The sequence below is a fragment of the Paraburkholderia strydomiana genome (assembly GCF_031456815.1).
In the GTDB taxonomy this organism is placed as follows: domain Bacteria; phylum Pseudomonadota; class Gammaproteobacteria; order Burkholderiales; family Burkholderiaceae; genus Paraburkholderia; species Paraburkholderia caledonica.
In genome coordinates, this window is the sequence record NZ_JAVDVL010000022.1 from 1 (window position 1) to 51,820 (window position 51,820).

The window sequence follows — 51,820 nt, forward strand, 5'->3', positions numbered from 1 at the left end:
AATCGCTCGCTCTTGCTACGCGATCCGGATGGGAATCTTGTCAACATATTTTCCCGCTCCAAGCGTTGAGGAAAATCGCGGTCACGGCTGCCGGCGGAGTCGTTGTTCGTTCGTTGTGAGCGGCCGCTTCGGGCAGATGCGGCCGTCTCCAGTGGGTCGAGAAGACTCGTTCGCCTCTCCCAGAAGCCGACGTTCGACTGCACTTCACTGCTAATGTCGGCAACGCGGCGCACTCCGGCCGCACGACGGCCCAACGGTGAGCATCGGCTTCGGCCGAGAAATGGTCCAATCCGTTCGATTGCTCCTGGTCCGTGCAGCCAGTTCGGTCGCTGAATCCGGATCTAAATCATGATGGCGTCGTCGCTACGGCGCGCGAAGAAGTACGCGGGCAGCGATGCGCGCACGCGTGAAGTCGAGTTGCAGCGTGACCAGCGGATACAGGACGCCCATATCGGTTGCGCGCTGGCAGCGGCGATGGCGCGTTGAGGCGAAGACATCAGCTCCCACGCTGCTGCGAACCTGTACACGATATTGCTGGAAAGCAAAGCACAAAAAAGCGTTTGTCATGGCGTTGCCTGGCAGCTTCTAATGATCAGCTTGTTCGCTACGGGTCGAAAGCGCCAGGCGCCAGTGCACGAGCGCGAATGCTCGTGCACTGGAACGAGTCGGCTCGACGCCCGCTAGAAAGCCGCACCGCGAGTCTCCTTCATCAAAGGCAAAGCAATGGCGCTGTGCGCAGTGAGGATCGGCTTCCGATTCGCACCGCAGCGCGCCGTCTCCACATCTGACATGGAAATGGCATGGCCGACCTGACTTCTACCCGCAGCCGCTATGTCGCTGCTCAACCAAGGCGCAGGGGCGTTCTCGGGACGACGCTGTACAGCTGGCTTTCGTGGATGATCCCGGCCGCCTGTGTGCTGCTTTGGGAAGCTGCGGCACGCCTCGGACTGATTGCACCGCAAGTGCTGCCCGCCCCGAGCAGCGTTCTTGAGACAGCGTTCAACCTGGTCCGTAACGGCGACCTCTTCGTTCATCTCGGCGTCTCATTGCTGCGCGCCGCGGGTGGATTCGTCATCGGCGGAACGCTAGGCCTCGCACTCGGCATCCTCGTCGGGTTTTCGCCGCTTGCCCAGGCGCTTCTCGATCGCTCGATCCAGATGGTGCGCGCGATTCCGTTCCTCGCGATGCTGCCGCTTGTGATCGTCTGGTTTGGAGTCGGCGAGATCGCGAAGATTTTCCTGGTCGCGCTGGCGGTGTTCTTCCCGATCTACATCAATACGATGCTCGGTATTCGCCAGCTCGATCCGAAGCTAATGGAGCTGGCACGCGTCGTCGGGCTCGACCGGACGGCAGTCGTGCGGCGAATCATTCTTCCGGGGGCCATGCCGTCGATTCTCACCGGCGTGCGCTATGCGCTCGCGCATGCATGGCTCGCCCTGGTCATCGCCGAAACGCTCGCGACGACGAAAGGTATCGGCTTTCTGGCGATGGATGCCCGTGAATTTCTCAACACAAACGTGATCGTCCTGACGATGATCGTCTACGCGATCATCGGCGTCGTGGCGGACGCGCTCGTGCGCCTGCTGGAAGCCCGCTTCCTCTCGTGGCACGCGAACTACGCGAAAGGAGCAAGCAAGTGAGCCAAATTATCGCCACCGTCCGCGATCATGTCGCCGCAGACCTGGTCAACGTCAGCGCCGGCGCGCACACGCTGGCCGTAGCGGTCCGTGGATTGCACCGGCGCTATGGAAGCCGTGTCGTAATCGATTCACTGGACCTCGACATTCACAAGGGTGAATTCGTCGCGCTGCTTGGCGAGAGCGGCTGCGGCAAAACGACGTTGCTGCGCGCGCTTGCGGGACTCGATCTGCCCGACGCCGGGACGATCCGCGCGCCCGAGCGCCTGTCGGTGGTGTTTCAGGAGCATCGTCTGTTGCCGTGGGCGACGCTGTGGGAAAACGTCGCGCTCGGACACGAAAAGACAATCGGGCGCCGCGGCGCCGCGCTTGCGCTTGCCGAGGTCGGCCTTGCCGGACGCGAAGACGACTGGCCGCGCAATCTCTCAGGCGGTCAGGCTCAGCGCGTGGCGCTCGCACGGGCGCTCGTTCCGGAGCCGGCGCTGCTTCTGCTCGATGAGCCGTTTGCCGCGCTCGACGCGCTGACTCGCATCAAGATGCACGGACTTGTCAAGGAGCTCGTCGCGCTGCACCAGCCCGGCGCGCTGATCGTCACGCACGACGTCGACGAAGCGCTGACCCTCGCCGACCGAATCCTCGTGATGCGCGCCGGCCGCATCGCGGCCTCCTCCCGGCCGAAGGAGCAGGGCGGCACGCTGCGGCGCATTCTGCTGGACGAACTGGGCGTTCCTTCTCACTAACAGATATCGCCATTAATCGAAGGATGCAGAAGCATGACTGATTCATTGTTGAGCCGCCGCCAGGTGTTGCGCGCGGCGGGCGGCCTGCTGGCAGGCGTCGCGGCCGGCGGACTCTTTCCTGCGCACGCAGCCGAGCCGCGCAAGCTGACGCGCAACACCGACACGGTACGCGTGGGCTGGGGATACGGCAGCCTGCCCGACATCGCGAAGCAACGCGGCGTGTTCGAAAAGACGCTCGCGGCCAAGGACATCAAGGTCGAATGGATCGGGCCGTTCCCGAACCATGCGCCGTCCATTCAGGCCGTCGTCGGCGGCAGCGCGGACTTCGGCTTCTGGGGCTCGACGACGCCGGCACTTGCGGCGATGCTGGCCGGCTCGCCGATCGTCTTCAACGCGTTCGACATCTATTCGCCGCGCTCCACTGCGATCATCGTGAAGAAGACCAGCGGCATCAACTCGATTGCGGATCTCGCGGGCCGCAAGGTCGCGGTGAACCGCTCGGGACTTGGTGAATTCCTGCTGATCGCAGCGCTGGAGAAACATCGCGTCGACCGCGACAAGGTGCAATTCGTTTATCTGAATCCGCCCGATGCCGCGCCGGCTTTTGCCCAGGGCAAGATCGACGCGTGGTCGATGTGGTCGCCGGGCGTGGACATCGCGCGCTTTGCGAATGACGCCAAGGACATTTTTTTCGAAGGCCGCGACCTGGACTTTCTGATTGACTACAGTTCGCTGGTCACGCGCCGCAAATTCACCGAAGAAAACTCCGAACTGATTCGCGCGGTAATCGACGCATATCACGTTGAAGGGGCGTGGCAATCGGCCCACTCGGCTGAAGCTGAGCAACTCGTGCAGCGCGAAGGCAAATATCCGGATCAGGTGCGCGACTACCTGGCGAGTCTCAAGCGCGTGAACCAGTTTCACGAGGCGGACGACGCCGCCTTTATCGCGCAGTTTCAGCGCGCCGCCGACTGGCTCGCGGATCGCAAGATCATCAACGCGCGCATCAAGGTCGCCGACTACAGCATCAGAGTTTGAACCCGGGCGCCCGCATGACTCCTACCAATAGCATCAGGGAAGCGAGCCGCGAGCAGGGCGTCTCGCCGTTGACCGTCAGACTCGGCTTCGCAAAGACTCTCGCCGATATTGCAGCGACAGCGGCCGCTCGCGAACGCGAGCATCGCTTACCGCACGATGAGATCGCGGAGTTGAAGGCGCTCGGCTTCGGCGCGCTGCGCCTGTCGCCGGAGCAGGGTGGCCACGGCGTGTCGCTCGATGATCTGTTCGTCGTCGCTCGCGACGTGGCGGCGGCTGATTCGAACATCGCGCATGCGTTCCGCAATCATCTGTGGCAGGTCGAGGCGGCACTGAGGAGGAAGGATCATCCATTTCACGCGCACGTGCTGAGATTCACCGCAGAGAGAAAGACCATTGGCCTGAGTTTCACCGAGAGCGATGTAAAGGCAGCCGGGGCGCGTCCGACGAAGGTTTTGACCCGGCTCGAATGGGACGCTTCTCGCGACGTTTACGTCGGTTCCGGACAAAAGGTGTACGCGACCGGCAATCTCTACAACGACGCCTTCATCGGCTCAGCTGTGGAGAGCCGCGCGGGGCGCACTGTGCAATACGTGCTGGAGCGGGGCGCGGGCGTAAGCAACGACGACGACTGGTATGGATTCGGGCAGCAGCTGACCGGGTCGGGCACGGCCCGCTTTCGAGACGTCACCGTACCCGCGGCGCACCTGTACCCGCTCGATCCTCCGCAAGCGGAGGAGGCCGCGCCGTGGGGTTTCACGTTCCATCAGGTTTATCTGACGAACTGCATTGCGGGCATCGTGCGGCGGGTCGCGCTCGATGCGGTCGATGTGTTGCGTTCGCGGAGCCGCAATTTCTACCACGGCGAAGCTGAGCATCCCGCGGACGAACCCGTGCTTCAGTCTCAACTTGGGCGCATCCGTGCCTATGCGGCAAGTGTGGAAGCTACCGCTGACCACGCAGTCGCTGCGCTTCAACGAGCGTGGGACGCTTACGGTACAAGCGGCGAATACGAAGCCACACTCGCCGCTACGCTTGTGGCGTCGGAAGCCAAAGTCGTCATCGACGACCTCGCTCCGCAAATAGCAAGCTGGCTGATCGATCTTGGATCCGGCTCGGTTGTCTCGCGTTTCGGCGCGCTCGACCGGCACTGGCGCAACATCAAGGTGATTGCTTCGCACAACCCGCGGCTATACAAGGAGCGTCTGCTCGGACAGCATCTGCTGACCGGGCAGTTGCCGCCGACCGGCGCGTTCTTTTAGGCGCCCGCCCGGTCTTCGCTTGCGACTCGCGTGCGAAAACCCGCGCATTCAGCCAAGCAGACGACGCACGCGCGGTATGACTTCCTCGGCGAAAACCGCCATGTCGGCCTCGAAGGGCTGGAACTGCAGCATGAACAGTTCGATGCCGGCACGGTTGAAGTCGACGACGCGTCGAGCGACCGTATCGTAGTCGCCGACGAGGCCCGCAGCCGTGCCGCCGTTCGAACCCACCCGAGGTGAGCGCGCGAACGTCTGGTGCATGACTGCATTCGGATCGATGTTAGCCTTTTGCCGCTCACGGAGCGGCTTGTCGAGATCTGCAAGGGCAAACAGGTGATCGAGGTGGGCTTCGGCGGCGGTCTGCGTCTCCCTTGCGATCACGAAGGCCGACAGGCCGAAGCGCAACGCATCGAGACCGGGAGGCCGCGCACGCGACGAGACATCCGCGATAAGACCCGCCACGTCGTCGTGCGGTTGCCCGTTGATGAACCACACGTCGCCATGGGCCGCGACGAGCGAGCGCGCCGGCTCGGACTCGCCGCCGACATAGATGCGCGGCCGCGTGCGGAACGGATCGGCTGGACGCAACTGATAGTCGTCGATGCGAAAGTTGTCTCCCCGATGGGTGACCGCTTCGCCGCGCAACAATGCGTCCACGACCGAGATCCATTCGCGGCCGTATGCATATCGCTCGTCGTGCTCTGCGAAGCCGATGCCGGCCCGTTCGAGCTCCGGACGATTCCACGCGTTGACGAGGTTGATCGCGAAACGTCCGCCGCTGATGTGTTCAATCTGCTGCGCCATCTTCGCGAGCACGACCGGATGGTACAGATACGGCTTGATCGCGGCGATGATCTCGATGCGCGAACTCAGCGCTGCCAGTGCGGCCGACGCAGTCCACGCCTCGAGTTGATCGAGCGAAGGGTCATGCGGGTTGACGGTGTGCTGCGCGACGAGCACAGAGTCGTACCCGAGCCGCTCAGCTTCGAGCACGAGGGCCTTGTTTCGCGCCCACGAGGCGTCGTAGGGTTCCGCGGGATCCTGTAGCGCGGCACGGCTTCCATGTACGAGCGCCCAAATGCCGAAGCGGGGAGGGTTAGACATCGCCTGTAACTCCAGAGGCAGAGTGAGAAGCTCTCCATGCTACCGCGCGCCCGCGTAGGGCTTTCGAAGTTATGGCGATATGCAATCGCGGCATCGGTATTTAGCGGACGAGACGCAGACGAATTCGAACGTTCGGCATGACGCATACCCGGGACGGTTTTAGTTGCTCTGCGGGCTCTCGAACTGCTCAAGACCGTCTGCCTACGCGAACCGGCTCCTGTATCGGCTCACCTGTTGCTGCGGACGCGGATCCGTCGGAAGCACATCATCCTCCTTCCTGGATTATTTGCGCTGGACGGTATCGTCAGGCAGTTCGAGGCAGTGACACAATTCCTGGCGCAAAGGGGACAGTTTTCGTTCGTGCTGACCCGTTGAACTCCCTGGATTGGGATTCCGGCGTTGGGGGAGTATGTCTTTATTGTCAGTCGCGCACGGTACCGCCTGAGCCCCTATGTTTGCTGCACCTCGAGAGCTGGTTCTTCGAGGGTCGATTGCGGGGCGGCGAGCAGACGTGTCGCGCCGAGTTGCAGCGCCGAGCAGAGCAGCAGATAAACAAACCCGACGAACAGAAAGATCTGCACGGGATACACCATCAGCCGGTTATTGACCTGGTTCGCGAGAAACGTGAACTCGGGCACGCCGACGATATAAGCGAGCGACGTGTCCTTGACGAGCGACACCCATTGGTTCACGAACGAAGGCGTCATGATCCGGATCGCCTGCGGCAACAGCACGAAACGCAGCGCCTGCCAGCGCGTCATGCCGAGCGACAGCGCCGCCTGTCCCTGTCCCGCGCCCACGGCGCTGATGCCTGCATGGACCGAATGCGACAGATACGCGCCGCCGATCAAAGCCAGCGCGCAGACGACTGCCGCGAGTCCGGGCACGTTGACGTGCAGCAGCATCGGCATCAGGAAGAACGTCCAGAAGATCAGCATCAGCACTGGGATTGCCCTGAAAAAGCCGACGATCCCGACAAGCAGCAGATGCGCCGCGCCGCGCGTCATCGACAACGCAATGCCGCAAGCCAGTCCCAGTAGCGCCGACAGCAAGGCGGAGATCACCGACATCGCGAGCGTCAGTGCAGCGCCGCCGAGCGGGCCATCGGGAAACGTGCCGAGCAGCAGATAGCGCAGCGTCTGCAACCAGTCGGTCAAGCTCATGCACGCCCTCGCTGCAAGATGTGCGACGCGCGATGTTTCCACAGCAGCAAGGCGACCTCGATTGCGGCGATCGTCGCGATGTAGAGCACCGTTGCCGCGCCGAAAGCCTGAAACGTCTTGAAGGTCTCGGTATCGACCTGTCGCGACGCGTACGACAGTTCCGCGAGACCGATTGCCATCGTCAGCGACGAATTCTTAACGATATTCATGTACTGGCCGGCAAGCGGCGGCGTCGCGATCCGCACGGCCTGCGGCCAAATCACATGGCGGAATGCTGCAAACGGCGTTAGTCCGAGCGCGGCGGCCGCCTGATATTGCGAGTGTTTTACACCACGCATGCCTGCGCGAAACTCTTCGCCTATGAAAGTCGTCGCATAGCACGTCAGGCCAATCCAGCCTGCGACGAATTCGAAAGGCGGCCAGGACAAGGCGATCGGACCGAGCACGACGACGTGCGGCGCGTTGAGCCATTCCATCACGCCTTGCGGCAGCAGCGTCGCCGCGCCGAAGTACCAGAACAGCAACTGCACGAGCAGCGGCGAATTACGGAACGCCAGCACGTACAGCGCGGCCGCTCGTGTAACGGCGCGATGCTGCGCGTTACGCGCGATCGCCAGCAGAAACCCCAACACGGTCGCCGCGACGATCACGCACACCGACAGGCATAAAGTCATCAAAAAGCCGTGCGCTATCCACGCGACGTACTTCGGTCCCAGCCAGTTACTCATCGGCAATCAGCTCTTTTGCGGATCGCCGATCCTGAACAGGCGCGGAAGGGGCGCGCGGCTCGACGGACCGAACCACTGATCGTAGATCTTTGCGGCCGTGCCGTTCGCTTCGAGCCCCTTGAGCGTGTCGTCGACGACATTTAACAGGCGCGTTTCACCCTTCGGCACGCCGACGCCTTCATAGTCGTTCGAGATCGTGAACGGCGGAATTTCGTAATTCGCCTTGTCGGGCACATTGGCCAGCAGCGCAACGAGTTTCGGTCCATCCTGCGTGATCGCCTGCACGTTGCCGGCGCGGAGCGCGGCGAACGCGAACGGCGTGTCGTCGTAGGCGACGATGGTCGCGCCCGGAAATTGAGCACGCACCTGCTGCTCGTTGGTGGTGCCTTTGTCCGCGCCGATACGCAGGCTGTTCAGCTGTTGTGGCGACTTGAGCACGCCTTTCTTTGCGATGAACTGCGTGCCCGAAGCAAAGTACGGCGTGCTGAAATCGACTTCTTTCTTGCGCTCGTCGGTGATCGTGAAATTCGCGAACACGAGATCGACCTTGCCGGATTTCAGGAACGCAATGCGGTTCGCCGGATTGGTCGGTTGAATCTCCAGTTTCACGCCAAGTTTGTTCGCGACCGCGCGCGCGTAGTCGACGTCGAGCCCGACGATCTGATTGCTCTTCGGATCGACGAAGCCGAACGGCGGATTGCTGTCGAAGGTCGCGACGCGCAGCACGCCCGCTTTTCTGATGTCATCGAGACGATCGGCGTGTGCCGCGCTGGACATGGCGAGCATCAACCCCATGACGACTGCGCCCGTAAACCGGATTTTCATTGTTGACCTTGTTTATCTGTATATGCGGCGCGTGCGCCGGTGAGCTGCGACTTTAGCAACGCGGCTTCTTGCGGCGAACCAATAAATCGTCAGGAGCAAAACGTGGCGCGTCATAAACAGTAGGCCCGATCAGGTGCCCGTTGATCCCGACGACGTATTGCCGATCTGGCAACTCGGCGACCGTCACGGTCTGTCGGGCCCGACCTCCTGACTGATACAGGCGGCGATCGATCAGGGTATCGCTGAAGCGGCCATCGCCGATGCCATCCAGTTCGTGCGCAAGCGTGCGACCATACGGCGCAACTACACCACAGTCGCGCTGACGCCTGGCATCGTGAAAGAGCAGCAGGACATCGTCGATACCTTCCACACGCTGGGACTGGTCAAGCAACGGGTCGACGTAGCGAACTTCGCGCATCCGAAAGTGCTCGTATAAAGCCCCGCTACGCGCTGAGCGCGGCGCGGCTCGCATTGCCGCGAATCAGGCTGTTCGGCGGCGCATGAATGCGGCTGCACAGCACGTTCCGGTGATGCCGCTCCAATACGGTCAGCGGCGTGCGCAACGTGGATCCGCTGTTGATCCGCTCGGCTCGCTCGAGGGGGGCGCCTATTCGATCCCCGTGCTGGTTGCAGCCGAAATGGCGGCTGCCCGGCTGTGCGTTTTCGTTCCGCGCTGGGCACACCCAGCACCCAGCGCATTGCCTCTCAGCCCATCAGAAGTCGAAGCCCGGACCGCCTGCGCCGGGACCGCCGGGCGCAGCGGCGGGCGCGGCGTCTTTGGGTGCTTCGTGCACGGTCGCGTCGGTCGTGAGCAGCAGGCTCGCGACGGATGCCGCGTTTTGCAGCGCGGTGCGCGTCACCTTGGTCGGATCGACCACGCCCGTCTCGACGAGATCGCCGTATTGCCCCGTCGCCGCGTTATAGCCGAAGTTGCCTGAGCCTTCCGCGACCTTCGCGACAATCACGCTGGCTTCCTCGCCCGCATTCGCAACGATCTGGCGCAGGGGCTCTTCGAGCGCGCGGCGCACGATGTTGATGCCCGCGTTCTGGTCCGCATTCGCGCCTTCCAGACCCTCAATCGCCTGCTTCACGCGGATCAGTGCAACGCCGCCGCCCGGCACGATGCCTTCTTCGACGGCTGCGCGCGTCGCATGCAGCGCATCGTCGACACGGTCCTTCTTCTCCTTCACTTCGATTTCCGTCGCACCGCCGACCTTGATGACGGCCACGCCGCCCGCCAGCTTCGCGACACGCTCCTGAAGCTTCTCGCGATCATAGTCGGAGCTTGCTTCCGCAATCTGGGCGCGAATCTGTTTGACGCGCGCTTCGATATTGGCCTTCTCGCCGGCGCCGTCGATAACCGTCGTGTTTTCCTTACCGACTTCGATGCGCTTGGCCTGACCCAGTTCGGCGAGCGTCGCCTTTTCGAGCGTCAGGCCGGTTTCTTCTGCGACCACCTGACCGCCCGTCAGGATCGCGATATCTTCGAGCAGCGCCTTGCGGCGGTCGCCGAAACCCGGCGCCTTGACGGCCACGGTCTTCAGGATGCCGCGAATGTTGTTGACGACGAGCGTAGCAAGCGCTTCGCCTTCGACGTCTTCGGCGATAATCAGCAGCGGCCGCCCCGACTTCGCGACCTGTTCGAGCACGGGAAGCAGATCGCGGATGTTCGAGACTTTCTTGTCATGCAGCAGCACGTACGGCTCTTCCAGCACGGCAAGTTGCCGGTCCTGGTTATTGATGAAGTAAGGCGACAGATACCCACGATCGAATTGCAAGCCTTCGACGACGTCGAGTTCGTCGGCGAGCGACTTGCCGTCTTCGACCGTGATCACGCCTTCCTTGCCGACGCGGTCGATCGCTTCGGCGATCCGTTGCCCGATCGATTCCTCGCCATTGGCCGAGATGGTCGCGACCTGCGCGATCTCCTTGCTGGTCGTCGTGGGCTTGCTGATCTTTTTCAGCTCCTCGACACCCACGCGCACGGCCTGGTCGATACCGCGTTTGAGGTCCAGCGGATTGAGGCCCGCCGCGACATATTTCTGCCCTTCGCGGACGATCGCCTGGGCGAGCACCGTAGCCGTCGTCGTACCGTCACCGGCGGCGTCGCTCGTTTTCGACGCGACTTCCTTGACGAGTTGCGCGCCGATGTTTTGCAGGCGGTCCGCGAGTTCGATTTCCTTCGCGACCGAGACGCCGTCCTTGGTGACGATCGGGCTGCCGAAACTGCGCTCGAGCACGACGTTGCGGCCTTTCGGACCGAGCGTGACTTTCACCGCATTGGCAAGCAGGTTGACACCTTCAACCAGTTTGGACCGCGCATTGTCGCTGAACGCGACTTCTTTGGCTGCCATGTTTATCTTCTCCTCAGGATTGAACGACCGCGACGATATCTTCTTCGCGCAGCACCAGCAGTTCGGTGCCTTCGACCTTGACCGCCTGACCCGCGTATTTGCCGAACAGTACGCGCTCGCCGACTTTCAGGTCCGGCTCGATGCGCTTGCCGTCGCCGCCGCGGCGGCCCGGACCGACAGCGAGGATTTCGCCCTGATCCGGCTTCTCGGCCGCGCTGTCGGGAATCACAATGCCCGACGCGGTGGTGGTTCCCTGATCGAGACGCTTCACGATCACGCGATCATGTAACGGACGTAGACTCATTGGTTATTTCCTTCTGCTCGATAACTGTTTGGTTTTGCAAGCGGGTTTCGCATTGGCACTCCAACATCGCGAGTGCTGATGGAAAGCCGAGTATAGAAACGGCGAACCCACGGCTCCAATAACCGATTGGCAGAACGTTCGGCAATGACGGGAGATTAGCAATGCACGCGCAGTCCTAAGCGTCTTGCTCGCGACGGAGAAGCGCCTCAGAACACGAACTGGCCTTCGGCGGCGAACGAGGATAACGGCTGACGCGGGCTCGGCGTCTCGCGCTTTTGCAACGCTTCGGGCAACGACGCCTTGTCGCCCGCACGGCCGATCGCGACGGCCGCTTCGATCGCATAGTCTTCGGGAATCGCAAGTTCAGCGCGGATGTGATCGCGCTCGATGCCCGCAAGGCCGTGCGCTTTCCATCCAGACAGGCTCGCCTGCAACGCCAGATAGCCCCATGCGGCGCCCGTATCGAACGAATGCGACGCAAGCGCGACTGCATCCGTCGCGCCGGGCGGCGCGAACGTGCGCTTCGACAGCACGATCAGAATGGCGGCTGCATGTTGCGCCCAGCCGCGGTTGAACTCGTTGAGAAAGCCGAGAAAGCGCGTCCAGTGTTCGGTACCGCGCCGCGCGTAGACAAAGCGCCACGGCTGCGAATTGTAGGAGGAGGGTGCCCAGCGCGCCGCCTCCAGAAAGGTCTGCAAGGCGGATTCAGGAATCGTGTCCTGTGTGAACGCACGCGGCGACCAGCGTTCGAGAAACTGGCGGTCGATCGGGTGTTCGGCGGTGCGCGTATTCGATGTCGTCATGATCGGTCGATAGAGTGAGGGCAGTGAAGGAATCGCTCGGACGGATCAGGTTTTCCAGCGCGCATCCCCGACGGTCAGCTTGCCGGGAATCAGCTTCAGCGCGCTGAACGTGTCGGCGATCTGCTGCTGATAAGCCAGCGTGGCGTCGGTGATGGGTTGCACGCCATAGCCGGCGCGCTTGAGCGCAACGTCGAGCGTGGCCGGGTCGAGGCCGACGAGGGGTGACAGAAGGCTTGCTACTTCGGGGACGTTGTTGCGAGCCCAGCCGTCGACGCTATTGATCTCGTCGAGCAGCGCATGCAGCGTTTGCGGCTGCGCAGACGCAAACTTGCGCGCGGCGACGTAATACTGCGTATTGCGCACGAGGCCGTCTCCGTTGACGAGCGTGCGCGCATTGGCCTGGCGTTCGATCGCCGCGAGATACGGGTCCCAGATCACCCACGCGTCGACGCTGCCCTGCACGAATGCGGCACGGCCATCGGCGGGTGTCAGATAGACAGGCTCAATGTCCGTATACGTGAGTCCAGCCTGCTGGAGCGCTTTCACGAGCAGGTAATGGACATTCGAGCCCTTGTTCAGCGCGACCTTCTTGCCGCGCAGCTGCGCGACCGAACGGATCGGCGAGGCCTTGGGGACCACGATGGCTTCGCCGTGCGGCGCGGGCGGTTCGTTGCCGATGTAAACGAAATCGACCCCGCCTGCCTGCGCGAAGATCGGCGGCGTCTCGCCGACCGTGCCGACGTCGACCGCGCCCGCGTTCAGGCCTTCGAGCAACTGCGGCCCCGCAGGGAATTCGAGCCATTGCACGGTCACGCCCTGGCTCGCCAGTTTTTTCTCCAGCGTGCCGCGCGCTTTCAGCACGACAAAATTGCCGTATTTCTGGAAACCGATGCGCAGCTTCTTTTCGGTGCCCTGCGCGTGTGCGATGGTACTGCCGAACGGTGCGAGCACGCCGCCCAGCGCCGCGCCTGCAATGCCCGCCGCTGCGCCTTGCAGCAGCCGGCGACGTGCCGCATCGGGCGGCGATACGAAGATCGAGTGTCTGTTCTTGCTCATCGGTATGGGAGGGTTACGTGATGTTGTCGTCCACGACGTTAAGTCGCCGCACTGGCAAAACCAACCATCGTTTGCGCATATCGTAAGCACGGCACGGACGAAAGCGCCGCCTCGCGCCTTGCCGCACGGACAACGTCCGATCCCGCGCTTTGCATATATTCAATCGTCGTTTGGAAGACGATGGAGGCGTCGCTAGCATGCAGGAACTTTTGACTCCTGTTCGACAGCCATCATGTCCACCGTCGCTATTCCATCGACTCCGCCAGACGCACCCGCGCAGCCTGAGCTTGCCCGTCCCGCCGTGATCCGCTCCGCGCAGGACGTCGCGCGCATCGTCAATGCGGGTGCGGCGAAGGGCAGCAACGCGCGCATCGTGATCGCGATCGCGCTCGGCGGCGTCTTTCTCGATGCCTATGATCTGACCTCGCTCGCGTATGGCATCAAGGACATTGCGAAGCAGTTCGCGCTGACACCCGTGCAGGTGGGGTTTGTCTCGTCCGCCATCACCTTCGGCGCGATTCTCGGCGCGCTGTTCGGCGGCTATCTGACGGACCGCATCGGGCGCTATCGCGTGTTCATGGCGGACATGCTGTTCTTCGTGGTCGCGGCGATCGCCGCCGGTCTCGCACCCAACGCGTGGGTGCTCGCTGGCGCGCGCTTTCTGATGGGCTTCGGCGTGGGGCTCGATCTGCCCGTCGCCATGGCGTTTCTGGCGGAGTTCTCGCGTGTCGCGGGCCGGGGCAACAAGGCGGCCAGCGTGGCCGCGTGGTGCCCCGCCTGGTATGCGGCGACCAGTACCTGCTACCTGCTGATACTGGCTCTCTACGCGATCCTGCCGCAGGAGCATCTCGGCTGGCTGTGGCGTCTGACGCTGGCATTCGGCGCCGTGCCCGCGATCGCGATCATTCTGGTGCGCAGCCGCTACATCAGCGAGTCGCCCGTATGGGCGGCGAATCAGGGCGACCTCGAAGGCGCGGCGCGCATCCTGAAGCGTTCCTATGGGGTCGATGCCGTCGTCGAGCAAGGCGCTGCGCTCGCCGGGCATCCGCGCCGCGCTTCGTGGCGCAATTACGGCGTGCTGTTCAACGCGACCTATCGCAGGCGCACGATACTTGCCGCCGTGATCGGCAGCGCGTCGTCGTTCGGCTATAACGCGATCATCTTCGGTCTGCCCGTCATCATCACGAGCTTCTTTGCGCAAGGCCCGCTTACGACGATCGTTGCGTCGCTCACGCTGAACCTGCTGTTCGCGTTCGTCGGCGGCCTGATCGGCGTGCGCACCGCCCCGACGGTCGGCGCGTGGAGGATGACCGTTCTCGGGCACTCACTGCAGTTCGTATCGCTGATTGGACTCGCGTTGATCGGACGGCCGAGCGGCGGCGCGCTGGTGGTCGTGGCGATCCTGCTGCTGGGCGGCTATCTGTTCGGGCAGGGCTTCGGACCGGGTTCGCATTCGATGACTTACGCGTCGCTCAGCTATCCGACGTCGCTGCGCGGGATTGGGGTCGGCTTCAATCAGACGTTGGTGCGCTCGGCGTCGACGATCTCGCTGTTCCTGTTTCCGGTGCTGGCAGGCGCACTCGGCACGAAGGTGTTCTGGGTGATTGCGATTGCGCCGCTGACGTCGCTGCTGGTGCTGCTGGCGATCCGCTGGGAGCCTTCGGGTTACGACATCGACGGTGAAGACTATCAGGGCTCGCAAGCCCCGGCTCGCTGAAACCCGCACGCGCCGCGCTGCAAAGCATTGCACAAATGCTTGTTTGTGGAGGCGCTTTCCGCTGTCTAGATTCAATGAATCTCACGAGCAGGAGGGCGCACCATGTCGATGAATCCCGCCACCTTTTACCGCTGGGCGGTGTTCCGGCCGTTCGCGGCGTTCAGGCAACGCGCGGAGGGCGGATGGGAGCGCGCGCCCGCGGCGGGCGCGGACTCGCACGCCGCGCCGTGCCGCGACCCGGAGCGACTCGAACGGATTGCGGTCTACGCGCGGGCGGGATATTTCAACATGGGATACACGCTCGACATGTTTCATGTGATCGGAGAAATCGCGCCCGAATAAGGCCCGTTTCGAATCTCTATCGTGGAGCACAGGCAATGAGCGATATCGTTATCGAACAGCCGGCCGTCGTCGAGGCCGAACTGGACTATCTGGTCGCCAACGGTGAAAAACCGGCGACCTATGCGTACGAGCCGCCCGAGGGCGTGCCGCTGCGCAGCGGCAACTATCAGACGCAGCGCGTGAAAATCAGTAATGCGCGCGTGTCGCCGCCGCCGGGCGGCTTGTCGCTCGATCGCAATGGCTTCGAGCTGCATCAGCATACAAGCGCGCTGACCGACTTTTCCGATCCGGCTGCGATCGAACGCATCTACTATCCCGAGTCCGAAGCGCTGCTCAGGCGGGTAACGGGCGCGAAACGGGCCGTGATCTTCGACCACACGCTGCGCGATGGCCGTGCCGTGCGCGCCGACCACGTGCGCGAGCCCGTCAAGTTCATTCACAACGATCAGACCTTCGTGTCGGGCCCGCGCCGCGTGCGCGATCATCTGCCGCCGCATGAAGCGGAGGAACTCCTGAAGGGCCGCGTCGCGATCGTCAATCTGTGGCGGCCCATCGGCTGGACCGTCGAATCCTCGTCGCTCGCCTTGTGCGACTCGCGCAGCATCGCGCTCAACGATGTCGTGCCGTCGGACCTCATCTATCGCGACAGGATCGGCGAGACCTACGCGTTCGTTTTCAATCGGCAGCATCGCTGGTACTACTTCCCGCTGATGTCGCCGGACGAGGTGCTGCTGCTGAAGATCTACGATTCGGCCGGCGACGGCGTCGCGCGGCTGACAGCGCATACCGCGTTCGACGATCCTTCTTCGCCGCCCGATGCGCGGCCGCGCCGCAGCATCGAGCTGCGCACGCTACTGTTCTTCTAAGCCTCTACGCGTGAGGGAAAGACGGGTTCGCCGAGCGTCAGCATCAGCCGGTTGGCCCACGCGAAAATCGCGATCGCGTGGCTGAGATCGAGTATCTCGGCGCGCGAGAGTCCGGCTTGCGTCAGTGCATCGATCGACGCCGCGCCGACCGCTTGCGGATTCAACGTCAGTTCGATCGCGTAAGCGGCGATCGCGCGCTCGCGCGGCGTCGTGCCTGCCGTGGCGGGATCGGCGAAAACCTGTTTGATCACGTCGTCGCGTTTCGTCAGTTGCTGGAAGCGCTGCGCGTGAACCGACGCGCAATACACGCAGCCATTCACCCGCGACACGACCGTGCTCGCGAGTTCGCGCTCCGCGCGCGACAGGCCGCCTGGTGCATACATGATGCTGTTGAACGCGCCCGAGCGCTGCCGCAGGATTTCCGGCTCGTGTACGAGCAGCAGATAGTAGTCGGAGGTCTTCGCTTGCGGGTGGCTCTCTTCGAGTACGGCTGTCTGTTCCGGCGACGCCGAGCGTAGCGGGACAGTATCGAGCCAGGCGGTCCAGCCGAGCTGTTGCGAGGTGAATCCGTGCGATGTGCTCATGCCGTTGCCTCCAGCGCGCGCAACGCGGCAACAACACGCACCTGATACGAAATGAACGCGACGAGCTGCGACAGCGCAACGATTTCCGCCGTCGATAACTTCGCGTCTTTCAGGCGCAGAAGCGCAGCCTGGTCAGGGTGTGGGTCGAGCAGGGCCAGTGCGCGAGTGTGGGCAAGAATGACGGCAAGCCTTCCACTATCGGCGGCCGTATCGATTTCGAACGCGTCGCTGGTTAGCAACTGGTCGAGCAGCGCGAGCGCCTCGGTATGGTGCGCAGAATGCTGCGCGGCAAGACGCTCGCGGTAAGCCTGCGCTGCCAGCGGCGCCGACGACAGATGCGCGGCGTAACTGGCCGCCGCGAGCCGTTCGTCGAGCGAAAGGCCGGTCGCGCGTGGATCGAACAGTGCGTCGTAACTGCCTTGCGTGAAACCCGTCGCGTCGGCGCGCGCTGCGCGCAGCGCCGAGACCGCACCGTGCGGCGCGAGTCCCGCGAGTTCATCGACGAAGTCCCGCACGGGCGGTGTGCTACCGGCTGCTGTGGACATGCCTGCTCCTCTGTGTCTGTGTGCGTTGCTCATGTTGCGTTGATGACGGGCTGTGTATCCGCATCGGTCCATTCATCACCGAAAAGTTCTGCCTTGTCGAAGGCTTGCAGCGCAGCGTAATGCTGCTCGCGGTCGGCATCGAAAAGCATCGACGCGATCGCGCGGGCAAGCCGCTGCGCGCCGTCGCTGATGGCAGGGATATCGCCTGCGACCTTGCCGTGCGTGAGGCTCGCCGCGTGGTTGAAGCAGTGAATGCGCGCAAGCGCCGGACACGCGCCCGGCACGCGCTCCTGAAACGCGAGCCGCGCATCGAGGTCCGGCGACGAGGCCAGTTCTTCGTTCGCGAGCATCGGTCCCGGCTCGAAGCGGTCGCGCCAGCGGCGCACATGCGGCGCAATCGCTGCGAATTCACTGCGTGTGTCGATCTCTGAATGGAAACCCGTCGCGAAGATCAGATAGTCGAGTTCGTAGCCGCCCTTGGGCGTATCGACCGAAAGCGTGTCGCCGTGCGCGGACGCACGAATCAACGGGCTGCCGAGATGCAGCCGCGCGTGCGCATGGCGCGTGACGCGCAGCAAGCTGTCGCGCGGCGGCGGGGTTTGCGACTGCGCAGAGTAGTGCAGAAAGCGCCATTTCCACTCATCGGGCAAATGCTGGAAACCATGTACGAGTCCCGGACTGCCGATGCCCGTGAGCTTGTTGATGCGCGGCATTTCCTCGCGCCGGATGAACATGTCGACGCGCGCCGCACCGGCTTCGAGCGCGCTCGCCGCATTGTCGAACGCAGACGCGCTGCCGCCGACCACGCCGACGCGGCGTCCGCGCAGCGCGTCGAAATCGATCGAATCAGAAGAGTGGGCGTACCGATGCGCGGGCAGCGTGCGCGCAATGGGCGGTACATAAGGGCCGCCGAGCCCTTCGCGGCCCGTCGCGAGAATGACATGCCGTGCGAGCGCGGCGCGCGGCCCGCCATGTTGCGCGTGCAGATCGAGCGCGATAAGTCCGTCATCGCGCGGCGCGAGATGCGCAAGCCGCGTGTCGTTGACGACGGGCAGCGACAGTACCTTGCGATACCAGCGCAAATAGTCCATCCATTGCGTGCGCGGAATCTTGTTCAGCGCGTCCCATTGCTCGCGGCCGAATTGCGCCTCATACCAGGCGCGGAACGTGAGCGCGGGAAAGCGCAACGCAGGCCCGGTCAACTGCTTGGGCGAGCGCAACGTGTTCATCCGCGCATAGGTGACCCACGGGCCTTCCTGCGCGGCGGCCGCCTGATCGAACAGTTGCAGATTGTCGATGCCGAGCATGCGCAGTTCGGCCGCGGCCGTGAGGCCCGCCATGCCCGCGCCGACGATCGCGACATCGAGCACGCGCGCGCCGTCGGCGAAGCGCGCGGGCACCCATGCGGGCGCGGGCAATTCGAGCCACGCAAGGTCCTCGCGCAGACGCGCTTCGAGCGCATCGAGTCCGGCAATCGCGGTGGAGAAGCTTACGTTGCTCATGCTGCCGCTCCGACGGGTTTGCTGGGCGCGCGGCTGCCGGATTTGCCGGAGAGCAGCGCATCGTGCTGCGCGGGCCGATGACGCGCGGCGCCCGGCAACAGCGCATGAGAGACACGATCGATTGCATCGATCAGCGCATCGACGGCAGGGCTCGGCGGCCTGCCCGATGCTGTCACGACGCCATAGAGAAACGGGATGTGCACATCGAGCGGCCGCACCGCCACGTCGGCAACAGGCGTGCCGAAGGCCGTCGCCGGATCGACGACGGCAACGGCAAGCCCTTCGTGTGCGGCCATCACCGCATTGAGCGATGCATTGCTCTCCAGCACGACGTTTGCTTCGACGCGGGCCGCGGTGAATGCCTGATCGATGCGCCTTCGCAAGCGGTGGCGATTCGCGACGGTCGCGAGGCGCCGCCCGGCAAGATCGCGCAGCCGCACGATGGGCGCGCCGGCAAGCGGATCAGCACGGCTAAGGACGGCGACGCACGGTGCTTCGATCACATAGTGCAGATGCAGCGCCGCATGATCGAGCGGCAGCGTCGCGATGCCGGCATCCGCGGCGCGCGACAGTACCGCCTGAACGACCTGTTCGGCGGATGCGCTGCGCACCTGCGCGTCTTGCCCGACGCCGTCGGCTTCGAGCGTTGCGAGCGCGCGCGCGACGAGCGCCGCCGCGAGCGCGGGCGTGGCCGCGATGCGCAGCGGCGGCGCTTCGTCGCGGCCTATCGCGAGCGCGCTTTCCCGGATGCGATCGAGGCCCAGCAGCATGCGTTCCACTTCTTCGTAGAGCAGAAATGCACGCTGCGTCGGCGTGACGCGCGGACCGTTCCGATTGAAAAGCGGATAGCCGATTTCGTGTTCGAGGTCCTGGATCATCCGCGAAACGCCGGGCTGCGAACGGCCGAGCAGACGCGCGGCGCCCGTGACGCTGCCCGCCGACATCACGGCCGCAAATGCTTCGAGTTGATGCAACTCCATGCGATGTTTCCTTCATGTGTTGCAGGCATTGTAGGGTTCGTTGCATGCGCCGTTCTTATAATAAATTCGGCAAACTAAAGATCGAATTGGCGCGGGAACGCGACCCGGGGCGAGCAGTTGAACGCGCCGCCAGAGGATCGGCTGTGCCGAAAACGCTTGTGGCGCCTGCCTCGACGGGAGTCGATCACCAACGCCCGGTTCATCGTGCACGGCATTACGCGATCAAAGATAAGCATTCCACTGAAAAACAAATAACGATTGGCGCTTATGTTGGTTGGTTCGTCTCCTGGCGACATGGTTACATCGCAACACCACATCTGATTGCATGGAAACCTTATGTCGCTGAAGTCGAATACGTTGCGCAAGCTGATCAGTGCCTGGACCATGGGCGCGGCGAGCGTGCTGCCATTGCTGTTGACGGGTGTTGCCCATGCGGCGAGTGACCCATATTGGGTCGGCGTGACGGGTCCCCTCAGCGGACAGGATGCGCAGTACGGCGAGCAATGGAAGCGCGGCTTCGACCTTGCGCTCGAACAGATCAATGCGAACGGCGGCATCAACGGTCATCCGCTTCAGTACGACTTCGAGGACAGCCGCAGCGATCCGCGCCAGGCGGTCGCGATCGCGCAGAAGTTCGTCGACGACAAGCGCATTCTGATCGAGCTCGGCGACCTGTCGAGCGGCGCATCGATGGCGGCGTCGCCGATCTATCAGCGTGCGGGCCTCGTGCAATTCGGCTTCACCAATTCACACCCCGACTTCACGAAGGGCGGCGATTATATGTGGAGCACGGCAATCAGCCAGGCGGAAGAACAGCCGCTGCTCGCGAACTACGTGACCAAAAGCCTCGGCTTCAAGAAGATCGGCGTGCTTTACCTCAATACCGACTGGGGCCGCACCAGTAAGGACATCTTCGTGAAGGCGGCGCAGGCGAACGGCGCGCAGGTTGTGGCGGCAGAAGGTTATCAGCCGAACGAGAAGGATTTCCGCGCCACGCTGACGCGCGTGAAGAGCGCGGCACCCGATTCGCTCGTGCTGATCTCGTATTACTCCGACGGCGCGCAGATCGTGCGTCAGGCGCGAGCTTCGGGCGTGCATGAACCCATCGCGGCGGTCGGCTCGGTGTATTCGCCGAAGTTTATCGATCTCGGCGGCGACGCGGTGAACGGCGTGTATACCGAATCGAATTTCTTTCCCGGCGATCCGCGCCCGGAAGTGCAGAGCTTCGTGCAGCGCTACAAGGCGAAGTACAACGCCGACCCGGACACGTTCGCTGCACGCGCCTATGACGCGATGATTCTCTCTGCCGAAGTGATCCGTCGGTATGGCCCGACGCGCGGCGGCGTGCACGACGGGCTGGCGAAAATCGACAACGTGCCGAGCGTGATATTCGGCAAGTTCCACTTCGACCCGCAGACGCGCCGCGTCGCGGGCGCGAAGAATCTCGATCTCGTCGTCAAGGACGGCAAGTTCGCGCTGTGGAACGGCGGCAGCGCGCAGCACGCGCAATAACGACTCGGGACTCAAACCATGGCAGTGTGGTTCGACTATACGATCAACGGGCTGATCGTCGGCAATATCTATGCGCTGCTCGCAGTGGGGCTGGCGCTGATTTTCGGCGTCTCGCATCTGATCAATTTCGCGCACGGCTCCGTGTACATGGTGGGCGGCTTTATCGGCTGGTTCTGCCTTGCGCGTCTCGGCCTGCCGCTGCCCGTCGCGTTGCTCGCTACGGTGGGCGGCTGCGCGCTGCTCGGCATCGCGATCGAGCGGATCGGCCTGCGTCCGCTGCAAGGCGCGGCGCGCATCGCGCCTTTGCTCGCGACAATCGGCATCAGCTTCGTACTCGACCAGCTCGCGCAGATCGTGTTTGGTCCCGATCCGCGTGCGGTGCCCGGTTCGTTGCCGCAGTGGACGATCGCCATCGGCGGTGCGTCGCTCAGTTCGCTCGATGTGCTGATTGCGGCAATCGGTATCGGCGTGGCGGCCGTGCTCTACGCGTTTTTGCGCTTTACGCGGCTGGGGTGGGCCGTGCGCGCCACCGCGCAGGACCGCGACGCCGCGCAACAGATGGGCGTCAACGTGCATGCCGTCAATCGCGCGGTGTTTGCAATTGCCTGCGGGCTCGGCGGTCTCAGCGGGCTGCTGGTCGGCATGTATTACAACAGCATCGATCCCGCGATGGGCTTCCAGGCGACGCTCAAGGGCGTCGTTGCGCTGCTGATCGGCGGCCTCGGCAACGTGCCGGGCGCGATTGCCGGGAGCCTGCTGCTGGGTCTGGTCGAAAGCTATGGCGTCGCGCTTTTCGGCACCAGCTGCCGCGACCTGTTCGCCTTCGTGCTACTTCTGCTGTTCCTGGTCTGGCGGCCCAACGGTCTGTTCAGTTCGAACCGGCGGCTGCCGCCCGAACCGCTGACGGGCACGTTCCTGTCGAACGTGAAAGCGGTGCGCCTGCCGCCGCGCGCGGTAGCCGCATTGGTGGTGCTCGCGTTCGCGTTGCCCGTCATCGCGCCGGCTCCGTATCTGCTGCAAACGCTGACCAACGGCTGGATCTTCAGCCTGCTTGCGCTGAGCCTGACGCTCGTGGCCGGGACGGTCGGCCAGATTTCACTCGGGCATGCGGCGCTGCTGCTGATCGGCGCGTACGCATCCGCGTTGATATCGGCGAATACGGGCTGGACGCCCGCGTTGACGATCCCGCTGGCGGGCGCCGTCACCGCCGCGATCGGCACGCTGGTGATCTATCCGTCGTTCCGCCTGCGCGGCCACTATGTATCGATTGCGACACTCGGCATCGGCGAGATCGTCGGTCTCGTGATCCTGAACTGGGACGGCCTGACGCGCGGGCCGATCGGCGTGACGGGCATCGCCCCGTTGTCGCTGTTCGGCTGGCAACTGACGGGCGCCCGCGAGACCTACTGGTTCACGCTGGCCGTGGTCGTCGTGCTCGCGTGGCTCCAACTGCGGCTGCTGCGCTCGCATCTGGGCCGCACGTGGCGCGCTATTCGCGAAGACGACGTCGCCGCACGCGCCTATGGTGTGCGGCCGAACCGCTACAAGGCGATCGCGTTCGCGTGCGGCGGCTTCGCGGCGGGGATCGGCGGCGGCATCGCCGCGCATCTGTACAGCTACATCAATTACCAGACCTTCGATTCGCAGGTCTCGATACTCGGACTGACGATGGTGATACTCGGCGGCCTCGGCAACGTGGCAGGCGCGATCGTCGGCGCGGTCGCGCTGGTCGGCTTGCCCGAGCTGTTCCGCTTTGCGGCCGATTACCGGATGCTCGTCTATGGCGCCGTACTGCTTCTGCTCGTGCGCTTCCGGCCGCAGGGCCTGTTCGGTGCGGTTTGAGGAGAGGGCGATGACGACATCATCCGACATCCTGTTCGACGTGCGCCGCGTGAGCCGGCATTTCGACGGGCTCAAGGCGGTCGATCAGGTCAGCCTGTCCGTCGCAATGGGCGAGTGCGTGAGCGTGATCGGCCCGAACGGCGCCGGCAAGTCGACGCTGTTTAACCTGCTTGCGGGCACCGACCGGCCGGACGACGGCCTCGTGCGCTTCGACGGCGAAGACGTCACGGGCTTTGCGCCGGAAGAACTCGCGCGGCGAGGCGTAGCGCGCACGTTTCAGCATGGACGCGTGTTCGGCAATCTCAGCGTGCTCGACAACATACTGATCGGCGCACACTCGCGGCTCGTCGCCGCACGCCGTGGGCTGCCTGTAGTCGGCGCACTCGTCGAGGTGCTGGGCGCGCTCATGCCGTCCGCAAGATCCCGGAGCGACGACTCGCAGCTGCGCGACGAAGCCAAAGCCATACTCGCCCGCTTCGGCACACGTCTATCACCGCGTATCGACGCGCCTGCGCACAGCTTGTCGTACGCAAACCGTCGGCGGGTGGAGATCGCCCGCGCGCTGATGCTGCGCCCGCGCATTCTGCTGCTCGACGAGCCGACCGCGGGCATGAACGAATCCGAAACCGCCGAAATGCTTGAACTCATCATGCAACTGAAACAGGAAGGGCTGACGATCCTGCTGATCGAGCACAAGCTCGATCTCGTGATGCGTCTATCCGATCGCGTAATCGTGCTCGACGACGGCAAGAAAATCGCATCGGGCCTGCCCGATGAAGTACGCAACGATCCGCGCGTGATCGAGGCGTATCTCGGTCATCGCTATGTCGGACAGCAGGCGGGTCAACCTGTACCCGCTGCCGCATGAGTGCCCTTGCAATGACGGATACCCTGCTGAAGATCGACAATATCGACACGTTTTACGGGCCGAGCCAGGTGCACTTCGGTGTCAGCGTGGCGGTGCCGCGCGGCGAAATCGTCTGCCTGCTGGGCGGCAATGCGAGCGGCAAATCGACAACGATGAAGGTGATTCTCGGACTGCACAAGCCGCGTTCCGGCGACGTGCTGTTCGAGGGTCAATCGTTGAAGGGCCTGACGACTGCGCAGATCATCCGGCGCGGCATCGCATCGGTGCCCGAAGCGCGCCGCCTGTTCGGCGATATGACCGTGCGCGAAAACCTGCTGATGGGCGCATTCTCGCGCAGCGACCGCGACGGCATCGCGTCCGACTACGAACGCATGCTCGAACTGTTCCCGCGTGTCAAGGAAAGGCTCGCGCAGCGCGCGGGCACGCTGTCGGGCGGCGAGCAGCAGATGGTGGCGATGGCGCGGGCGCTGATGAGCCGGCCCGCGCTGGTGTGCATGGACGAGCCGACGATGGGCCTGTCGCCGCTCTATGTCGACAAGGTGCTGGAGCTGATCCGCACGGTGAACCAGCAGGGCGTGACGTTTTTCATGGTCGAGCAGAACGCGAGCCTCGCGCTGCAGATCGCGCACCGCGGCTACGTGCTGCAAACGGGACGCGTCGTGTTGTCGGGTGACGCGCAAGCCTTGCTGGGCGACCAGCGCATCCGCGATGCGTATCTCGGCGGCGCACTGGCCGCCGAAACGGCTTCTTAAGCGGCTTCCCGAGTGTTATTTGCGCGCTCACGCGGCGGCTGACGGCACGAGTTCCAGACGAGCGCGGTGCGTCAGTTGAAGCGGCAATCGGCGGGCTTGCGCGGCGTCGTCGACAGATAGCGCAGCGCCAAATACGCCCTCGCCGTGAATGTCGAGCTGGGCGCGAAGCGCACTGGCCAGCGTCGATGCGCTCGCGGTCTCCGCGCCGGTGCGACTGACGGGCGACAGCAGCGTGACGGTCGTCGCGCCGATGGTGAAGGTCGCGAGATGCACGCCCTGGTCCGCCAGCACGCTGCGATGAACGGGCACATCGCCGAGCAGAAGACGGTAACGCCCGATGCTTTCGCCCAGATCCGACACGGCGACGTTCACGGCCGCGAGACCCGTTGCGGCGTTGCGATGCTGACGCACGTCGCCTTCCGCGACGCGCAGGAAGCGCGGCGTGAGATCGCCGCACAGAAACGGCAGATCGCGCGTCGCGGGCCGGCCGATCTGCCATTCGAGACGCGTGCCGTCGGGCCGGATGCGTCCGCCCGGAATGGGGCCGTCGTAGCGCAGGCCGCGCGCGTACGCGGCTTCGACCGTCCGCGAGACGGAATCGGGCAGCAGCGCGAAATCGACGAAGCCTTCGCCGGCGCGGTGTTGTTCGTCCCACCAGCGGTGCTCGCGCGCGTCCTTCAGAAAAGCGATCAGTTCGATATAACTGCCGTCGGCGAAACCGACCAGCGCGTTATGCGTCGATCCGTCCGCATGCGTGCCACCGCGTTGGACCGTAAAGCCGGTTTCCGTGAAGTCGGCAATCGTCTGCTCCAGGTCATGCACACGGATCACGAGGTGGTCGGGCAACAGGGGCATTCGTCGTTTCCTTTCAAGATTGGAGGACAGCATCCACGGCGCAGGCTAGGCGTGAACAAGCCGCCTTTCGAGCCAGCGCGTGAGCAGCGAGATCGGATAGCAATACGCGAAGAAGATCACCAGCGTGGCCAGATAAGAGAGCACAGTGAAGCTTGAGCGCGCCACGGTGCTGCTCGCGATCTGCGCCGTATCGATCAGGTCATGAACGCCGACCAGCGACGACAGCGCCGTGCCCATCGTGATGATCGCGTAGACGTTCATCCACGGCGGCAGCATGCGGCGCACGCATTGCGGCAGCACGATATGCAGCAGAATCTGCGCGCGCGAGAACGCCAGCGAACTGGCCGCCTCCCATTGCGTGGTCGGAATCGACGCGACCGCGCCGCGAAACACCTCGGCGATATTCGCGCTGGCGGGCAGGGCGAGCGCAAGCGTGACCTTGAGCCAGTCGGGAAACGGCAGCGTCGTGCCGAATACGGTGAACTCGAACGGGAAGACGTAAGTGGTGAAGTAGACGAGCACCAGCCACGGCGCGTTGCGAAACGCCTGAACCCAGAGCTTCGCGAGACGTCCGGGCAGCGACGGCGCGAGCGCGAGAGCGCCGATCAACAGGCCGAGCACCGAGCCGATCGCGATCGCGCCGATACTGACCACGACATTCAGCGCGAATCCGTGTGCGAGCGCGGGCGCCCATTCGACGAAGCGTGCAAGGGTCTCGCCGCGCGCGCCGGAGTCGGGCGCGAAAACCCACAGCAATGCGCCTGCGACGAGCACGCCGAGCGCGGCGGCAACGCCGGGCGTCAGTCCTTTTCCTTTCGGGCGAGCCGTTGCATCGCGAATGTCGATGCCGCGCGCGGCGGCCGGGTCGAATGAATCAAAGGCCATAACCGGGAATCCATAAACGCCGTTCGAGCCACCGCCCCGCGATGCTGACGAGCCACGTCAGCAAGCCGAAGAACAGCAGGATCAGCACCATCAGCGCGAGGACGTTGTCGCGTTGAGTCCAGATCATGATCGACTGGTAGGTGATGTCGCCGACGGCAATCGCCGAGGCGAGCGCCGTCGCCTTGACCAGTTCGACGAAATTGTTCACGAGGGCGGGCAGTGCGGTGCGCAATGCGAGCGGCAGCTCGATGCGCCAGAAGCGCGTCGAGCGGTCGAAGCCGAGCGACGCCGCGCCTTCGAGCGTTTGCGCGGGCAGCGCGTCGAAACCGGCGCGCAACGCTTCCGCGTGGAACGCGCCCTTGTGCAGCGACAGCACCAGCACGACCCAGAAAAACGGCTTGAACGGGTTGTCGACGTGGCTTTCACGCAGCCATTGCGTGATCAGCATGTTCAGCACGAGAAACGCGCAATAGAGCTGCACCAGCGTCGGCGTGTTGCGGGTCAGTTCGACGAACGCGCGCGCCGCACCTGCTATCCACTGATTGTGGTAACGCAGCGCGAGCAGCAGCACCAGACCGGCCAGCGTGCTGCCCAGCATTGTCGCGATCACCAGTTCGAGGCTCACCGCGATACCTTGCAGAAAAGGCACGCGTTCATACGCGTCGAGCAGAAAGCGATAGTCGAGGCCGGCGTGCGCGGTCGCGTCGATCAGTGCGTGAAGCGAAGCCGCCATGTTCATTGTTCGGCCGGCAATTTCTGGTGCCATTCGGCGAGCGCGGCCGAAGCCGGCGTGAGGCCGTTCTTCGCCTCGTCGTCGATCAGCCAGCCGGTGCGATGCCAGTCACGCACGATCGCGTCGAGCCTGGCAGCCGTGTCCTTTTCGCCTTGGCGCACCCAGATCACGGACGGCGCCGGCTCGAGTTCCGGCTGGATCGTCCGGTAGTCGCGCCACTCGGGGTCGCGCTGCTGCAACGGATAAAGCAGCGGTGCAGCGTCGTGTACGGCGGCGACGCAACTGCCGCCGCGCAGCGCGAGCAGCGATTGCGATGCGCCAGGGAAGGCGCGTGGAACCGCGCCGTATTTCTCGACGACGGGCCGGATATAGCTGCTGCCTTGCGAGATGCAAACAGGCTTGCCGCGCAGGTCTTCCCACTTCGTGATGCCGCTCGACTTCGGCGTAATGGCCGTGCCGCCGACACGGTAGTAAGGCGTCGGCACGTGATCGAGAATCTCGCCGCGCTGCGCGTTGTACTCCATGTTCGCGATCAGGATATCGACCTTGCCCTGTTGCAGGAACTGCACGCGCGTCGACGGCTGCACTGAGACGAGCTGCACTTTCACGCCAAGGCGCTTGCCGATGTCGTTCGCGAGATCGACGTTCATGCCGCGCGGCTGCTGCGTCTGTGGATCGAGCGAGCCGAACGGACTGCCCGCGATCAGCACGCCGACCGCGATTTCGTGCCGGGAGTTGATCTTGTCGAGGGTCTGGTCGGCGTGTGCCGGCCGCGTAGCGGACATGGCCGCGAGTGCTGCGAACAGTGTGAGGCAGGCCAGTTTGTTATATGCCGCTTTGGTCGATGTCATGAGCGATCGGATAGGTGAGGAACGGCATACCCTATGCCAAACGCGATGCGCGGCAAACGAAATGAATCTGCTAAGCAAAGCACACGGACGTTAATGCATGCGCGCTCATGCCGTGACGGGATTTTTGCTGGCATAGCAGATCGCCGCATATGGTTTCGCGCATTCGTTGGTTCGCGTTCGTTGCGGCGCTTCCTAGAATGACTGGCTGCCGCGTATCGGACACAGGACAACGGATGACAGAACTGATTCTCTCGGACCGCGCAGCCCGCATCGGTCTCGCCCCGAACGCGGCGGCCAAAGCGCGCGCACAGGCACTCGCGGCGAGTGGACGAACGGTGATCGAGCTGACTTCGGGCGAGCCCGACTTCGACACGCCGGACTGGATCAAGCAGGCCGCGATTGCGGCGCTGGCAGCGGGCGAAACGAAATACACGGCACAAGCCGGCACGCTCGAGCTGCGCACCGCGATCAGCGAAAAGCTCGCGAGAGAAAACGGTCTGGCTTACCCCGCTGCGCAGATCATTGCGTGCGGCGGCGGCAAGCATGTGATCTATAACGCGTTCGCGGCGACGCTGCGCAGCGGCGACGAAGTGATCGTTCCCGCGCCGTACTGGCAGTCGTTCCCCGCGATGGTGTCGATCAACGATGGCACGCCCGTCACGCTGCCCACCTTGCGCGAGGCGGGCTACAAGATCACGCCGGCCCAGCTCGACGCGGCGATCACTGCACGCACGCGCTGGCTCATTCTGAACACGCCTTCGAATCCCTCTGGCGCGGTCTATACGACGGATGAACTGACGGCGCTGGCCGACGTGCTGCGCCGGTATCCGCATGTATGGGTGCTACTGGACGAAATCTATGAACACATCCGTTTCGACGATGAATCGCGCACGCACCTGCTGACGCTCGCACCCGATCTCGCCGACCGGACGCTAATCGTCAACGGCGCATCGAAGCCATTCGCGATGACGGGCTGGCGCATCGGCTACGGCGCGGGACCGGCAGCCCTGATCCGCGCGATGACGATTGTCCAGTCGCAATCGACGTCCGCGCCTTCGTCGGTTTCGCAGGCCGCGCTCGCGGCAGCGTTGCGCGGCGATCAGTCGTTCGTGCGGCGTTCGGTGGCCGCCTATCGCGAACGGCGCGACCTGCTGCTCGACGGATTGCGCGGTATCGACGGTTTGCAGTGCGCCGCGCCGCAGGGGGCGTTCTTCGCATTCGTCGATTGCAGCGCGTTGATCGGTGCAACCACACCCGACGGCAAGCTGCTGCTCGGCGACACCGATTTTGTCGATTACCTGCTATTCGGGCACGGACTCGCGGTCGTGGACGGTACGTCGTTCGGCTTGCCGGGCCACTTTCGCCTGTCGTTCGTCGCGGACCGCGACGCCATTATCGAAGGCGTGCGGCGTCTGGCGGCAGCCGTTGCGGCGTTGTCGCGCGATACCGCAAACACGCGAGCGCCGCGCGCGGAGACCACGGAGGCCGCATCATGAATCGCATCGCATTGGAAGAACACGCCGCGCTCGCCGACGTATCGGCTCGCAAGGAAGCCGACATGGATGCAGCAACGCGCGCGCGCAGCGACGGCGCATTGCTGTCGCTGCGGGACGTGCGGCTGTCGTACGGCAGCACTGCCGTGCTGAACGGCATCGACCTGTCGGTCAGGCGCGGTCAGGCCGTGTCGATCATCGGGCCGTCGGGTTCCGGCAAGTCGACCATCCTGCGCTGCATCAATGGCTTGCTCACTCCGCAAAGCGGCGAGATCACCGTCGACGGCATCGACGTGCGCGCGCAGAAGACCGACGCGCAGCGTATCGCGCTGCGCAAGCGGATCGGTTTCGTGTTCCAGCAATACAACCTGTTTCCGCATCTGAGCGTACTCGACAACCTGACGATTGCGCCGATGCGCGTGCTCGGCCGCAGCCGCGCCGAAGCCGAGAGCGATGCGCACGCGCTGCTCGCGAAGGTGCGTCTCGCGGACAAGGCGAAGGCGTACCCCGGCGCGCTATCCGGCGGGCAGCAGCAACGCGTCGCAATTGCGCGCACGCTGGCGATGCGTCCCGGCCTGATCCTGTTCGATGAAGTCACGTCGGCGCTCGACCCCGAAACGGTCGGCGAAGTGCTGAACGTGATCGGCGAACTGGCCGACGAAGGGCAGACCTGCGTGCTCGTCACGCACGAAATGCGCTTCGCCGAAGACATCAGCGACGAAGTGTTCTTCACCGAAGGCGGCGTGATCGTCGAGCATGGCAGCGCACGACAGCTGTTCGGCGATCCCGTTCACGAAAGAACCCGGCTCTTCCTGCAACGCGCGCGGGGCGAAGATCGCGCCGGCCGGGCCGCGCGGCGTGCTTCCTCCACGACAGACTAATCCATCATCATGACGACGACCACGAACGAAGCCAGCAGCACAATCGCTGCGCAACGCCGCGAAGCGGTGCAGGACCTGCTCGCCGACGCGCGCCAAATCATCGGCGAAAAAGGCGTGACGCGCGACGCGCTCGACGCGATCAGCGGCTTGCTGCTCGAACTCGCCACGCAGCACGCGCTGTTCGATACCACCGACTTTCCGCCGCCGCAGCGCGACAGCGGCGATACATCGACGCGCTATCGGCTCAATCCCGGCGAGGACGGATTCGCGCTTTATCTGAACTCGCTGCTGCCGGGCAAAACGACGATTCCGCACAACCACGACACGTGGGCCGTGATCGCCGCCATCGAAGGCGCTGAACTGAACCGCATCTATAAGCGCACCGACGACGGCAGCGACCCGGACCGCGCGACGCTCGAACTGTCGCGCGAAGTGGTGGTGCGCCCCGGTGTGCCGATCGCGTTTCTTCCCGACGATATCCATAGCATTCATGTCGGCGGAGCGGAACCGACGCTGCACTTCCATCTCTATGGCCGTCCGCTCGAAACGCTGACGGGCCGCCTCGGCTTCGAAACCGATACGGGCGTGGTGGTCCGCTACAACGCGAAGCACATGCAGCAGGCCACGCAGGCGGTCGGCTGATGGCGGCGCATGACGATGCATTGCAGACGCGCATTCTGCACGCCGGTTCGCCGCGTTTCGAGGACGGCGTCGCGCCCGTGAACGTGCCCGTCGTGCGGACCAGCACCGTGCGCTTCGAGGGCGACGCGATCCGCGCGAGCCTGCATCACCGGCGCGAAGCGGGCGAACCCGTCAGCCTGTACGGCCGTCACGGCATGGCGACGCATCGCGCGCTCGAAGCCGCGATCGGCGAACTCGAAGGGGCGAGCGATGTGCTGCTCGCGCCTTCGGGACTGTCGGCAATTTCGCTGGTGTTCATCGCGTTGTTGTCGCCCGGCGATCACGTGCTCGTGCAGGACAGCGTCTATGGTCCGATTCGCGAGCGGGTCGAACCGCTGCTCACGCGTCTCGGCGTGTCGTTCAGCTATTTCAGCGCGGGCGAAGGCGTACCCGGAACACTCGTGCGTCCCGAGACGCGGCTCGTCTATGCGGAGTCGCCGTCGTCGTTCCTGTACGAGGTGATCGATCTGCCTGCGCTGTCGGCGTTCGCGCGCAAACACGAGCTGCTGCTCGCGGCCGACAACACATGGGGCGCGGGACTGCTTTATCAGCCGCTCGCGCTCGGCGCCGATATCGCGATTCAGGCCACGACGAAGTACCTCGGCGGGCATTCCGATCTGATGCAAGGCGCAGTGTCGACGTCGGATGCGGCGCTCGCGCGCAAGCTGCGCGACACGCACGACGCGCTCGGACTGAGCGTGAGCGCCGACGATGCGTATCTCGCGCTGCGCGGCATTCGTACACTCGCGGTGCGCCTCTCGCAACACGGCCGTCATGCGCTCGATGTTGCGCGGTATCTGCAAAGCGAGCGCAACGCGGTTGCGCGCGTGTTTCATCCGGCGCTGCCCGACGATCCCGGCCATACGTTGTTCAAGCGCGACTTCAGGGGCGCGAATGGACTCGTGTCTTTCGCGTTCCGGCAAGCAAGCCGCGCGCAAGCCAGCGCGTTCGTCGATGCGTTGCGGCTGTTCGGCATCGGCGCGTCGTGGGGCGGCTATGAGAGCCTCGCGCTCGTCGCGCCGCAGTCGCGGCTCGGTGAACACACTTACTGGCGCGGCAGCGAGCCCGTCGTGCGGCTGCATGTCGGGCTCGAAGATCCGAACGACCTGATCGCCGATCTGAAACAGGCGTTTCGCCTCGTACTCGAATAACTGCAGTTCCTTCACACTCAATCCCCCAATCAGATGGCAGACATTTATTCGCTGATTTCCGCGACCCGCTTGCGCGAATGGCTGAACGACAACGACGAAATCGCGCTCTTCGATGTGCGAGAGGCCGGCGAGTTCGGCGAGGGACATCCTTTTTTCGCCATTCCGCTGCCTTATAGCAGGCTCGAACTCGATATCGGCCGTCTTGCGCCACGTCGCAGCGTGCGTATCGTGCTGCTCGATGCAGGCACGGACGACGAAGCGATTGCGCGCCGCGCGGCGGGCCGTCTTCATGCGTTGGGCTATACGCGGCTGCATGTCGTGGAGGGCGGCGTGCGAGGCTGGGACGCCGCTGGCTACACGCTGTTCAAGGGCGTGAACGTGCCGTCGAAGACGTTTGGCGAACTCGTCGAACACGCATACGGTACGCCACATATTTCGGCCGCCGATCTCGCCAGCCGGCAGGCCGAAGGCGCGCCGCTGATCCTGCTCGATGGTCGCACGGTCGAGGAGCACCGGAAGATGACGATTCCCGGCGCGGTGAGCTGCCCGAACGGCGAACTGCCGTTCCGTTTCGGCGAACTGGTCGGAGATCCGCATACGCCTGTCGTGATTCATTGCGCGGGACGCACGCGAAGCATCATCGGCGCGCAGTTGTTGCGCAGTTTTGGCGTGCCGAATCCTGTGATCGCGCTCGAAAACGGCACGCAAGGCTGGGCGCTCGCCGGACTGGAACTGGAGCATGGCAGCACGCGACGCTATCCGGATAGCGTCGACGAACGCGCCGCGAGCGAAGCGCGCGATCGCGCGGCGGTACTGACCGCGCGCTTCGCGCTGGCTACGCTGGACCGGCATGCAGCGCAGGCGTGGCTCGACGCGGACGACCGTACGACTTACCTGCTCGACGTGCGCAGCGCCGCCGAATTCGCACAGGACGGCGTGCCGGCTGCCGTGCACGCGCCAGGTGGCCAGTTGCTTCAGGCAACGGACCAGACCATCGGCGTGCGCCGCGCGCGCGTGCTGCTGGTGGATCACGACGGCGTGCGTGCGCCAGTGATCGCGACGTGGCTCGTGCAGCTCGGCATCGAGACCGCGATGGTTGCGGCGCAGGATGCGCGCGCGTTACAGGTTCGTGCCGCGCCGCCTGAAGGACCGCAAGCCGCGGCCGATGATCTGTTGATCGATGCGGACGGATTGCGCAAGCTGCGCGGTGAAACGAACGTGTACCCGGTCGATCTGCGAGCTAGCGTCGAGTATAGAAAAGGCCATCCTGCGGGCGCGCGCTGGTCGATCCGCCCCACGCTGGTCGCGGCGCTGTCGGACGCCGGTCGATCCGGTCGCGTCGTGCTGCTTGCAGAGTCCGCGGGCGTCGCCGCGCTGGCTGCGCTCGATCTGCGCGATGCCGGGTTCAACGACGTGTCAATCGCAAGGGACGGTCTCGGAACATTCCGCAAAGCGGGCTATGCGATCGAATCGACGCCTGCGATACCCGCCGATCACGAGCGCATCGACTACCTGTTCTTCGTGCATGACCGCCACGAAGGCAATCTCGACGCCGCGCGCGCCTATCTCGCGTGGGAGACGGGCCTGATCGCGCAGTGCGCCCCTGACGAGCTGCAACACTTCCGCATCGATGCGCAACCGTCCCGCGCGGACACCCTGGCCGAGTTGATCCGTTCATGAATTCCCGTATTTCGAAGCTGGCATCGCTGTCGGCGGCGCTTTGGGTGGCGGCCACGCTGAGCGGCTCCGCGTACGCCGATGCAACACTGGACCACATCAAGGCACGCGGCACACTCGTCGTCGGCGTCGTGCTGGACGGCACCTACGGCACGCTCGACCCCGTGACGCGCAAACCCGTCGGCTACAACGTCGAACTGGCCGAAAGCCTCGCGAGTCATCTGGGCGTGAAGTTCGAAGCCGTCGAAGTCACGCCGCCGAACCGTGTGCAGTTTCTTCAGCAGGGCAAGGTCGATGCGCTGATCGCCAGCATGCAGTACACGAAAGAGCGCGACGAAATCCTGAGCTACGTGCCGACGCCGTTCGAAGAGATCGGTGGCAGCGCGATGGTGCATAAGGGCGGGGGCATTCACGACTGGAAGGACCTGCGCGACAAGCCAGTGTGCGTGTCGCAAGGCAGCAACTACACGAAGCCGCTGATCGAGCAATACGGCGCGCAGGTCAAGGCGTTCAAGGGCATGCCCGAGGCGCTGCTCGCGCTGCGCGGCGGCACCTGTATCGCGTCCGTGCACGTGACGCCGGGTATCCGGGCGAGACTCGCCAGCGCATCGGGCGAATGGAATGACTATGAATCGCCGATGCCGTCGCAACTGATTCCGTCGCCCTCGGTGATCTGGGTTCGCAAAGGGCAGATCGATACCGTCGCCGCCTTCGACAGGATTGTGAAGGACTGGCACCGCACGGGCTTTCTGATCGACGAAGGCAACAAGTGGCACATGCCGCCTTCCAAACAGTTGCTCGACTGGCATCAGCAATACGCCGCCAACAAGGAAAACTGACGATGACACATCGCGCCGATCCCGATTACGATGCGCGCCGGACCCTGGAACTGCTTGGTCCCGCGCCTGAGAACTGGGTGCCGGACCGGCCAGGCATCGACCACAATGTGTTGATCGTCGGCGGCGGACAGACGGGCTGCGCGTTTGCGTTTGCTTTGCGGCGCGCGGGCATTGGCCGCGTCAGCGTGATTGACACCGCCAGCGACGCAGCGAAGGCGGGCGTGTGGCTCAATCGCGCACGGATGAACAAGCTGCGCACGCCGAAGACGCTGGTCGGACCGGAAGGCGGGCTGCCGGGACTGGGCTTTCGTGCCTGGTATGAAGCACGCTTCGGTGAAGCGTCGTATCAGGACATCGACCGCATTCCGCGCGAGCGATGGGCCGAATATCTCGCGTGGTATCGGGCGTTTTTGCAGATTCCGGTGCGTTACGGCACGCGGCTCGTGCGGATCGAAGCGCAAGGCTCGCATTTCCGGCTGCATCTGGACGTGAACGGTGTGGCGCAGATCGAGACCGCGCGCAAGGTGCTGTTGTGTAACGGCGTCGCGGGCAATGGCGGCGCTTTCGTGCCGCCCGTGCTCGCACAACTGCCGAAGTCACTTGTCGCGCACACGTCCGAGGCGATCGATTTCGCGGCGCTGCGCGGCCAATCCGTTGCGGTACTGGGCGGTGCGGCGTCGGCGTTCGATGCCGCAGCGACCGCGCTCGAAGCGGGCGCGAGCGAGGTTCATCTGTTCGTGCGGCGCAAGACGCTGGCTGCCACGCCCGTTTCTCGCGCGCGGGCGTATCCGGGCGCATACGACAACTACTTCGATCTGCCCGACGCCTTGCGCTGGGCACAGGCGTTGCGCTTCAAGCGCTCGGGTTCGACGGCGCCGCCCGATTCGGTCGAGCGCGTCACGCGCTTCGAAAACTTCTATCTGCATCCCGGCTCGCAATGGGAATCTGCGCGTGAAGCGGCGGGGCGCATCCACGCCGTCGTGTCGGGCGAATCGTTCAGCTTCGACTTTGCGATCGCGGGCACGGGCTATTTCATCGATCCGGCGGCGCGCCCCGAACTGGCTGACTTCGCTTCGCACGTGCTGCTGTGGCGCGACCGGTTCACGCCAGCCGAAGACGATCGCGACGATGAACTCGGTGCGCATCCGTATCTCGGCGCGGCGCTCGAATACAAGGAAAAGGTCGCTGGAAGCGCGCCCTATCTGAAGGACATTCACGTCTACAATCCGGCCGGCTTCGTCAACGCGGGCGTGCCGGTTGGCGACGTGCCGAGCATGAAACGCGATATTCCATCGGTAGTGCGACGCATCAGCCGCGATCTGTTTCTCGCCGATCTCGAATCGCATGCGAACCGGCTCGCGTCCGATGTGCCCGCCGAGTTCGACGAGTCTGCATACGCAGCGAATGTGTGGCGACGGGAAACGTCGAGCGCGTGAAGTAGAGAAGGGTGAAAGCACAAAGGGGCGTCAGATTCGGACGCCCCTTTTTTGTATCGCGTCGGCCGGAAATCAGCGCGACGTATAACCATATACGGATTAATTGGTGGTGAACGGGCAGCACGCGCAACGACAATCGGCGGCGCGGCCGCCGCGTGGGCGCGCACGCCAACCTTCGACCCGTCCATTCAGAATCCCGATGACATCTTCAGCAACAACATCGCGAACCGTTATCGCGCGTGCGCTTGCACGACTCTCTTTTTCACTGGGTGTCGCGATTGCGAGCCTGGGCGTCGCGCACGGCGCGCCTTCGGGCACGCTCGTGTTCTGCTCGGAAGGCAGCCCCGCGGGCTTCGATCCCGGCCAGCACACGACCAGCACCGACTTCGATGCGAGCACCAACACCATCTACAACGAACTCGTGCAGTTCAAACGCGGCACGCTCGATCTCGAACCGGCGCTCGCGACGAGCTGGGACGTGTCCGCCGATCAGCGCACGGTTACGTTCCATCTGCGCCGCGGCGTGAAGTTTCAGACGACGGCGTATTTCAAGCCGACGCGTGATTTCAACGCCGACGACGTGCTGTTCACGTTCAACCGGATGCTGCATACGGACGATCCGTTCCGTAAGGCGTATCCCGTCAGCTTTCCGTATTTCAGCGATCTCGGTTTCGACAAGAACATCGACAGTATCGACAAGACCGACGACTACACCGTGCGCTTTCATCTGAAAGAGCCGGACGTGATTTTCGTGCGCAATATCGCAATGAATTTCGCGTCGATCCTCTCGGCCGAGTACGCGGCGAAACTCACCGGTACGCATCGCGAAGCCGATATCAACCAGTACCCGGTCGGCACCGGGCCGTTCACGTTCCGCTCGTATCAGAAGGACGCGCTGATCCGCTACGACGCGAATCCCGACTACTGGCGTCCCGAGGATGTCGGGCTCGCGCATCTGGTGTTCGCGATCACGCCGGACCCCGCGGCGCGCATCCAGAAGCTCGCGAGCGGCGAATGCCAGGTGTCGGTGTTTCCGCGCCCGGCCGATCTCGACGTCGTGAAGCGCAATCCGTCGTTGACGCTCGTTTCGGGCGTCGGGTTCAACGTCGGCTTTGTCGCGTACAACACCCAACACAAGCCGCTCGATCAGGTCGCGGTGCGGCGCGCGCTGGACATGGCCATCGACAAGCCGACGATCATTCAGGCGGTGTTTTCCGGCAATGCAACCGTCGCGACGAATCCGATGCCACCCGCGCAGTGGTCGTACGACAAGGCGCTGAAGGACGCGCCGTTCGATCCGGCGAAGGCAAAAGCACTGCTTTCGCAGGCGGGCTTTCCGGATGGCTTCGATCTCACGCTATGGGCGATGCCGGTGCAGCGCCCGTACAACCCGAACGCGCAGCTGATGGCGCAACTGATCCAGCAGGACTGGGCCAAGATCGGCGTGCGCGCGAAGATCGTCAGTTACGAGTGGGGTGAGTACAACCGGCGCGCGAAGCAGGGCGGCGAGCACGACGCCATTCTGTATGGCTGGTCGGGCGATAACGGTGATCCAGACAACTGGCTCGGCACGTTGCTCGGATGCGATGCCGTGCACGGCAGCAACGTAGCGAAGTGGTGCGATCAGGGCTTCAATGCGCTGATCGAAAAGGCGCGGGCGACCTCGGATATGCAGGAGCGCACGCGTCTTTACGAGCAGGCACAGGTGATCTTCAAGCAACAGGTGCCGTATACGCCCATCGCGCATTCGATCGTGTCGCTGCCTGAATCGAAGCGGGTGAAGGGTCTGGTGTTTTCACCGCTCGGCAGTCATCGCTTCGACGGCGTGACGTTGAAGTAGACGCCGCCCGCTTGACGCGTCGTCGAGCGGCGGCGCGTCCCGGCGTCAGGCCTGCGCGATGCCTTCCAGCAGCGCATCGCGCAGTGCATCGAGCGACGGGTCGCGCAGATTCCGCGGCCGGGGCGAAGCGACGGCGATCTCGCGCACGATACGGCTCGGGCGGTCTTCCCCCGCCGGCGATAGCAGCAGGATGCGGTCGGAGAGATAAAGCGCCTCGTCCAGATCGTGCGTGACGAGCAGCGTTGCAGTGTGATGCGCGCACGTCAGCGAGAGCAGCAACTGTTGCAGGCGAGAGCGCGTGATCGCATCGACCGCGCTGAACGGTTCGTCGAGCAGGATCAGATCGGGGCCGGCGAACAGACCGCGCGCAAGCGCCACGCGTTGTGCCATTCCACCCGACAGCTGTTTCGGCAGCGCATGCCGAATGCCCGGCAGCCCGACTTCGGCGAGCAGCGTATCGACGCGCGGATCGTGACCCTGCTTCGGCCCAGCGGCGAATGCAATGTTGTCGGCCACGGTGAGCCACGGCAGCAGCCGCGGTTCCTGAAAGATCACGCCGACTCTCGCGGACGGCCCGCGCTGAATCTGCTCGTCGATCAGCACGGTTCCGTCCGCGAGCGGATCGAGTCCCGCAATCGCGCGCAGCAGCGTGCTTTTTCCACAACCGCTTGGACCGACGAGACTCACGATTTCGCCGCGCGCCAGTTCGAACGATACCTGTTCGAACACGGCGCGCTGCCCGAAGCGCCGGCTCAGTCCGCTGACTTGCAGCAAAGGGGGCGCGGCCTGGCTCATTGTTCGCTCCGCGCTGCAGTTGCATCGGCTGCGTCGCGCCACAAGAGCGCATGCGCTTCGATGGCCTTGAATGCGCCGTCGCTGAGCTTGCCGAGCAGGGCCAGCAAGAGGATTGCGCCAAACACGAGGTCGGGCCGTCCCGTCTCGCGGCCGTCGCTCAGCAGATAGCCAAGCCCGCGCGTCGCGGCGATCAGTTCTGCCGCGACCATGAACATCCACGCGAGGCTCAGGCCGGTTCGCAAGCCCGTGAAAATCTGCGGCATCGAGGCGGGCAGCAGGATGCGTGTGAACAGCGCGCGGCGCGTCAGGCGGTTGACTTCGCCGAATTCGATCAGCTTGCGGTCGACGCCGCGTATGCCAGCCACCACGCTCAGTTGCACCGGGAAAAAAGCGCCGATCGCGATCAGCGTGATCTTGGGCGCTTCGTCGATGCCCATCCAGAGCAGCAGGATGGGCACCCACGCGAGCGATGGAATGGCGCGCAGCGCCTGACATGCGGGATCGAGCAGCGCATCGATGCGCCGGCTCAAGCCCATCGCCGCGCCGATCAGCAATGCGAGCACGGCACCGAGCGCGAAGCCCGCATAGACGCGCGCAACACTCGCTCCGATGTGGCGCGCAAGCCGGACGCCGCCCAGCTCCCATAGCGTTTGCACGATCGAACTCGGCGCCGGCACGAGATGCGACGGCAGGATCGACGCGCGTACCAGCACTTCGATGACGGCGAGGAAGACGAACGGCAGCGCGAGCCCGGCGTAGCGCCATTTCCGTAACGGATCGCGTGGCCGCGCAGCGGGGGCGGCGGGCACTGCGTGCGTCGCGGTACTCCGTCTCGGATCACGCGCTTTGAGCGCCAGCGTGTCGTCAGTCGCAGCCATGTCAGCCGTGCTTACTTTGCGCCGTTATTCGCGGACGCGATGACGGGTTGCGCGACGCTCGAATCGATCAGCGCATCGATCACCTGATTCAGGTTCGTGCCGCTTTTCACGAGTTGCTCGTCGACCAGAATTGGCGCGGCTGCCTTGAGCGCGGCAAGCTGTTGCGCGCCAGGCTGCGGATGACTGAAGTCGTTACGGCTCAACTGGAGCTTCGCGACCGCAGGCGAAACCTTCGATTCCTCCGCGACGATCTTCGCGGTGTCGTCGGGATGCGCGGCAATCCAGACGCGCGCTTTCTCATAGACCTTCAGCACGCGGGCGAGCGAGTCTGCATGATCGCGGATGAAATCCTCGCGCGCGTTCAGGAAGCCCCACGTATTGAAATCGACGTTGCGATACAGCAGGCGCGCGCCGTCGTCGATCTGCGCGGCGGCCATATGCGGGTCGAGACCGGCCCACGCATCGACCTGACCATTCGCGAGCGCAACCCGTCCGTCCGGGTGCTGGAGATTCACGATCTCGACGTCGTCGCGCGACAGGCCCACGGTATGCAGCGCGCGCAGCGTGAAAAGAAACGGATCCGTGCCCTTGGTGGCTGCGATCTTCTTGCCTTTCAGGTCTGCGAGACTCTTGATGGGCGAATCCTTGCGCACGACCAGTGCGGTCCATTCGGGACGCGAAAAAATATAAACCGCGCGGATCGGATTGCCGTTGGCCTTGCCGAGTACGGCGGCGAGGCCGGCCGTCGAGCCGATGTCGATTGCGCCGCTGTTCAGGTACTCGAGTGCGCGATTGCTGCCGAGACTCAGCACCCACTTGACCTGGGTATGGTCGGCGGCGAACTCCTGCTCGAGCCAGCCATTTCGCTTGATGATCAGACTTTCCGGCGAATAGTACGCGTAGTCGGGCTTGAGCTCGGAGAGCGGTGCGGCCTGCGTCGTGCCGAACAGGCACAGCGCCAGCGCGGCGGCGCCCGCCTTCAGCAGGTTGCGCAATCCGCGCGCGCTCGTCAGACGCGCGAAGCCCCGAACCGTTGTCATGGCAAATCCTTTATGTGTCAGTGCGTGTGTGGGTACGCATCCCAGCGTTCAATGTATCGAAGCCGCCGCCGGACGCGAACCAATTAGAGTTCAGAATCAAAGCTGTTTTGACGCTATTGCAGAGAATGCTTCGCGCGCCTCAACTAATCATTTGGCGGCGAGAGCGGGCTTGCTCTGTAGCAGCGCCCACTGACCGTTGACCACCACCAGATTGACGCTCTTCACGCCAATCACGCGGCGCGTCTCGGGGTTGAAGGTGGCCTTGCCGAATATCACGCTCGGGACGTCGTGCAGTTTGACCAATGCGTCGCGCACCGCGCGCCTGTCGGTTCCACCCGAGCGCAGCGCGTAGGCGGCGATGATCACGGCGTCGTACGCGAATGCGTTGAAGGCGTCGGGTTGCTGGTGATACTTCGCCTCGAAGCCATGCACGAAATGCTGGACTTCGGGCGCCGGGTCGCCGGGGAAGAAGCTGGTGTTGGTCGTCACGCCGTTGACGGCGTCGCCGCCGAGTTCCATGAATTTCGGCGAGTACACGGAGCTGGCGGCGACGATCGGCAGCGTAATGCCGCTTGCGCGCGCCTGACGCGCGATCTGCGCGCCGTCGGAATAGTAGGCGATCAGCACCAGTGCGTCGGGCTTCGCATCGCGCACACGCAGCAGCGTCGCGCGGAAATCCTTGTCGGTCGGCTGATAGCCCTCGGCGGCCACGACCTGCGCGCCGCGCGTTCCCGCGGATTTCACGAAGACGTCCTTGCTTGCGCGTCCCCAGTCGGTGTTCTGAAATAACACGGCGATCCGCCTGAAGCCTTGCTTCACCGCGAGATCGGCGAGCAGCGGTTGGGCATCGGCCTGGCTGACGGACGGACTCCAGATGAAGTCGCCGCCTTTCGTGAAGTCAGGATGCGAGTTCGTGAAACCAAGCTGCACGAGACCGGCACGCTGATAGATCGGCGACGCCGCCATCGATGCCGGACTCGAAAAATCGCCGAGCTCGATCAGGATGCGCTTGTCGTCGACGAATTTCTGCGCAATGGTCACCGCCTGGCGCGGATCGCTCTGACTGTCCTCGAATACATATTGCAGAGGGTGGCCGTTGATGCCGCCCTGGCTATTGATCTCGTCGAGCGCGAGATCGAAGCCGGCTTTCCACTGCGCGCCATATTGCGCGTTCGGACCGGTCAGCGGCCCGCTCACGCCGAAGAAAACCGGCTCGCCGCTGGCGGGCGCCGCGCCCGCTTCAGACTGGAAAGACAGCGCAAGTACGGCGCCCGCGAGTGCAATGAGATGCCGCGCGAACGCGGAAAGACGCGAGGCAGACATGATCATTCCCTGAATCAATGAGAATGCGAGTCTCCAACGCGCCTCGTCAAACGACAACGAAGCGTTTTGCATAACCATATTCACGCTTCGCAAGGCGACGCATGCGCTCGCTCGGCGCGTCGGCGTTGCAAAGCTAATGACATTTGCTTTCTTTCGATTGCTTTCGGCACTCAGTAGTATCGCCCTTTAATTACCGGGACCGGTTCAGCCATGGATGCGTCAGGAAGGCAGCGCAAGCACATCATCGGGATCGCGTTCATCATGGCTCTCGCCATCGTGTCGATTCGCGGCACGGCGGCGGCAACGCCGGCGCACGGCGGAACGCTGACCTGGATCGTCACGCCCGAGCCGGCTTCAATCGTGCCGTTGACGACGACGGCGGGCGGCAACGCTGAACTCGGTCCCAAGGTCGTGGAAGGATTGCTGACCTACGACAAGGATCTCAATCCGAAACCGCTGCTTGCCACTGCATGGAGCGTCAGCAAGGATGGCTTGCAGTATCGCTTCACGTTGCGTCATGGCGTCAGATGGCATGACGGCCAAGCGTTCACGTCGGCGGATGTCGCGTTCTCGATCCTGACGCTGAAGGAAGTCCATCCGCGCGGGCGCAGCACGGGCCGGACGGCAAGCGGTTCAGGTTGAGGCTGCTCTACAACCCCTTTCAGGACCCGCGCGCCGCGGACTTCATCCGCCAGTCTCTCGCGCGCATCGGCATCGATGCCGAAATCCAGACCTATGACTTTGCGACCTATGTGACGAAGGCCTATACGGATCGCGCGTTCGACATCACGCTGGAAGCGTTGTCGAACACGTTCGATCCGACCGTCGGCGTGCAGCGCGTGTTCTGGTCGAAGAACTTCAGGATCGGCCTCCCGTTCTCAAATGCCGCGCATTATTCGAACCCCGAAGTCGACCGTCTGCTGGAAGCGGCATCCGTCGAGACGGACCCAACAAAGCGCCGTCAACTTTTCTTCGAATATGGGCTGCTGTCGTGTCGCGAATGGACGGGCGTGCGTCTGTCGACGCTTCTCGAAGCGGTGGGATTGAGAGCTTTGGTGGGTTTAGGCTCACGATGGCGTGGCCGCGAGCGGACTGGGCGCTTCCTGCCGGGCAACTGCCGCATGGCGATTGACGGGGCGCGGCAGACCCAGATGATCGCGCAGCGTGTCGCCCGTGTATTCGGTGCGAAAGAGCCCGCGCCGCTGCAATTCCGGCACGACATGTTCCGTGAAATCGACCAGTCCACCCGGCAGCCACGGCGACATGATGTTGAAGCCGTCCGCGCCTTCCTCTTCGAACCACTGCTGCAACTGATCCGCGATGCTCTGCGGCGTGCCGATCACCTGTTGCTGGCCGCGCGCGCCGGCGATGCGCAGATAGAGGTCGCGTATCGTCAGATTGTTGCGGCGCGCGAGATCGAGTAGCAGCCGTTGCCGGCTCTTGCCGCCATTCGTTTCGGGCAGGTCGGGAACGGGGCCGTCGACGGGATAGTTCGAGAGATCGACGCCGCCCGTCATTTTCGACAGCAGCGACACGCCGACCGTGGGATCGATCAGTTCCTGCAGCGCGTCGAACTTGTCCTGTGCTTCCTGCTGAGTCTTGCCGACGATCGGGAAGATGCCGGGCATGATCTTCAGATGCTCCGGCTGACGGCCGTAGCGCGAAAGTCTGCCCTTCACGTCACGATAGAAGGCTTTCGCTTCGTCGAGCGTCTGGTGCGCGACGAAAATCACCTCAGCCGTTTGCGCGGCCAGTTCCCGGCCGGCTTCCGATGCACCCGCCTGCACGACCACCGGCCAGCCTTGCGGCGAGCGCGCGACGTTCAGCGGGCCGCGCACCTTGAAGTGCTTGCCCTTGTAGTTGAGCACGTGCAGCTTGTCGGCGTCGAAGTAGACGCCGCTCGCCTTGTCGCGAACGAAAGCGTCGTCCTCCCAGCTGTCCCACAGGCCCGCCACCACGTCGTAGAACTCTTTCGCGCGCTCGTAGCGCACGGCATGATCGAGATGCTGGTCGAAGCTGAAGTTGTGCGCTTCCGTCTCCGTGCTGGACGTCACCAGGTTCCAGCCCGAGCGTCCGCCGCTCAGGTGGTCTAGCGACGCGAACTTGCGCGCGACGTTATACGGCTCGTTGAAGGTCGTGGAGACGGTCGCGACAGGCCGATGTGACGCGTCACGACGGAAAGCGCCGAGAGCAGCGTCAACAGCTCGAAGTGATCGGCGCGTGCCGTTCTCGATAGCGAGGGCAGGTGCGTGTCTCGCACGCTGACGCTGTCCGCAAAGAAGATCGCGTCGAACTTCGCGCGCTCGGCGATCTGCGCGAGTTCCGCATAGTGCTCGAAATCGAGGCCGCCCGCCGCGTGTGCATCGGGATGCCGCCATGCGGCGATGTGATGCCCCGTTTCCATCAGGAACGCGCCGAGACTGATCTGCCGTCTGTTCTGCCGTGCTTCGCTCACTGCCGACTCCTTCGATGAGGGTGGAAGATTGGCCTGCGTCACCACGCGAGCCGCCATTCGGTGACGCGTGTGTCGCGCGTGCCGCGACGCCGGCCGCCTTCGATGTTGTCGTCGCCGCCGGTCTCGGGCCGTCCCGTGAAGTCGGCGAGAATCTGCTCGCGCAGCCGCACGAATCGCGGATCGCCGTGCTCGCGCGGCCTCGGTAGATCGACGCGCGCGATGCGCTTCACGCGGCCCGGTCGTGGCGCCATCGTGACGACGCGGTCGCCGAGCCAGATCGCTTCATCGACGTCGTGCGTGACGAGAATCATCGTGATCTTTTCATGCTGCCAGATGCGCTGGAGTTCGTTCTGCAGGCGGCTGCGCGTGAGCGCGTCGAGTGCGCCGAACGGTTCGTCGAGCAACAGCACGCGCGGCCGGTTCACGAGGCCGCGCGCAATCGCGACGCGCTGCGCCATGCCGCCGGACAGTTGATGCGGATACGAATGCTCGAAACCTTCGAGGCCCACCAGCGCGACATGTTCGGCAACGGCATCGCGCTTCTGCTGCTGCGACAGCGGTGCGTTCCGCAAAGCGGCCAGGATGTTCTGCGACGCGGTAAGCCACGGAAACAACCGGTGATCCTGAAACACGATGCCGCGCTCGAGCGACGTATCGCGCACGCGTCGCCCATCCACGCTGATTTCGCCGCGATAGTCGCTGTCGAGCCCTGCGATCAGGCGCAACAACGTCGACTTGCCGCATCCGCTCGCGCCGAGCACGCTGACGAATTCGCCGGCGGCGATATCGAGCGAAATCTCATCGAGCACGAGCAGCGCGCCGTCTTGCGCGCCGCGCGTGTCGTTCTGCTGCGCATAGCGTTTGCTGACGCCGCGAATGCGGATGCCTTCGGAAACCGTGGTCGACATGACAATGATCCGTTCGATGAAGCCGCGCGGCAGCGCCGCGCGCGTTAATGAAGAGCATCCGGGCGTCGCGCGAAGACGCGGTGCTCGATGCCTCGCGCAAGCGAATTGAGCGCCCAGCCCGTCAGGCCGACGACGATGATCCCGAACAGCACGAGGTCCATCCTGAACTGTTCGCTGCCGTCGATCAGCGTATTGCCAATGCCGCTGCCCGCCACCAGCAGATACTCGGCCCCGAGGGTCGCGAGCCACGAATAGATCAGCGCGAGGTAGATGCCTGTAAATATCGATGGCAACGCGGCGGGCAGAATGACGAAGCGGACAAGCTGGAGCCGCGAGTAACGGAAAGCGCGCGCGACTTCGACATAGCTGCGCGGCACGGCGTGAATGCCATCGCAGGTGTGCGCGGCAACGGGCAGCAGCGCGGCCAGGGACAGAAACACGACTTTGGCCATGTCGCCGAGCCCGAACCAGACAGAGATCAGCGGTATCCACGCGAACAGGGAGATCTGCTTGAAGGTGTCGAACGTCGGCCCGATGATGCGTGTCGCGATGCGTGACAGGCCGAGCGCCGTGCCGAGCAGCAGTCCGCCTGCAGTGCCGATCACGAAGCCGCTCGCTTCGCGTGCCAGCGAGGCCGACAGCGCGCGCAGCAGGGCGCCGCTTTCGACCTGCTGCCATGCGACGCGGGCGACATCGACGGGACTGACCAGCGGGCCGCTCTTGACAAGATGCAGCGCCGATGCGACCCACCATATCGCGAAGGCGGCAAGCGGCAAAACCAGTCCGCGCCAGTTGAAACGCGCCAGCCGCTTTTTTAGCGCCGAAGGCCGTGCCGGTTTCACCGGCGCGTCACAGCTGCACGGCGGCGGTTCGCCGCGCTTCGGCTCGAACAGAGACTGGAGGGCGTTGGCAATGAAGTTCTGCGGCATGGGCGTTCCTTGCACAGTGGGTTCATTCGCGGAAAGCGGACGGCTGGCCGCGCCGCAAGCGCGCTTCGAGCGCATCGAGCAGCCGGTTGATCGCAAAGCCGACTGCGCCGACGATCACGACGGAGGCCATCACCAGATCGAGCTGAAACAGTTGCCGGCCATAGACGATCAGATAGCCGAGGCCCTCGGATGAGGCCACGAGTTCGACGACGACGAGCGCAAGCCACGCCTTCGTGAACGCGAGCCGGACGCCGGTAGCGAGCGTGGGCACGGCGGCTGGCAGAACGACGTAACGCACGCGTTGCCAGCGGCTGTAGCCGAACACGCGCGCGACTTCATCCAGTGAGGCTGGCGCCTGCCGGAAACCTTGCATCGTGCTCAGCGTGACAGGCACGAGCGCGGCGTGCGCGATCAGAATGTATTTGAGCGGCTCGCCGACGCCGACCAGCAGCAATAGAAACGGCAGCCAGCCGAGCACGGGAATCTGCACGATGGCATTGAAGCCGGGCAACATGTATGCCTCGACCGTGCGCGACAGGCCGAGCGCCGCACCGATCACGAAGCCGGCCAGCGTGCCCGCCGCGAAGCCGCACAGCACCCGTTGCAGACTGATCAGCGTGTTGTGAGCCAGATCGCCGCTGACGGCGAGATCGCGCAGCGTGTCGAACACGAGTTGCGGAGGCGGCAGAATCTGCTGCGCGATCCAGCCCCGCTCGCAGCCGATCGTCCATAGCGCGAAGAGGGCTGCCGGTAACAGCCACGGCGCGAGTTGCCACCCGGCCGCCCTGACGCGCCGCCATGCGTTGTTCGGCGCGCCGGCATCCCCTTTGAAGTGCCGCGCTGCCGATGGCCATTCGCCTATCACCTTGTTCATCGTCGCGCTCCTCAGCCAAGCGGCTTGCCTTGCGCGTCGTAACGCGTCCAGTAGTGATCCAGCGTTTGCGCATGCAGCGCGTTATCGAGGTAATGCGGTTCGAACCAGCCGTCGACTTCGACGGGCTGGCGAATCAGTTTCAGCTTGAGCGCGGAGTCGGCAACGGCCTTGTAGCGCGCGACGATGAACGGATCGATCAGCGGCGAATTGCGCGACTTCAGCGGCTGGTTCGCGAACTCGGCCTGCCACGATGCATAGCTCACGCCGCTTTTGGCCCACTGTTTGAAGAGCGCATCGCGATTCGCTTCGTCCGACGACCATTGCGCGCCCTTGACGAATACATTCACTACGCGCTGCACGATGTCGGGGTGCGCGCGGTCGAAATCGTCGAGCACGAGCAGATGCGATTGCCGCGTGAATTGCGGGCCATCTGTCTGCGATTCGTAGATGATTTTCGCAAGTCCCTGATCGCGCAGCTTGTACAGGTGGTAATCGTTGACGGACGCGTCGATGCCCTTCGACGACAGCGCGGCGAGCGAGCTCGCGGAATCCAGGTTGATCACACGCAAATCGCGCTCGCTCAGCTGGTTCGCGGCGAGGACGTTGTCCGCGACGAGCTGGAGATTGGTGCCGCGAAAGATCGAGACGCGCTGACCTTTGAGATCCTTCACGCTTTTGATCTGCGAGTCGGGCGGCACGGCGATTTTTACGCCGACGCGTACGCCCGATTCGAGCAGGATCCGCGTCTTCAGTCCGTTGGCGCGTCCAAGCACGGCGGGCAGATCGCCCTGAAAGGCGAAGTCCAGTGATTTGTCGGCAATCGCCTCGTTGACGGCGGGGCCGGCGCCTTTGAAGAACAGCCACTCGACCTTGATGCCGTCGGCGGCGAATTCCTTTTCCAGCAATTGCTGCTGCTGGACGGTGGCAGCAGGCGAGCCGCCGAAAGTTGGCGGATCGCCTGCGCCTTGTTGCGCGACGCCGATACGGATGACGGCGGGTTTATCGGCATGCGCCTGAGTGGCCGTCAACGCAATTGCGGCTGTAAGCAAGACGGACTTCAGAAGAGCGAAAGTTCGTGAGGTTCGTGGAGTCATCGTCTGAGTTGAGTGCGTACGCCAGTCATGATCGGGAGTGAATCATTCTTGACGACGTCACTCATCAGGACAAGAAAGCATTCGAGCTATGGATATGTGCGCCGATGCTTTTGCAGAACGCCAGACGGTCTCTGACGAATTGCCACTTGCTACCGGATATCGACGATTGCCTCACGCACATCGACCTTGCGCGGAATGACGTGCTCGCGGTAAGCCAGATCGGCGGAGTCCTGCTGGGCATCAATGACTTCGTCCGTGAGCGGATAGTGCACGCCCCATTCCAGCCGTGGCAGCGCACGCGACCAGATGTCCAGCCGCACGCCCGTGTTTTGCGACAGGAACTGCGCCGTCTGCGCGGGATGCGCGAGTTCGAGTGCCGTCTGCCGGTCGAGCACATCGAACAGCAGCCGCAACGCCGCGGGGTAACGCTGCGCAAACTCACGCGTGCCGATGTAGAAACCGTATTGCGGCACCGACAGCTGACCGATAGAGAGAATCGTGCGCGCGCCCGTCGTCAGTTCGGTATCGGCGTAGCGCGGATCGGGCACGGCCCACGCGTCGATGAAGCCGCGTTCGAACGCGGCGCGCGCGTCGCTGTAGTTCAGATAGACGAATTGGACCGCTGACGCTGGTATTGCTGCATCGGCGAGCGCTTTCAGCACGAACAGATGGCCTTGCGAGCCTTTCGCGAAAGCGATCTTCCTGCCCTTCAGATCTGCGATGCGCTGGATCGGTGAACCGAGGGGCACGATCAGGCCATAGCTCTTTTGCAACCGCGGCGCAAACGCCACGTACACAACGCCGGGCGCAGCGCCGGCCTGCGCGAGAATCGGCGGCGTCGATCCCACTGCGCCAACATCGACATCGCCCGTGTTGATGGCTTCCACAAGCGGCGCGCCGTACACGAACTCTTTCCACTTGACAGTGACGCCGTGCGGCGCAAAGGCTTTTTCCAGTTCGCCAGATGCACGCAGCGCGACGAGTGGATCACCCTTCTGGATGCCGATGTTGATCGTTGCGGGCCACGTGCCGTCGGCATGAGCCCATGTCTGAAAACCAAAGCAGAGGACGAGCGCGACGAGCGCTCGCCCCAGGCGGCAGAGTGATTGCATGATGGCGGAATCAGGTTGGGAAGTACGGATTGGGGGGACGGGCCAGTCCGTAGTGGCCGCGCAGCGTGTCGGCTTCGTATTCACGCCGGAACAGTCCGCGCCTTTGCAGGATTGGCACGACGTGGTCGACGAACACATCGAGTTGTGCCGGCAGGATAGGCGGCATCACGTTGAAGCCGTCCGCCGCTCGGCTTTCAATCCAGTCTTCGATCACATCGGCGACCCGCTCGGGCGAGCCGGCCAGCGTGAAATGACCGCGCGCGCCAGCAAGCTGTCGCAGCAGTCCACGCAGCGTCGGCCGTTCGCGCGCGACGAGATCGGTAATCACCACGGCGCGGCTTTGCGCGGCCTGCACCGTCGACGGGTCGGGAAAGTCGTCTCGGGAGTCTGATGACCGTCGAACACGTCGACCCGAAATCCAATGCGCTGGCGGCGCCAACTCAAACTCAAAATATTTTTCTATGTCGTCGCAAGTCAGCTTCGCGAGCGATGTTTGCCGAACGAGGATGAGCCAGTTATAGAAGCGTTCCGCCTCTTTCGCATATGCACGCAGCGTCGGAGCAGAATCAACGTATCGATTTAACCAGTCTCGAATCGCGTGAAAATCATCCGTCACGTCGCTGGGACTACGAGTGCGTTCCCCGGCATGTGGACTTCCCCGGCAACTCTTGAATTTCACCGTCTCCTAGTAACCGCACGTATACAAAATCTTGTGCGCCACTACCGACAGAAGGAGGCATGCCTGGAGATCGTCGTGACTGCATAGTCGAACCCACCCTAGGATTAGTTCACGATCGCCTACCGAACTTTTCACACACCGTGTGCGCCGACCGTAGCGACCACAGTCATGATTTATAGGCGATCCAGCGTGAGTACGTCCATTCTTTACTTCGCCTCGATTCGGGGGAGTTGCTTGCCGATACGTCTATAAATTAGTTCGTGAGCGCGGCGATTCTTTTGAGTGCCGCTTAACTAACCGCGCTCCTACGTTGGACAGTAATTTATGGACGAACATGCAGATTACGTTTTCCCATTGTTTAGTTCCCGAAACGTCCATAAGTTAGTGGTCAGACTAGAACACGACATTTCTTATATGGTCGCCTCCCATTTGCAAGGCAATTGTTCGTGGCGAGGAGGGTGGTTGCGGACTTATATCCGGACTCGATCGCGGGTATGCCCGCCGGCCCCGATGGATTTCGCCGCAAAGGTCCTAATCTAAATGGCGGACTCGAGGTCCGAGAAATGTCTCAGGCTTGCCTTTGCGCGGTCCAACCTGTCTTGCCATCGTTCAATACACCTGTGCAACCGTGAATGGGGTTACTGGCTTTGAAGCGTGGTCACTGCGAGGGGGCTGCCTCATACGTTCGGCCATACGCCAGCAGCGCCCATATTGTTCGCGCCATCTTGTTGGCGAGTGCAACCGCAACGACGTTTGTTGGGCGCCGGGTCAGCATCTGGCGTAAACGCTCCGGCAAATGCCTTGCGCTTGAGATGACCGATCGGGCGCCGTGGATCAGTAGCGTTCGCAAATACACGTCACCACGTTTGCTGATGCCCCCGAGTTTCACCTTTCCGCCGGAACTGTTCTGCCGTGGCACGAGACCGCAGATAGGCGGCAAACTCCCGTCCGGAGCCAAACGTCCTTGCCTGGCCAATAACCGATACCGCAGCGGTCGCCGTGAGCACGCCCACGCCGGGAATCTCGGAGATGCGTCTGCACGCGTCATCGTTGCGGCGCCAGTCGAGAATGCGTCGTTCGATCCGTGCGACCTGCTCGTCGAGCCCGCGAAGTCGCGAGATCTGGTCCTGCAGGCTGTCTGCCAGCATGGCGGGCAACTGGTCGACCAGTGAAGCCAGCGCGCCTTTGGCGGCTTCTATCGATGCCCGGCGGCCCTGCGGCAGTACGACGCCGAATTCGTAGAGCAATCCACGAAGCTGGTTGACCTGCATGACGCGAATCCGGACCAGTTGCTGACGCATGCGGTGCATGGCAAGCATGGCCTGCTGGTCTTCGGTCTTGACGGCCACAAACCGCATGCCGGGACGCTGGGCAGCTTCCCAGATCGCCGCGGCGTCGGCCGCGTCATTCTTGTTCGACTTCACGAACGGCCGCACGAACTGGGCTGCGATGAGCCGCACGTCGTGGCCGAGCCGCGCCAGGCCCCGGGCGCAGTGATGGGCGCTGCCGCAGGCCTCCATGACGACACGGCTCGCAGGCCGGTTGGCGAAGAACGGCACGAGCTGGGCGCGTCTGAGAACCTTGCTGTGGATTGCGCCGGTCTCAGGATCGACATAATGAATCTGGAAAACGCGCTTGGCTAGGTCGATGGCAATGGTCGTGGGTTCCATCTGGTTCTCCTTGACGGCAGGACTGCCGAACCAGCAATGTGACACGCTTGGGCTGCAAGACTGCGACGTCGAGCGGACCGTTAAGGCGGGAGGCGACCATTCCATCTATAAAGCTACTACATCCATTGTCTCCGCTAAGTTCAAATGTCGCACCTCCGGCTAAATCGAAATGTCGGGTTTCAGAGCGATTTTAGCCTTGTTTCTTTTTATGGTTTTGGGG

General features: G+C 63.7%; 47 protein-coding genes and 3 pseudogenes. 22 read left to right on the top strand and 28 right to left on the bottom strand.

The annotated features are described in order from the left end of the window. Positions 1 to 348: 348 nt before the first annotated feature. The 5 genes from J2W46_RS32720 to J2W46_RS32740 all read left to right on the top strand — a co-directional run bounded on the left by J2W46_RS32720 (position 349) and on the right by J2W46_RS32740 (position 4,674). Positions 349 to 486: a hypothetical protein gene (locus tag J2W46_RS32720; RefSeq protein WP_310359866.1), complete on the top strand. Its 138-nt coding sequence runs from the start codon at positions 349 to 351 to the stop codon at positions 484 to 486. Positions 487 to 800: 314 nt separating this feature from the next. Continuing rightward, positions 801 to 1,640: an ABC transporter permease subunit gene (locus J2W46_RS32725; protein ID WP_310359869.1), complete on the top strand. Its 840-nt coding sequence runs from the start codon at positions 801 to 803 to the stop codon at positions 1,638 to 1,640. A 41-nt stretch (positions 1,641 to 1,681) separates the two neighbouring features. After that, positions 1,682 to 2,377, top strand: coding sequence for an ABC transporter ATP-binding protein (locus tag J2W46_RS32730; protein WP_310359969.1), 696 nt, complete (start codon positions 1,682 to 1,684; stop codon positions 2,375 to 2,377). A 33-nt stretch (positions 2,378 to 2,410) separates the two neighbouring features. Further along, positions 2,411 to 3,415 (top strand): NrtA/SsuA/CpmA family ABC transporter substrate-binding protein, encoded by a 1,005-nt coding sequence (locus J2W46_RS32735; RefSeq protein ID WP_310359871.1) that lies wholly within the window; start codon positions 2,411 to 2,413, stop codon positions 3,413 to 3,415. A 14-nt stretch (positions 3,416 to 3,429) separates the two neighbouring features. After that, positions 3,430 to 4,674 (top strand): acyl-CoA dehydrogenase family protein, encoded by a 1,245-nt coding sequence (locus tag J2W46_RS32740; RefSeq protein ID WP_310359874.1) that lies wholly within the window; start codon positions 3,430 to 3,432, stop codon positions 4,672 to 4,674. A gap of 48 nt (positions 4,675 to 4,722) precedes the next feature. Here J2W46_RS32740 and J2W46_RS32745 read toward each other — a convergent pair whose 3' ends face one another. The 4 genes from J2W46_RS32745 to J2W46_RS32760 form a co-directional block, all read right to left on the bottom strand. Beyond that, positions 4,723 to 5,778, bottom strand: coding sequence for an LLM class flavin-dependent oxidoreductase (locus tag J2W46_RS32745; RefSeq protein ID WP_310359876.1), 1,056 nt, complete (start codon positions 5,776 to 5,778; stop codon positions 4,723 to 4,725). A gap of 449 nt (positions 5,779 to 6,227) precedes the next feature. After that, the gene (locus J2W46_RS32750) at positions 6,228 to 6,941 is read right to left on the bottom strand and encodes an amino acid ABC transporter permease (RefSeq protein WP_310359879.1); all 714 of its coding nucleotides are present in this window, start codon (positions 6,939 to 6,941) and stop codon (positions 6,228 to 6,230) included. Further along, entirely contained in the window at positions 6,938 to 7,669 is a 732-nt protein-coding gene (locus tag J2W46_RS32755; RefSeq protein ID WP_310359882.1) for an amino acid ABC transporter permease, read from the bottom strand. The genes J2W46_RS32750 and J2W46_RS32755 overlap by 4 nt, the downstream gene beginning before the upstream one ends. A gap of 6 nt (positions 7,670 to 7,675) precedes the next feature. Beyond that, positions 7,676 to 8,494: an ABC transporter substrate-binding protein gene (locus J2W46_RS32760; RefSeq protein ID WP_310359884.1), complete on the bottom strand. Its 819-nt coding sequence runs from the start codon at positions 8,492 to 8,494 to the stop codon at positions 7,676 to 7,678. A 127-nt stretch (positions 8,495 to 8,621) separates the two neighbouring features. On the opposite strand from J2W46_RS32760, the pseudogene J2W46_RS34510 reads away from it, so the two are divergent. Then, positions 8,622 to 8,783 (top strand): annotated as a pseudogene (locus J2W46_RS34510) (SfnB family sulfur acquisition oxidoreductase); the annotation flags it as partial. Between the two features lie 424 nt (positions 8,784 to 9,207). Here J2W46_RS34510 and groL read toward each other — a convergent pair. From groL to J2W46_RS32785, 4 genes are all read right to left on the bottom strand, one after another. Continuing rightward, positions 9,208 to 10,848, bottom strand: coding sequence for a chaperonin GroEL (groL, locus tag J2W46_RS32770; protein WP_310359888.1), 1,641 nt, complete (start codon positions 10,846 to 10,848; stop codon positions 9,208 to 9,210). A gap of 13 nt (positions 10,849 to 10,861) precedes the next feature. Then, positions 10,862 to 11,152, bottom strand: coding sequence for a co-chaperone GroES (locus tag J2W46_RS32775; protein ID WP_310359891.1), 291 nt, complete (start codon positions 11,150 to 11,152; stop codon positions 10,862 to 10,864). Positions 11,153 to 11,358: 206 nt separating this feature from the next. Further along, positions 11,359 to 11,955 carry a nitroreductase family protein gene (locus tag J2W46_RS32780; protein ID WP_310359893.1) on the bottom strand — a complete coding sequence of 199 codons (597 nt, stop codon included), beginning with the start codon at positions 11,953 to 11,955 and terminating at the stop codon, positions 11,359 to 11,361. A gap of 45 nt (positions 11,956 to 12,000) precedes the next feature. Next, complete coding sequence (locus tag J2W46_RS32785; RefSeq protein WP_310359896.1) at positions 12,001 to 13,011, bottom strand: sulfonate ABC transporter substrate-binding protein; 1,011 nt, start codon at positions 13,009 to 13,011, stop codon at positions 12,001 to 12,003. Positions 13,012 to 13,243: 232 nt separating this feature from the next. Between J2W46_RS32785 and J2W46_RS32790 the strand changes: the two genes are divergently transcribed. The 3 genes from J2W46_RS32790 (at position 13,244) to J2W46_RS32800 (ending at position 15,936) form a co-directional block, all read left to right on the top strand. Then, positions 13,244 to 14,728 (top strand): MFS transporter, encoded by a 1,485-nt coding sequence (locus tag J2W46_RS32790; protein WP_310359898.1) that lies wholly within the window; start codon positions 13,244 to 13,246, stop codon positions 14,726 to 14,728. Positions 14,729 to 14,830: 102 nt separating this feature from the next. Next, a complete protein-coding gene (locus J2W46_RS32795) occupies positions 14,831 to 15,070 on the top strand; it encodes a hypothetical protein (RefSeq protein ID WP_310359902.1) in 240 nt (79 codons plus the stop codon). Between the two features lie 35 nt (positions 15,071 to 15,105). Continuing rightward, complete coding sequence (locus J2W46_RS32800; protein WP_310359905.1) at positions 15,106 to 15,936, top strand: CmcJ/NvfI family oxidoreductase; 831 nt, start codon at positions 15,106 to 15,108, stop codon at positions 15,934 to 15,936. On the opposite strand, the gene J2W46_RS32805 is transcribed toward J2W46_RS32800, so the two are convergent. The 4 genes from J2W46_RS32805 to J2W46_RS32820 are packed head-to-tail and all read right to left on the bottom strand — an operon-like array spanning position 15,933 to position 19,547. Next, positions 15,933 to 16,520, bottom strand: coding sequence for a peroxidase-related enzyme (locus J2W46_RS32805; protein WP_310359908.1), 588 nt, complete (start codon positions 16,518 to 16,520; stop codon positions 15,933 to 15,935). The genes J2W46_RS32800 and J2W46_RS32805 overlap by 4 nt on opposite strands. Next, on the bottom strand, positions 16,517 to 17,065 hold the full coding sequence (locus J2W46_RS32810; RefSeq protein WP_310359912.1) for a CMD domain-containing protein: 549 nt from the start codon (positions 17,063 to 17,065) through the stop codon (positions 16,517 to 16,519). The genes J2W46_RS32805 and J2W46_RS32810 overlap by 4 nt, the downstream gene beginning before the upstream one ends. A 29-nt stretch (positions 17,066 to 17,094) precedes the next feature. Continuing rightward, the gene (locus J2W46_RS32815; protein ID WP_310359913.1) at positions 17,095 to 18,567 is read right to left on the bottom strand and encodes an NAD(P)/FAD-dependent oxidoreductase; all 1,473 of its coding nucleotides are present in this window, start codon (positions 18,565 to 18,567) and stop codon (positions 17,095 to 17,097) included. Further along, entirely contained in the window at positions 18,564 to 19,547 is a 984-nt protein-coding gene (locus J2W46_RS32820; RefSeq protein ID WP_310359916.1) for a LysR family transcriptional regulator, read from the bottom strand. Before J2W46_RS32820 ends, J2W46_RS32815 begins: the two co-directional genes overlap by 4 nt. Positions 19,548 to 19,931: 384 nt before the next feature. On the opposite strand from J2W46_RS32820, the gene J2W46_RS32825 reads away from it, so the two are divergent. Genes J2W46_RS32825 through J2W46_RS32840 form a run of 4 tightly spaced genes read left to right on the top strand, consistent with a single transcriptional unit; the run spans position 19,932 to position 24,521 of the window. After that, positions 19,932 to 21,059 carry an ABC transporter substrate-binding protein gene (locus J2W46_RS32825; RefSeq protein WP_310359972.1) on the top strand — a complete coding sequence of 376 codons (1,128 nt, stop codon included), beginning with the start codon at positions 19,932 to 19,934 and terminating at the stop codon, positions 21,057 to 21,059. An 18-nt stretch (positions 21,060 to 21,077) separates the two neighbouring features. Then, positions 21,078 to 22,901, top strand: coding sequence for an ABC transporter permease (locus J2W46_RS32830; protein WP_310359918.1), 1,824 nt, complete (start codon positions 21,078 to 21,080; stop codon positions 22,899 to 22,901). 10 nt (positions 22,902 to 22,911) lie between these two features. Further along, complete coding sequence (locus tag J2W46_RS32835; protein ID WP_310359921.1) at positions 22,912 to 23,769, top strand: ABC transporter ATP-binding protein; 858 nt, start codon at positions 22,912 to 22,914, stop codon at positions 23,767 to 23,769. 11 nt (positions 23,770 to 23,780) lie between these two features. Then, on the top strand, positions 23,781 to 24,521 hold the full coding sequence (locus J2W46_RS32840) for an ABC transporter ATP-binding protein (RefSeq protein ID WP_310359923.1): 741 nt from the start codon (positions 23,781 to 23,783) through the stop codon (positions 24,519 to 24,521). Between the two features lie 27 nt (positions 24,522 to 24,548). On the opposite strand, the gene J2W46_RS32845 is transcribed toward J2W46_RS32840, so the two are convergent. The 4 genes from J2W46_RS32845 to J2W46_RS32860 are packed head-to-tail and all read right to left on the bottom strand — an operon-like array spanning position 24,549 to position 27,845. Beyond that, positions 24,549 to 25,376, bottom strand: a complete 828-nt coding sequence (locus J2W46_RS32845; RefSeq protein ID WP_310359924.1) for a VOC family protein — start codon at positions 25,374 to 25,376, stop codon at positions 24,549 to 24,551. Between the two features lie 45 nt (positions 25,377 to 25,421). Continuing rightward, on the bottom strand, positions 25,422 to 26,261 hold the full coding sequence (locus J2W46_RS32850; protein WP_310359926.1) for an amino acid ABC transporter permease: 840 nt from the start codon (positions 26,259 to 26,261) through the stop codon (positions 25,422 to 25,424). Further along, positions 26,251 to 26,994: an amino acid ABC transporter permease gene (locus J2W46_RS32855; protein ID WP_310359927.1), complete on the bottom strand. Its 744-nt coding sequence runs from the start codon at positions 26,992 to 26,994 to the stop codon at positions 26,251 to 26,253. Before J2W46_RS32855 ends, J2W46_RS32850 begins: the two co-directional genes overlap by 11 nt. A gap of 2 nt (positions 26,995 to 26,996) precedes the next feature. Then, entirely contained in the window at positions 26,997 to 27,845 is an 849-nt protein-coding gene (locus J2W46_RS32860) for a transporter substrate-binding domain-containing protein (protein ID WP_310359930.1), read from the bottom strand. 233 nt (positions 27,846 to 28,078) lie between these two features. On the opposite strand from J2W46_RS32860, the gene J2W46_RS32865 reads away from it, so the two are divergent. The 8 genes from J2W46_RS32865 to J2W46_RS32900 all read left to right on the top strand — a co-directional run bounded on the left by J2W46_RS32865 (position 28,079) and on the right by J2W46_RS32900 (position 37,843). Next, positions 28,079 to 29,341 (top strand): aminotransferase class I/II-fold pyridoxal phosphate-dependent enzyme, encoded by a 1,263-nt coding sequence (locus tag J2W46_RS32865; RefSeq protein ID WP_310359934.1) that lies wholly within the window; start codon positions 28,079 to 28,081, stop codon positions 29,339 to 29,341. Positions 29,342 to 29,403: 62 nt separating this feature from the next. Beyond that, positions 29,404 to 30,219: an amino acid ABC transporter ATP-binding protein gene (locus J2W46_RS32870; protein ID WP_310359975.1), complete on the top strand. Its 816-nt coding sequence runs from the start codon at positions 29,404 to 29,406 to the stop codon at positions 30,217 to 30,219. A gap of 9 nt (positions 30,220 to 30,228) precedes the next feature. Further along, complete coding sequence (locus J2W46_RS32875) at positions 30,229 to 30,861, top strand: cysteine dioxygenase family protein (protein ID WP_310359936.1); 633 nt, start codon at positions 30,229 to 30,231, stop codon at positions 30,859 to 30,861. After that, positions 30,861 to 32,051 (top strand): cystathionine beta-lyase, encoded by a 1,191-nt coding sequence (gene metC / locus J2W46_RS32880; RefSeq protein WP_310359938.1) that lies wholly within the window; start codon positions 30,861 to 30,863, stop codon positions 32,049 to 32,051. Before J2W46_RS32875 ends, metC begins: the two co-directional genes overlap by 1 nt. Before the next feature lie 33 nt (positions 32,052 to 32,084). Then, entirely contained in the window at positions 32,085 to 33,731 is a 1,647-nt protein-coding gene (locus tag J2W46_RS32885; protein ID WP_310359941.1) for a rhodanese-like domain-containing protein, read from the top strand. Continuing rightward, on the top strand, positions 33,728 to 34,567 hold the full coding sequence (locus J2W46_RS32890; protein WP_310359944.1) for a transporter substrate-binding domain-containing protein: 840 nt from the start codon (positions 33,728 to 33,730) through the stop codon (positions 34,565 to 34,567). Before J2W46_RS32885 ends, J2W46_RS32890 begins: the two co-directional genes overlap by 4 nt. Before the next feature lie 2 nt (positions 34,568 to 34,569). Next, complete coding sequence (locus tag J2W46_RS32895; RefSeq protein WP_310359946.1) at positions 34,570 to 36,003, top strand: NAD(P)/FAD-dependent oxidoreductase; 1,434 nt, start codon at positions 34,570 to 34,572, stop codon at positions 36,001 to 36,003. Positions 36,004 to 36,202: 199 nt separating this feature from the next. Continuing rightward, positions 36,203 to 37,843, top strand: coding sequence for an ABC transporter substrate-binding protein (locus J2W46_RS32900; protein ID WP_310359948.1), 1,641 nt, complete (start codon positions 36,203 to 36,205; stop codon positions 37,841 to 37,843). 45 nt (positions 37,844 to 37,888) lie between these two features. On the opposite strand, the gene J2W46_RS32905 is transcribed toward J2W46_RS32900, so the two are convergent. The 4 genes from J2W46_RS32905 to J2W46_RS32920 all read right to left on the bottom strand — a co-directional run bounded on the left by J2W46_RS32905 (position 37,889) and on the right by J2W46_RS32920 (position 41,879). Beyond that, entirely contained in the window at positions 37,889 to 38,638 is a 750-nt protein-coding gene (locus tag J2W46_RS32905; RefSeq protein WP_310359949.1) for an ABC transporter ATP-binding protein, read from the bottom strand. After that, positions 38,635 to 39,516 carry an ABC transporter permease gene (locus J2W46_RS32910; RefSeq protein ID WP_310359951.1) on the bottom strand — a complete coding sequence of 294 codons (882 nt, stop codon included), beginning with the start codon at positions 39,514 to 39,516 and terminating at the stop codon, positions 38,635 to 38,637. Before J2W46_RS32910 ends, J2W46_RS32905 begins: the two co-directional genes overlap by 4 nt. 11 nt (positions 39,517 to 39,527) lie before the next feature. Further along, positions 39,528 to 40,556: an aliphatic sulfonate ABC transporter substrate-binding protein gene (locus J2W46_RS32915; RefSeq protein ID WP_310359954.1), complete on the bottom strand. Its 1,029-nt coding sequence runs from the start codon at positions 40,554 to 40,556 to the stop codon at positions 39,528 to 39,530. Between the two features lie 147 nt (positions 40,557 to 40,703). Next, positions 40,704 to 41,879, bottom strand: coding sequence for an ABC transporter substrate-binding protein (locus J2W46_RS32920; RefSeq protein ID WP_310359955.1), 1,176 nt, complete (start codon positions 41,877 to 41,879; stop codon positions 40,704 to 40,706). Positions 41,880 to 42,140: 261 nt separating this feature from the next. Here J2W46_RS32920 and J2W46_RS34515 point away from each other — a divergent pair, with 261 nt between their 5' ends. Then, entirely contained in the window at positions 42,141 to 42,521 is a 381-nt protein-coding gene (locus J2W46_RS34515; RefSeq protein WP_374726910.1) for an ABC transporter substrate-binding protein, read from the top strand. Between the two features lie 425 nt (positions 42,522 to 42,946). Here the strand turns inward: J2W46_RS34515 and J2W46_RS32930 are convergent. The 8 genes and pseudogenes from J2W46_RS32930 to J2W46_RS32965 form a co-directional block, all read right to left on the bottom strand. Beyond that, positions 42,947 to 44,283 (bottom strand): annotated as a pseudogene (locus J2W46_RS32930) (LLM class flavin-dependent oxidoreductase). A gap of 89 nt (positions 44,284 to 44,372) precedes the next feature. Further along, positions 44,373 to 45,242: an ABC transporter ATP-binding protein gene (locus tag J2W46_RS32935; RefSeq protein ID WP_310359957.1), complete on the bottom strand. Its 870-nt coding sequence runs from the start codon at positions 45,240 to 45,242 to the stop codon at positions 44,373 to 44,375. Between the two features lie 44 nt (positions 45,243 to 45,286). Continuing rightward, positions 45,287 to 46,171 carry an ABC transporter permease gene (locus J2W46_RS32940; protein ID WP_310359959.1) on the bottom strand — a complete coding sequence of 295 codons (885 nt, stop codon included), beginning with the start codon at positions 46,169 to 46,171 and terminating at the stop codon, positions 45,287 to 45,289. A 22-nt stretch (positions 46,172 to 46,193) separates the two neighbouring features. Continuing rightward, positions 46,194 to 47,045 carry an ABC transporter permease gene (locus J2W46_RS32945; RefSeq protein WP_310359961.1) on the bottom strand — a complete coding sequence of 284 codons (852 nt, stop codon included), beginning with the start codon at positions 47,043 to 47,045 and terminating at the stop codon, positions 46,194 to 46,196. Positions 47,046 to 47,056: 11 nt separating this feature from the next. Further along, positions 47,057 to 48,139: an ABC transporter substrate-binding protein gene (locus J2W46_RS32950; protein WP_310359963.1), complete on the bottom strand. Its 1,083-nt coding sequence runs from the start codon at positions 48,137 to 48,139 to the stop codon at positions 47,057 to 47,059. 149 nt (positions 48,140 to 48,288) lie between these two features. After that, positions 48,289 to 49,251: an aliphatic sulfonate ABC transporter substrate-binding protein gene (locus tag J2W46_RS32955; RefSeq protein ID WP_310359966.1), complete on the bottom strand. Its 963-nt coding sequence runs from the start codon at positions 49,249 to 49,251 to the stop codon at positions 48,289 to 48,291. A gap of 10 nt (positions 49,252 to 49,261) precedes the next feature. Beyond that, complete coding sequence (locus J2W46_RS32960; protein WP_374726911.1) at positions 49,262 to 49,606, bottom strand: LLM class oxidoreductase; 345 nt, start codon at positions 49,604 to 49,606, stop codon at positions 49,262 to 49,264. Between the two features lie 982 nt (positions 49,607 to 50,588). Then, positions 50,589 to 51,600: pseudogene (locus tag J2W46_RS32965) on the bottom strand (IS110 family RNA-guided transposase). Positions 51,601 to 51,820 lie beyond the last annotated feature (220 nt).

Bases quoted from the DNA above. Each gene is read 5' to 3' on its own strand.
- J2W46_RS32750 (WP_310359879.1), bottom strand. From the start codon at position 6,941: ATGAGCTTGACCGACTGGTTGCAGACGCTGCGCTATCTGCTGCTCGGC.
- J2W46_RS32740 (WP_310359874.1), top strand. From the start codon at position 3,430: ATGACTCCTACCAATAGCATCAGGGAAGCGAGCCGCGAGCAGGGCGTC.
- J2W46_RS32785 (WP_310359896.1), bottom strand. From the start codon at position 13,011: ATGAGCAAGAACAGACACTCGATCTTCGTATCGCCGCCCGATGCGGCA.
- J2W46_RS32820 (WP_310359916.1), bottom strand. From the start codon at position 19,547: ATGGAGTTGCATCAACTCGAAGCATTTGCGGCCGTGATGTCGGCGGGC.
- J2W46_RS32955 (WP_310359966.1), bottom strand. From the start codon at position 49,251: ATGCAATCACTCTGCCGCCTGGGGCGAGCGCTCGTCGCGCTCGTCCTC.
- J2W46_RS32885 (WP_310359941.1), top strand. From the start codon at position 32,085: ATGGCAGACATTTATTCGCTGATTTCCGCGACCCGCTTGCGCGAATGG.
- J2W46_RS32890 (WP_310359944.1), top strand. From the start codon at position 33,728: ATGAATTCCCGTATTTCGAAGCTGGCATCGCTGTCGGCGGCGCTTTGG.
- J2W46_RS32950 (WP_310359963.1), bottom strand. From the start codon at position 48,139: ATGACTCCACGAACCTCACGAACTTTCGCTCTTCTGAAGTCCGTCTTG.
- J2W46_RS32760 (WP_310359884.1), bottom strand. From the start codon at position 8,494: ATGAAAATCCGGTTTACGGGCGCAGTCGTCATGGGGTTGATGCTCGCC.
- J2W46_RS32835 (WP_310359921.1), top strand. From the start codon at position 22,912: ATGACGACATCATCCGACATCCTGTTCGACGTGCGCCGCGTGAGCCGG.
- J2W46_RS32825 (WP_310359972.1), top strand. From the start codon at position 19,932: ATGGGCGCGGCGAGCGTGCTGCCATTGCTGTTGACGGGTGTTGCCCAT.
- J2W46_RS32920 (WP_310359955.1), bottom strand. From the start codon at position 41,879: ATGTCTGCCTCGCGTCTTTCCGCGTTCGCGCGGCATCTCATTGCACTC.
- J2W46_RS34515 (WP_374726910.1), top strand. From the start codon at position 42,141: ATGGCTCTCGCCATCGTGTCGATTCGCGGCACGGCGGCGGCAACGCCG.
- J2W46_RS32800 (WP_310359905.1), top strand. From the start codon at position 15,106: ATGAGCGATATCGTTATCGAACAGCCGGCCGTCGTCGAGGCCGAACTG.
- J2W46_RS32830 (WP_310359918.1), top strand. From the start codon at position 21,078: ATGGCAGTGTGGTTCGACTATACGATCAACGGGCTGATCGTCGGCAAT.
- J2W46_RS32735 (WP_310359871.1), top strand. From the start codon at position 2,411: ATGACTGATTCATTGTTGAGCCGCCGCCAGGTGTTGCGCGCGGCGGGC.
- J2W46_RS32935 (WP_310359957.1), bottom strand. From the start codon at position 45,242: ATGTCGACCACGGTTTCCGAAGGCATCCGCATTCGCGGCGTCAGCAAA.
- J2W46_RS32745 (WP_310359876.1), bottom strand. From the start codon at position 5,778: ATGTCTAACCCTCCCCGCTTCGGCATTTGGGCGCTCGTACATGGAAGC.
- J2W46_RS32910 (WP_310359951.1), bottom strand. From the start codon at position 39,516: ATGGCTGCGACTGACGACACGCTGGCGCTCAAAGCGCGTGATCCGAGA.
- J2W46_RS32900 (WP_310359948.1), top strand. From the start codon at position 36,203: ATGACATCTTCAGCAACAACATCGCGAACCGTTATCGCGCGTGCGCTT.
- J2W46_RS32795 (WP_310359902.1), top strand. From the start codon at position 14,831: ATGTCGATGAATCCCGCCACCTTTTACCGCTGGGCGGTGTTCCGGCCG.
- J2W46_RS32875 (WP_310359936.1), top strand. From the start codon at position 30,229: ATGACGACGACCACGAACGAAGCCAGCAGCACAATCGCTGCGCAACGC.
- J2W46_RS32855 (WP_310359927.1), bottom strand. From the start codon at position 26,994: ATGGCGGCTTCGCTTCACGCACTGATCGACGCGACCGCGCACGCCGGC.
- J2W46_RS32940 (WP_310359959.1), bottom strand. From the start codon at position 46,171: ATGCCGCAGAACTTCATTGCCAACGCCCTCCAGTCTCTGTTCGAGCCG.
- J2W46_RS32840 (WP_310359923.1), top strand. From the start codon at position 23,781: ATGACGGATACCCTGCTGAAGATCGACAATATCGACACGTTTTACGGG.
- J2W46_RS32805 (WP_310359908.1), bottom strand. From the start codon at position 16,520: ATGAGCACATCGCACGGATTCACCTCGCAACAGCTCGGCTGGACCGCC.
- J2W46_RS32755 (WP_310359882.1), bottom strand. From the start codon at position 7,669: ATGAGTAACTGGCTGGGACCGAAGTACGTCGCGTGGATAGCGCACGGC.
- J2W46_RS32895 (WP_310359946.1), top strand. From the start codon at position 34,570: ATGACACATCGCGCCGATCCCGATTACGATGCGCGCCGGACCCTGGAA.
- J2W46_RS32850 (WP_310359926.1), bottom strand. From the start codon at position 26,261: ATGGCCTTTGATTCATTCGACCCGGCCGCCGCGCGCGGCATCGACATT.
- J2W46_RS32860 (WP_310359930.1), bottom strand. From the start codon at position 27,845: ATGACATCGACCAAAGCGGCATATAACAAACTGGCCTGCCTCACACTG.
- groL (WP_310359888.1), bottom strand. From the start codon at position 10,848: ATGGCAGCCAAAGAAGTCGCGTTCAGCGACAATGCGCGGTCCAAACTG.
- J2W46_RS32915 (WP_310359954.1), bottom strand. From the start codon at position 40,556: ATGACAACGGTTCGGGGCTTCGCGCGTCTGACGAGCGCGCGCGGATTG.
- J2W46_RS32790 (WP_310359898.1), top strand. From the start codon at position 13,244: ATGTCCACCGTCGCTATTCCATCGACTCCGCCAGACGCACCCGCGCAG.
- J2W46_RS32945 (WP_310359961.1), bottom strand. From the start codon at position 47,045: ATGAACAAGGTGATAGGCGAATGGCCATCGGCAGCGCGGCACTTCAAA.
- J2W46_RS32815 (WP_310359913.1), bottom strand. From the start codon at position 18,567: ATGAGCAACGTAAGCTTCTCCACCGCGATTGCCGGACTCGATGCGCTC.
- J2W46_RS32865 (WP_310359934.1), top strand. From the start codon at position 28,079: ATGACAGAACTGATTCTCTCGGACCGCGCAGCCCGCATCGGTCTCGCC.
- metC (WP_310359938.1), top strand. From the start codon at position 30,861: ATGGCGGCGCATGACGATGCATTGCAGACGCGCATTCTGCACGCCGGT.
- J2W46_RS32720 (WP_310359866.1), top strand. From the start codon at position 349: ATGATGGCGTCGTCGCTACGGCGCGCGAAGAAGTACGCGGGCAGCGAT.
- J2W46_RS32905 (WP_310359949.1), bottom strand. From the start codon at position 38,638: ATGAGCCAGGCCGCGCCCCCTTTGCTGCAAGTCAGCGGACTGAGCCGG.
- J2W46_RS32845 (WP_310359924.1), bottom strand. From the start codon at position 25,376: ATGCCCCTGTTGCCCGACCACCTCGTGATCCGTGTGCATGACCTGGAG.
- J2W46_RS32870 (WP_310359975.1), top strand. From the start codon at position 29,404: ATGGATGCAGCAACGCGCGCGCGCAGCGACGGCGCATTGCTGTCGCTG.
- J2W46_RS32780 (WP_310359893.1), bottom strand. From the start codon at position 11,955: ATGACGACATCGAATACGCGCACCGCCGAACACCCGATCGACCGCCAG.
- J2W46_RS32810 (WP_310359912.1), bottom strand. From the start codon at position 17,065: ATGTCCACAGCAGCCGGTAGCACACCGCCCGTGCGGGACTTCGTCGAT.
- J2W46_RS32725 (WP_310359869.1), top strand. From the start codon at position 801: ATGGCCGACCTGACTTCTACCCGCAGCCGCTATGTCGCTGCTCAACCA.
- J2W46_RS32775 (WP_310359891.1), bottom strand. From the start codon at position 11,152: ATGAGTCTACGTCCGTTACATGATCGCGTGATCGTGAAGCGTCTCGAT.